General features: G+C 74.3%; 51 protein-coding genes and 1 tRNA gene (1 of these 52 cut by a window edge). 19 read left to right on the forward strand and 33 right to left on the reverse strand.

The genetic code is table 11. The annotated features are described in order from the left end of the window. Positions 1-27 precede the first annotated feature (27 nt). The gene (locus H9624_RS14755) at positions 28-3,549 is read right to left on the reverse strand and encodes a PQQ-dependent sugar dehydrogenase (RefSeq protein ID WP_251840660.1); all 3,522 of its coding nucleotides are present in this window, start codon (positions 3,547-3,549) and stop codon (positions 28-30) included. A gap of 464 nt (positions 3,550-4,013) precedes the next feature. On the opposite strand from H9624_RS14755, the gene H9624_RS14760 reads away from it, so the two are divergent. The 3 genes from H9624_RS14760 to H9624_RS14770 all read left to right on the forward strand — a co-directional run bounded on the left by H9624_RS14760 (position 4,014) and on the right by H9624_RS14770 (position 10,027). Further along, positions 4,014-5,753, forward strand: coding sequence for a pyruvate dehydrogenase (locus H9624_RS14760; protein ID WP_251840661.1), 1,740 nt, complete (start codon positions 4,014-4,016; stop codon positions 5,751-5,753). 109 nt (positions 5,754-5,862) lie between these two features. Next, positions 5,863-9,303: a serine hydrolase gene (locus H9624_RS14765; protein ID WP_251840662.1), complete on the forward strand. Its 3,441-nt coding sequence runs from the start codon at positions 5,863-5,865 to the stop codon at positions 9,301-9,303. Positions 9,304-9,346: 43 nt separating this feature from the next. Continuing rightward, positions 9,347-10,027: a hypothetical protein gene (locus H9624_RS14770; protein WP_251840663.1), complete on the forward strand. Its 681-nt coding sequence runs from the start codon at positions 9,347-9,349 to the stop codon at positions 10,025-10,027. Between the two features lie 39 nt (positions 10,028-10,066). Here H9624_RS14770 and H9624_RS14775 read toward each other — a convergent pair whose 3' ends face one another. The 9 genes from H9624_RS14775 to H9624_RS14815 all read right to left on the reverse strand — a co-directional run bounded on the left by H9624_RS14775 (position 10,067) and on the right by H9624_RS14815 (position 18,343). Then, positions 10,067-11,122 (reverse strand): zinc-dependent alcohol dehydrogenase family protein, encoded by a 1,056-nt coding sequence (locus H9624_RS14775; protein ID WP_251840664.1) that lies wholly within the window; start codon positions 11,120-11,122, stop codon positions 10,067-10,069. A gap of 82 nt (positions 11,123-11,204) precedes the next feature. Continuing rightward, the gene (locus H9624_RS14780; protein ID WP_251840665.1) at positions 11,205-12,452 is read right to left on the reverse strand and encodes an MFS transporter; all 1,248 of its coding nucleotides are present in this window, start codon (positions 12,450-12,452) and stop codon (positions 11,205-11,207) included. A 66-nt stretch (positions 12,453-12,518) separates the two neighbouring features. Continuing rightward, on the reverse strand, positions 12,519-13,523 hold the full coding sequence (locus H9624_RS14785) for a metal ABC transporter permease (protein ID WP_251840666.1): 1,005 nt from the start codon (positions 13,521-13,523) through the stop codon (positions 12,519-12,521). Next, positions 13,520-14,422 carry a metal ABC transporter permease gene (locus tag H9624_RS14790; RefSeq protein ID WP_251840667.1) on the reverse strand — a complete coding sequence of 301 codons (903 nt, stop codon included), beginning with the start codon at positions 14,420-14,422 and terminating at the stop codon, positions 13,520-13,522. Before H9624_RS14790 ends, H9624_RS14785 begins: the two co-directional genes overlap by 4 nt. Beyond that, entirely contained in the window at positions 14,394-15,137 is a 744-nt protein-coding gene (locus tag H9624_RS14795) for a metal ABC transporter ATP-binding protein (protein WP_251840668.1), read from the reverse strand. Before H9624_RS14795 ends, H9624_RS14790 begins: the two co-directional genes overlap by 29 nt. Beyond that, positions 15,134-16,069 (reverse strand): metal ABC transporter solute-binding protein, Zn/Mn family, encoded by a 936-nt coding sequence (locus H9624_RS14800; protein ID WP_251840669.1) that lies wholly within the window; start codon positions 16,067-16,069, stop codon positions 15,134-15,136. Before H9624_RS14800 ends, H9624_RS14795 begins: the two co-directional genes overlap by 4 nt. Before the next feature lie 95 nt (positions 16,070-16,164). After that, positions 16,165-17,142: an SRPBCC family protein gene (locus H9624_RS14805; protein WP_251840670.1), complete on the reverse strand. Its 978-nt coding sequence runs from the start codon at positions 17,140-17,142 to the stop codon at positions 16,165-16,167. Positions 17,143-17,161: 19 nt separating this feature from the next. Next, positions 17,162-17,500: an ArsR/SmtB family transcription factor gene (locus tag H9624_RS14810; protein WP_251840671.1), complete on the reverse strand. Its 339-nt coding sequence runs from the start codon at positions 17,498-17,500 to the stop codon at positions 17,162-17,164. Between the two features lie 42 nt (positions 17,501-17,542). Continuing rightward, complete coding sequence (locus tag H9624_RS14815; protein WP_251840672.1) at positions 17,543-18,343, reverse strand: fructosamine kinase family protein; 801 nt, start codon at positions 18,341-18,343, stop codon at positions 17,543-17,545. 65 nt (positions 18,344-18,408) lie between these two features. Between H9624_RS14815 and H9624_RS14820 the strand changes: the two genes are divergently transcribed. Further along, positions 18,409-19,188, forward strand: a complete 780-nt coding sequence (locus H9624_RS14820) for a response regulator transcription factor (RefSeq protein ID WP_251840673.1) — start codon at positions 18,409-18,411, stop codon at positions 19,186-19,188. Here the strand turns inward: H9624_RS14820 and H9624_RS14825 are convergent. From H9624_RS14825 to H9624_RS14855, 7 genes are all read right to left on the reverse strand, one after another. Continuing rightward, on the reverse strand, positions 19,175-19,516 hold the full coding sequence (locus H9624_RS14825) for a hypothetical protein (protein WP_251840674.1): 342 nt from the start codon (positions 19,514-19,516) through the stop codon (positions 19,175-19,177). The two genes, H9624_RS14820 and H9624_RS14825, sit on opposite strands and share 14 nt — an antisense overlap. Next, entirely contained in the window at positions 19,513-20,400 is an 888-nt protein-coding gene (locus tag H9624_RS14830) for a hypothetical protein (protein ID WP_251840675.1), read from the reverse strand. Before H9624_RS14830 ends, H9624_RS14825 begins: the two co-directional genes overlap by 4 nt. Then, on the reverse strand, positions 20,397-20,903 hold the full coding sequence (locus H9624_RS14835) for an alternate-type signal peptide domain-containing protein (protein WP_251840676.1): 507 nt from the start codon (positions 20,901-20,903) through the stop codon (positions 20,397-20,399). The genes H9624_RS14830 and H9624_RS14835 overlap by 4 nt, the downstream gene beginning before the upstream one ends. Before the next feature lie 40 nt (positions 20,904-20,943). After that, entirely contained in the window at positions 20,944-21,522 is a 579-nt protein-coding gene (locus tag H9624_RS14840; RefSeq protein ID WP_251840677.1) for an alternate-type signal peptide domain-containing protein, read from the reverse strand. Positions 21,523-21,639: 117 nt separating this feature from the next. Beyond that, complete coding sequence (locus tag H9624_RS14845) at positions 21,640-22,797, reverse strand: GGDEF domain-containing protein (protein ID WP_251840678.1); 1,158 nt, start codon at positions 22,795-22,797, stop codon at positions 21,640-21,642. After that, positions 22,797-24,437 carry a sensor histidine kinase gene (locus H9624_RS14850; protein ID WP_251840679.1) on the reverse strand — a complete coding sequence of 547 codons (1,641 nt, stop codon included), beginning with the start codon at positions 24,435-24,437 and terminating at the stop codon, positions 22,797-22,799. The genes H9624_RS14845 and H9624_RS14850 overlap by 1 nt, the downstream gene beginning before the upstream one ends. 144 nt (positions 24,438-24,581) lie before the next feature. Next, positions 24,582-25,271, reverse strand: a complete 690-nt coding sequence (locus H9624_RS14855; RefSeq protein ID WP_251840680.1) for an NAD-dependent deacylase — start codon at positions 25,269-25,271, stop codon at positions 24,582-24,584. Positions 25,272-25,305: 34 nt separating this feature from the next. Here H9624_RS14855 and H9624_RS14860 point away from each other — a divergent pair, with 34 nt between their 5' ends. The 12 genes from H9624_RS14860 to H9624_RS14915 all read left to right on the forward strand — a co-directional run bounded on the left by H9624_RS14860 (position 25,306) and on the right by H9624_RS14915 (position 40,163). Beyond that, a complete protein-coding gene (locus H9624_RS14860) occupies positions 25,306-26,007 on the forward strand; it encodes a response regulator (protein WP_251840681.1) in 702 nt (233 codons plus the stop codon). A 118-nt stretch (positions 26,008-26,125) separates the two neighbouring features. Beyond that, positions 26,126-26,311, forward strand: a complete 186-nt coding sequence (locus H9624_RS14865; RefSeq protein ID WP_251840682.1) for a hypothetical protein — start codon at positions 26,126-26,128, stop codon at positions 26,309-26,311. Positions 26,312-26,370: 59 nt separating this feature from the next. Continuing rightward, positions 26,371-27,567 carry a sensor histidine kinase gene (locus tag H9624_RS14870; RefSeq protein WP_251840683.1) on the forward strand — a complete coding sequence of 399 codons (1,197 nt, stop codon included), beginning with the start codon at positions 26,371-26,373 and terminating at the stop codon, positions 27,565-27,567. A 219-nt stretch (positions 27,568-27,786) separates the two neighbouring features. Beyond that, on the forward strand, positions 27,787-27,981 hold the full coding sequence (locus tag H9624_RS14875) for a lichenicidin alpha family lanthipeptide (RefSeq protein ID WP_251840684.1): 195 nt from the start codon (positions 27,787-27,789) through the stop codon (positions 27,979-27,981). A 79-nt stretch (positions 27,982-28,060) separates the two neighbouring features. Next, the gene (locus H9624_RS14880; RefSeq protein WP_251840685.1) at positions 28,061-31,102 is read left to right on the forward strand and encodes a type 2 lanthipeptide synthetase LanM family protein; all 3,042 of its coding nucleotides are present in this window, start codon (positions 28,061-28,063) and stop codon (positions 31,100-31,102) included. An 89-nt stretch (positions 31,103-31,191) separates the two neighbouring features. Next, positions 31,192-31,389, forward strand: a complete 198-nt coding sequence (locus H9624_RS14885) for a class II lanthipeptide, LchA2/BrtA2 family (RefSeq protein WP_251840686.1) — start codon at positions 31,192-31,194, stop codon at positions 31,387-31,389. Positions 31,390-31,462: 73 nt separating this feature from the next. Next, positions 31,463-34,264 carry a DUF4135 domain-containing protein gene (locus tag H9624_RS14890; RefSeq protein ID WP_251840687.1) on the forward strand — a complete coding sequence of 934 codons (2,802 nt, stop codon included), beginning with the start codon at positions 31,463-31,465 and terminating at the stop codon, positions 34,262-34,264. Continuing rightward, positions 34,261-36,465, forward strand: coding sequence for a peptidase domain-containing ABC transporter (locus H9624_RS14895; protein ID WP_251840688.1), 2,205 nt, complete (start codon positions 34,261-34,263; stop codon positions 36,463-36,465). The genes H9624_RS14890 and H9624_RS14895 overlap by 4 nt, the downstream gene beginning before the upstream one ends. Positions 36,466-36,514: 49 nt before the next feature. Beyond that, positions 36,515-37,303 (forward strand): ABC transporter ATP-binding protein, encoded by a 789-nt coding sequence (locus tag H9624_RS14900; RefSeq protein WP_251840689.1) that lies wholly within the window; start codon positions 36,515-36,517, stop codon positions 37,301-37,303. Further along, the gene (locus H9624_RS14905; protein ID WP_251840690.1) at positions 37,300-38,076 is read left to right on the forward strand and encodes an ABC transporter permease subunit; all 777 of its coding nucleotides are present in this window, start codon (positions 37,300-37,302) and stop codon (positions 38,074-38,076) included. The genes H9624_RS14900 and H9624_RS14905 overlap by 4 nt, the downstream gene beginning before the upstream one ends. A gap of 39 nt (positions 38,077-38,115) precedes the next feature. Further along, positions 38,116-38,310, forward strand: coding sequence for a hypothetical protein (locus tag H9624_RS14910; protein WP_251840691.1), 195 nt, complete (start codon positions 38,116-38,118; stop codon positions 38,308-38,310). Between the two features lie 122 nt (positions 38,311-38,432). Next, positions 38,433-40,163: a lipase family protein gene (locus H9624_RS14915; RefSeq protein WP_251840692.1), complete on the forward strand. Its 1,731-nt coding sequence runs from the start codon at positions 38,433-38,435 to the stop codon at positions 40,161-40,163. A 32-nt stretch (positions 40,164-40,195) separates the two neighbouring features. On the opposite strand, the gene H9624_RS14920 is transcribed toward H9624_RS14915, so the two are convergent. From H9624_RS14920 to H9624_RS14955, 8 genes are all read right to left on the reverse strand, one after another. Then, positions 40,196-40,540, reverse strand: coding sequence for a TfoX/Sxy family protein (locus H9624_RS14920; RefSeq protein ID WP_251840693.1), 345 nt, complete (start codon positions 40,538-40,540; stop codon positions 40,196-40,198). Positions 40,541-40,669: 129 nt separating this feature from the next. Continuing rightward, positions 40,670-40,742: transfer RNA gene (locus tag H9624_RS14925), tRNA-Ala, on the reverse strand. A gap of 74 nt (positions 40,743-40,816) precedes the next feature. After that, positions 40,817-41,431, reverse strand: coding sequence for a histidine phosphatase family protein (locus tag H9624_RS14930; protein ID WP_251840694.1), 615 nt, complete (start codon positions 41,429-41,431; stop codon positions 40,817-40,819). After that, complete coding sequence (gene rsfS, locus H9624_RS14935; protein ID WP_251840695.1) at positions 41,428-41,829, reverse strand: ribosome silencing factor; 402 nt, start codon at positions 41,827-41,829, stop codon at positions 41,428-41,430. The genes H9624_RS14930 and rsfS overlap by 4 nt, the downstream gene beginning before the upstream one ends. Then, positions 41,819-42,937: a hypothetical protein gene (locus H9624_RS14940; RefSeq protein ID WP_251840696.1), complete on the reverse strand. Its 1,119-nt coding sequence runs from the start codon at positions 42,935-42,937 to the stop codon at positions 41,819-41,821. Before H9624_RS14940 ends, rsfS begins: the two co-directional genes overlap by 11 nt. Next, complete coding sequence (gene nadD / locus H9624_RS14945; RefSeq protein ID WP_251840697.1) at positions 42,930-43,586, reverse strand: nicotinate-nucleotide adenylyltransferase; 657 nt, start codon at positions 43,584-43,586, stop codon at positions 42,930-42,932. Before nadD ends, H9624_RS14940 begins: the two co-directional genes overlap by 8 nt. 2 nt (positions 43,587-43,588) lie before the next feature. Then, on the reverse strand, positions 43,589-43,747 hold the full coding sequence (locus tag H9624_RS14950; protein ID WP_251840698.1) for a hypothetical protein: 159 nt from the start codon (positions 43,745-43,747) through the stop codon (positions 43,589-43,591). Positions 43,748-43,818: 71 nt separating this feature from the next. Continuing rightward, the gene (locus H9624_RS14955; protein WP_251840699.1) at positions 43,819-45,153 is read right to left on the reverse strand and encodes a glutamate-5-semialdehyde dehydrogenase; all 1,335 of its coding nucleotides are present in this window, start codon (positions 45,151-45,153) and stop codon (positions 43,819-43,821) included. 98 nt (positions 45,154-45,251) lie between these two features. Between H9624_RS14955 and H9624_RS14960 the strand changes: the two genes are divergently transcribed. From H9624_RS14960 to H9624_RS14970, 3 genes are read left to right on the forward strand one after another with little or no spacing between them, the layout of a single operon-like run. Then, on the forward strand, positions 45,252-46,370 hold the full coding sequence (locus H9624_RS14960; RefSeq protein ID WP_251840700.1) for a VanZ family protein: 1,119 nt from the start codon (positions 45,252-45,254) through the stop codon (positions 46,368-46,370). Then, complete coding sequence (locus H9624_RS14965) at positions 46,367-47,062, forward strand: DUF1361 domain-containing protein (RefSeq protein WP_251840701.1); 696 nt, start codon at positions 46,367-46,369, stop codon at positions 47,060-47,062. The genes H9624_RS14960 and H9624_RS14965 overlap by 4 nt, the downstream gene beginning before the upstream one ends. Positions 47,063-47,120: 58 nt before the next feature. Beyond that, the gene (locus tag H9624_RS14970) at positions 47,121-48,182 is read left to right on the forward strand and encodes a COX15/CtaA family protein (protein ID WP_251840702.1); all 1,062 of its coding nucleotides are present in this window, start codon (positions 47,121-47,123) and stop codon (positions 48,180-48,182) included. Positions 48,183-48,231: 49 nt separating this feature from the next. Here the strand turns inward: H9624_RS14970 and H9624_RS14975 are convergent, their stop codons facing one another. The 8 genes in view from H9624_RS14975 to recN are tightly spaced (at most 21 nt apart) and all read right to left on the reverse strand, a layout consistent with a single transcriptional unit that may run on beyond the window. Continuing rightward, positions 48,232-48,861, reverse strand: coding sequence for an NUDIX domain-containing protein (locus H9624_RS14975; protein WP_251840703.1), 630 nt, complete (start codon positions 48,859-48,861; stop codon positions 48,232-48,234). After that, positions 48,858-50,687: a CTP synthase gene (pyrG, locus tag H9624_RS14980; RefSeq protein ID WP_251840704.1), complete on the reverse strand. Its 1,830-nt coding sequence runs from the start codon at positions 50,685-50,687 to the stop codon at positions 48,858-48,860. The genes H9624_RS14975 and pyrG overlap by 4 nt, the downstream gene beginning before the upstream one ends. Positions 50,688-50,701: 14 nt before the next feature. Next, positions 50,702-51,823 carry a glycosyltransferase family 4 protein gene (locus H9624_RS14985; protein ID WP_251840705.1) on the reverse strand — a complete coding sequence of 374 codons (1,122 nt, stop codon included), beginning with the start codon at positions 51,821-51,823 and terminating at the stop codon, positions 50,702-50,704. Between the two features lie 21 nt (positions 51,824-51,844). After that, a complete protein-coding gene (murJ, locus tag H9624_RS14990) occupies positions 51,845-53,467 on the reverse strand; it encodes a murein biosynthesis integral membrane protein MurJ (protein WP_251840706.1) in 1,623 nt (540 codons plus the stop codon). 16 nt (positions 53,468-53,483) lie between these two features. Then, positions 53,484-54,305 (reverse strand): hypothetical protein, encoded by an 822-nt coding sequence (locus tag H9624_RS14995; RefSeq protein ID WP_251840707.1) that lies wholly within the window; start codon positions 54,303-54,305, stop codon positions 53,484-53,486. Then, positions 54,305-55,345 carry a copper transporter gene (locus tag H9624_RS15000; protein ID WP_251840708.1) on the reverse strand — a complete coding sequence of 347 codons (1,041 nt, stop codon included), beginning with the start codon at positions 55,343-55,345 and terminating at the stop codon, positions 54,305-54,307. Before H9624_RS15000 ends, H9624_RS14995 begins: the two co-directional genes overlap by 1 nt. Positions 55,346-55,352: 7 nt before the next feature. Beyond that, the gene (gene steA, locus H9624_RS15005) at positions 55,353-56,555 is read right to left on the reverse strand and encodes a putative cytokinetic ring protein SteA (protein ID WP_251840709.1); all 1,203 of its coding nucleotides are present in this window, start codon (positions 56,553-56,555) and stop codon (positions 55,353-55,355) included. A 5-nt stretch (positions 56,556-56,560) separates the two neighbouring features. Beyond that, a protein-coding gene (recN, locus tag H9624_RS15010) for a DNA repair protein RecN (RefSeq protein ID WP_251840710.1) crosses the window boundary here: on the reverse strand, positions 56,561-56,992 show its 3' portion. 1,251 nt of this gene lie beyond the right edge of the window; only the last 432 of its 1,683 coding nucleotides appear in the window; its start codon lies off the right edge, out of view — the gene reads right to left on this strand; the stop codon is at positions 56,561-56,563.

The following is a 56,992-nucleotide window of genomic DNA, read 5'->3' on the forward strand; positions in this document are numbered from 1 at the left end:
CCCCCCCCCCCCCCACGGAGGGGTTGACTACTTGACGACGAGGCTCGTGATGACCGAGCTCGCAGTCGTGTTGGCGGTCGCCTTGTGCGCGACGGTCAGCGAGTAGGTGCCGGCCGCGAGCTTGGGCAGGGTGACGACGGCGTCACCGTTCTCGTCGAGCGTGGCGCTGAGCATCGCCACGGTCGACACACCGCGCTTGACCTGGACGGTGACCTCTCCGTCACCGGCGAGGCCGGTCTCCGTCTCGGCGTGGACGTTGACCTTCGCCGCGACAGCGGGCTTGACCGAGGCCACGTCGGCGGTGACCGAGGTCGCCGCCTTCGTGACGATGAGCCGCGCGGTCGTGGAGGAGACCTTGAAGGTCTCGTCGGCCTGGTAGGTCACCCGCAGGGTGTGGGTGCCCACCGCGAGCTCCCGGTCGAGCTCGACCGTGGCGGAACCCTCGCTCAGGGTGGCCCGGCCGACCTCCGTGGTGCCGCTGGTGACGACGACGACGCCGGACGGCGTGCCGCCCTCACCAGAGACGGTGACCGCGACCTCGCCCGGCGCGCCGTACACGGCCCGCAGGGAGGAGACCGAGGCCTGCGTCACCGAGTCGACCGTGGGCTCGTTCGGGGCCGAGCGGTCGATGGTGAAGGACACCTCGCCCACCTGAGACACGTTGCCCGCGGTGTCGGTGGCCCGGTACAGGACGTTGTAGACGCCGTCGTTGTTGAACGTCACGCCGTACTGCTGGTTGGCGGAGAGGTTCGACCACGACTGGCCGCCGTTGACGGAGTACTGCACCGACTGCAGCGCACCGTTGTCCACGGCCTGCACCGAGAGGCGGACCGGCTGGTTGAACACGCCGCCGACACCGGTGGGGGTGGCCGGGGCCAGCGTGTGGGCGACCGTCGGGGCCTGGACGTCGGCGACGCCGGCGCCCACCATCGTGAGGCTGTCGACGGCGAGCTCGTCGGCCGAGGTGACGAACAGCGCGCCGGTGCCCTGCGGGGCGCCGGTGAGCGCGACGGAGACGTCCTTCCACCCGGCGCCGGCAGGGATCTGCGCGACGGCGAAGGGCGCGGCGTCGGCCGCACCCCAGCGGAGCTGGACCTGGCCGGCACCGTTGGCGCGGACGTCCACGCTGTCGATCCCGGAGAAGTTCACCGGGTCGTAGCGGAGGAAGTCACCGCTGCCGAGGCCGCGGACGGCGCTGCCGCCGCTCGCCTCCTCGTCGGCAAAGACGACGACACCCTGGCGACCGATGGCGTGCTCGGCCTGCTGGAGCTTCGGGTTGAGGCGCACCGTGGCCTCGCCGACCGCCGCCGGGACGCCGTCGTGGCCGCCGTCGCGGTAGGTGACGACGATGGCGCCGTAGAGCAGCGCGCCCGCGCCGTGCTCCGGGGAGTTCACGTCCGTGCGAATCCCGGTCTGGCAGCCCGTGCCCGAGAGCTCGGGGTGGGCGTGCTCGTCGTGGCCGAGGCCGTAGGTCCAGCTCACGCGGGAGCACACGGTCTCGTTGCCGTCCTCGGCGTCCTGGGTGGTCACCTGCATCGGGACGACGTTGCCCCAGTCGAAGAAGCCACCGTTGACGGGGTTGTTCACGGTGACGACCGGGGCCTGGTTGCCCACGGAGATCTGCTGGGAGGTGAGGCCGAACTTGCCCTGCGCGTCCGTCACCCGCAGGCGGGCGAAGTACAGGCCGAGCTCGTCGTAGGTGTAGGACGCCTCGACGCCGGTGGCGTCGAAGGTGCCGTCACCGTCGAAGTCCCACTCGTAGGTGAGGGCGCTGTCCTCGGGGTCCGTCGACGCGGACGCGTCGAACTGGACCTCGAGCGGAGCCTCGGAGGAGGAGATCGGGGTGGCCGTGAACGCAGGGCGCGGGGACTTGTTGCCCTCGGCGTAGGAGATCCGGTAGAGCCCGGCGTCCGGGTTGGCCCGGAAGTAGCCGTCGCCGTAGTCGAGGACGTAGAGCGAGCCGTCGGGACCGAACTCGAGGTCGATCGGGTTGTCGATCCACGGGACGTCGTCGAAGGTCATCTGCCGGTTCGGCATGAAGTCCTCGACGTGGGTGACCTCGAAGGTCTCCCAGTCCACGGTCAGCGCGGCGATGTAGTCCTGCGCCCACTCACCGAAGAAGTTCTTCTTGTCCCAGTACTCCGGGAACTTCGCCGTCGAGGGGTTCTCGGCGTCGTAGTGGTAGACCGGGCCGCCCATGGGGGCCTGGCCGCCGCTCGTGCCGAAGTTGACGAGCTCGTCGAAGGGCTGGTCGCCGGGGCGGTCGCCGTAGTACACCGTGGCCGCGAAGGCCGGCGGCAGCTCGACCAGGCCGTTGTTCCAGCGGGAGTTGTTGCGGAGGTTCTCCGGGTCGAAGAACTCACGCGGCGTCGACGTGGCGTAGTCCCACTCGTTGTACGGGGCGTTGGGCCCGTGCACGTAGGGCCAGCCGGCGTTGACCGGGCTGTCGAGCGGGATGACGTTCCACTCGACGTAGCCCATCGGGCCACGGTTCGGGTTGGCTGCGCCGGCGTCCGGACCGTAGTCACCCCACGAGAGGGAGTTCGTGCCGGGGTCGACCTCGATGCGGAAGGGGTTGCGCGCTCCCATGACGAAGATCTCCTCGCGGACCTTGTCACGGACGTCGTCGTACTCCTCACCGGTGAAGAGGTTCCCCTCCGGGACGGTGTAGGAGGTGCCGGGACCGGGCTCGACGCCCTCGTCGATGTCGGCGAGCGGGGCGATCCGCAGGATCTTGCCGCGCAGGTCGTTGGTGTTGCCGGCGCCGCGGCGGGCGTCGAAGCCCGGGTTCATCCCCGGGGCATCGTTGTTCGGCGCGTAGCCGCTGGCGCCCGGCGTCGAGGCCGGGGTGTTGTCACCGGTGCTGAGGTAGAGGTTGCCCTCGCCGTCGAAGTCGATGTCCGCACCGACGTGGCAGCACTGGCCGCGCTGGGCCTCGACCTTGATGATCTCCTCCTCGGAGCTCAGGTCGAGGGCGTTCGCCTCGTCGTCCCACTGGAAGCGGGCCAGCAGGTTGTAGCCGAGCCACTGGTCCCAGTAGGTCACGTCCTGCCCGGCGGGCAGCGAGTTCGGCGCGTTGCCGGACGGGGTCCGCGCCGGGTAGGGACGCCCGGTCGACGGGGAGACTCCCGAGAGCTCGACGGGCGCGTACACGAGGTACACCCAGCCGTTCTCCTCGAAGTCGGGGTCGAGGGCGATGCCCTGCAGGCCGTCCTCGGAGTTCGCGTACACCGGGATGTTGTTGATGGTCCGCGTGACGCCGGAGCCCGGGTCGGTCAGGCGGATGGCGCCGTTGCGGGCCGTGTGGATGACCCTGCCGTCCGGCAGGATCGCCATGTCGACCGGCTCGCCGACGTCCTTGGTCAGAGTGGTCTTCTCGTAGTTCGACCAGTCGAGCGCCGCCTCGGCGCCCGGCTCGGCAGCGTGGTCCACGCCGTCGTGTGCCGTGGCCGGCACACCCGCCGCGACCAGGCCGCTGACGGTGAGGAACCCGGTGACCGCTGCGGCGACGCCGCGTCGCAGTCGTGACCGGGAGTTGTTAGCATTCATCTGTGGTGCAACTCCTTTACAGGTGTTGTTCACGGGGACCGGGCCCTTACGTCCGTGCAAAGAGGTGGGGGCCCGGTCTGTCCTGTCGAGCGACCGGCGTTGCCGGTCGACGTGTCGTACCTCCTTCTGGTTCGTGCACGCCGCGACGGTGCGGCAGTGAGGCTGGGTCTAGCGGACCGCGGGTGCGGTAGGACGGGTAGCTTCGCGATGAAGCGTCCCCGGACGAGAGGTGTCGGCGGGTACCGACCGGTCTGCGTTGACCATGCCGCTGAACCTAGGGACAGTTATGGCAGGCTGTCAACCAAAAGTTCACCAGTCAAGACGAGCGCTTTGGTCAAGCGAGTAGGTGAACTAGTCGAAGGAAGGAGAAGCCTCCTCCGGTGGTCGGACCGGGACGCTCCTCGACCTGCGAGGCGGTCGCGCGCGGGCGACGATCGAGGCCCGCCCATCCCTGAAGGAGCACCATGGCCACGAGCATCGCCGAGCACCTCGTCCGCCAGCTCGCCGCCGCCGGCGTCGAGCGCGTCTACGGTATCGTCGGGGACTCCCTCAACCCGGTGGTCGACGCCGTCCGGCGCACCGCCGGCATCGAGTGGGTGCACGTCCGCCACGAGGAGGCGGCGGCCTTCGCCGCGGCGGGCGAGGCCGAGGTGACCGGGCGGCTCGCCGTCTGCGCCGGGTCCGCCGGACCGGGCAACCTCCACCTCATCAACGGCCTGTACGACGCCAACCGCTCACGCCTGCCCGTCCTCGCCATCGCCTCCCACATCCAGAGCAGCGAGATCGGGACGCAGTTCTTCCAGGAGACCCACCCCGACCGCCTCTTCACCGAGGCCTCCGTCTTCTCCGAGCTCATCACCACCCCCGCCCAGCTGCCGCGCGTCACGCGCAGCGCGATCCAGCACGCCGTCGGCACGCCCGGCGTCGCCGTCCTCACCCTGCCCGGCGACGTCGCCGACGCCGAGCTCGACGACGACGGTCAGCACCTCGTCCCCGCCACCGGTGCGGCCACCCTCGTCCCGGCGGAGGAGGACGTCGCCGCCCTCGCCGAGGCGATCAACGCCGCGCGGAGGGTCACGCTCTTCGTCGGCGCCGGGGCGCGCGGCGCCCGCACCGAGGTGCTTGCCCTCGCCGAGCAGGTCGGCGCGCCGGTGGGCCACTCGCTGCGCGGCAAGGAGGTCATCCAGTACGACAACCCCTACGACGTCGGCATGTCGGGCCTGCTGGGCTACGGCGCCTGCCAGGACGCGATGGAGGGGGCCGACCTCCTTGTCCTCGTGGGGACCGACTTCCCGTACACCGACTTCCTGCCGGCCGGCGTGCGCACCGCCCAGATCGACGTCGACGTCACCCACCTCGGGCGGCGCACGCGCCTGGACGTGCCCGTCCACGGCGACGTCGGCGCCACGCTGCGCATGCTGCTGCCGCTCGTGCGGCGCAAGAAGTCGCGGGCCTTCCTCAAGGACATGCTCAAGCGGCACGAGAAGGTCATGACGAAGGTCGTCGGCGCGTACACGCGCAAGGTCGAGAAGCACCGCCCCATCCACCCGGAGTACGCGGCGGTGAAGCTGGACGAGGCCGCCGGGCCGGACACCGTCTTCACGGTGGACACCGGCATGAACAACGTGTGGGCGGCGCGGTACCTCACCCCCAACGGCCGGCGGCGGGTCATCGGCTCCTTCCTCCACGGCTCCATGGCCAACGCCCTGCCGCACGCGATCGGCGCCGCCTTCGCCGACCCGGGCCGCCAGGTCGTGGCACTGGCCGGTGACGGCGGGCTGTCGATGCTTCTGGGCGAGCTCGTCACCCTGCGCCACTACGACCTGCCGGTCACCGTCGTCGTCCTCAACAACGCCTCCCTCGGGATGGTCAAGCTCGAGATGCTCGTCGAGGGCCTGCCCCACCACGCGACGGACTCCCCCGCCGTCGACTACCGCCGGGTGGCGCAGTCGCTGGAGATCCCGGCGGTGCGGGTGGAGGACCCGCGCGAGCTCACCGACGCCTTCCGGGACGCCTTCGACCGGTCCGGTCCGGCGCTCGTCGAGGTCATGACCGACCCGAACGCGCTCTCGATCCCGCCGAGCATCTCGGCGGGGCAGGTGAGGGGCTTCGCGACGTCGATGACCAAGCAGATCTTCGGCGGCGGCTCGGGCGAGGTCATGGCCATGGCGCGGTCCAACCTCCGCAACATCCCCCGCCCGTAACTCCTTTGCGCGACGGCGAGACATACGTCAACCCTTGACGCGACTGCGGCCCTTCGTCACAGTGGTCGGTGCCGGCGAGGACGCCGGGGACCTACGGGAGGGGATGGTCATGCGCAGGCTGCTTGCTGTCGGTGCGACGTTGGGCGTCGTGATCACGGGGGCGGTGCTCCCCGCCGCGGGAGTGCCGGACGACCGGGTGGGCTGGGACCGCACCGGCGCCACACAGCGGGTGCTGCGGGACGGCACCGCGGAGGAGGTGGGGCTGATCGCCCGTGAGCTCGAGCGGATCGAGCCCGCGCTCCGCGAGGGCCTCACCCGCGAGCCCACCCCCTTCTACCCCGGTGCGGTGGCGCTGGTCGCCGCGGAGGGGGTCGTCGTCGAGCGCACCGCGGTCGGTCACGCCGTGCGGTGGGCGGACACGACCACCGAGCTGCCCGCCGAGGAGCAGGTCGAGATGCGCACCGACACGATCTTCGACCTCGCCTCCCTGTCCAAGCTCTTCACCGCCGTCGCCGTCATGCAGCTCGTCGAGGCCGGCGAGGTCGAGCTCGCCGACACCGCCGCCTCCTACGTCCCCGCCTTCGCCGCGAACGGCAAGGAGACCATCACCGTCGAGCAGCTCCTCACCCACACCGCCGGCCTGCCGGCATGGATCAACCTGTGGAGCGCGCCGGACGAGGCCGCCGCGCTCCAGCGGGTCTGGGACGTCACGCCGACGAGCACCCCCGGGACCGGTTACCTCTACAGCGACCTCGGGCTCATCACCCTCGGCGAGATCGTCGAGCGGGTCTCCGGCCAGGGGCTGGACGCGTACGTCGCCGAGCACATCACCGGCCCGCTCGGGATGAGCGACACGATGTACAACCCGCCGGCCGAGCTGCTCCCGCGCATCGCCGCCACCGAGTACCAGGCGACCCCGGCCCGCGGGCTCGTCCACGGCGAGGTCCACGACGAGGCCGCCTGGCGCCTGGGCGGGGTGGCCGGGCACGCCGGCGTGTTCTCCACCGCCGACGACGTCGCCGTCTTCGGCCAGATGCTGCTCAACGGCGGCAGCTACGACGGCGCCCGCGTGCTCGAGGCGGCGACGGTCGAGCAGATGATGCGGGACTACACCGGCCAGCTCTCCTCCTCCCACCGCGGGCTCGGCCCCGAGCTGGAGGCGTGGTTCTACCACGACGTCCTCACGAGTGCGGAGTCCGCCGGGCACACCGGGTTCACCGGCACGTCCCTCGTCATCGACCCGCACACCGAGACCATCGCGATCCTCATGACCAACCGGGTCCACCCGAGCCGCGACTGGGGCAACATCAACCCCGTGCGCCGCGCGGTCGCGCGCGCTGCGGGCCTGGCCCGCCCGATGACCGGCTTCACCCGGGGCGCCGCCTGGTACTCCGGCATCGGCGACGCCATGGAGCACACGCTCACCGTGCCGGTGACGCTCGACGGGGACGACGAGCTCGTCGTCGACCTGTGGTTCCACACCGAGCCGACCGACCTCCTCCACGTCGAGGCCTCCACCGACGACGGCGCCACGTGGCAGGCCCTTGACGGCACGCTCACTGCCGGCGGGCACACCGTCGCGGCGGCGGGCAGCGTCTCGGGCGACGGCGAGGACCGCTGGTGGGAGGGCCGCTTCGACCTCGCGGGCCTCAGCGGTGACGTCCAGCTGCGGCTGCGCTACGCGACCGACGCCGTCTACTCCGGCCGCGGCGTCTACGTCGACCGGATCCAGGTCCCGGGGACCTTCGACGACTGGGACCTCACCGACCGCGAGGCGATCGCCACCGAGGGCTGGACGCGGGTCACCGCGGACGGCTCGGCCGCACCCGAGCCGGTCGAGGAGTGGCGCGGGTACTGGGTCGACGCCTTCAACCCCGGCATCTACGACGCCGCCCAGGTGAGCGCGCTCGTCGCGGACGCCCAGGAGGTGGGGGCCAACGCCCTCATCGTCCAGGTGGGCCGGCGCTACGACTGCTTCTGCAACGACGCCCTCCTCCCGCGCACGGACGCCGCGATCGCGCCCGCACCCTACGACCCCCTCGCCGAGGTCATCGAGCAGGCCCACGCCGTCGGCATCGAGGTCCACGCCTGGGTCAACGCGACGACGCTGTGGAACTCCGCCACCCCGCCGCGCTCCCCCGAGCACGCCTTCAACCAGCACGGGCCGAGCGCGCAAGGGCGTGACCGCTGGCTCAACAAGCGGGCCGACGGCGTCGAGCAGGTCGGCGCCAACACGTGGATCGACCCCGCCCACCCGGACGCCGTCGACTACTTCGCCGACGCGGTCGGCTCGATCGTCGAGAACTACGACGTCGACGGCGTCAACCTCGACTACATCCGCTACCCCGACCACAGCGCCGACGAGAGCCAGAACGAGTGGGGCTACTCCGAGGTCTCCCTCGCCCGCTTCGCCGCCCAGACCGGCCGGACCGACGTGCCGGCACCGGACGACGAGGAGTTCTCCGACTGGCGCCGCGACCAGGTGTCCGGACTCGTCCGCAAGGTCTACGCGCGGATGTACGAGCTCGACCCGCAGGCGCGGCTCAGCGTCGACGGCATCACCTACGGCTTCGGCCCGCAGAGCACGCCGGGGGGCTGGGAGGGCACCCGCACCTACGCCAACGTCGCCCAGGACTGGCGCGGCTGGCTCGACGAGGGGATCGTCGACACCGTCACCGCGATGAACTACAAGCGGAACTGGAACCCGGACCAGGCGCGGATGTTCGCCGAGTGGACCGAGGCCCTCGTCGAGTACCGCGGGGACCGGCACGTGGTCAACGGCCCGGCGCTCTACCTCAACGAGGTGGCCGACTCCGTCGTCCAGGCGCGGCTCACCCGGGAGGCCGGCGCCGACGGCTGGTCCGGCTACTCCTACGCCAACGCCTCCCTCACCGCGAACGCCACCGCGGACCGCGCGGTCAAGGACGCCGAGCGGGAGTCGCTGGCCACGGCACTGCGGACGGAGGTCTTCACCGAGGAGGCCGCCGTGCCGGAGATGACGTGGAAGACCCGGCCCACGACGGGCCTGCTCACCGGCACCCTCGAGAGCGGCGCCGACGGCGCGACCGTGACCGTGAGCGGCCCGGAGGGGACGACGACGACGGCGCGCACCGACGGCAGCGGCTGGTTCGCCGTCGTCGACCTCTCCCCCGGGAGCTACGTCGTCACGGCCGACGGCGCGGAGCCGGCGGAGGCGACCGTCACCGCCGGTGAGGTGACCGACGTCGAGCTCGGCCGGGCGGCACCGACCGACCCGGCGGAGGCGCTGGCGGGGCTCGCCGCGAGCCTGGACGGCTACGTCGCGTCGGGCGACGTCGCGGGACCGATCGCCCACCAGCTCGCTGCCGCCCTGGAGCAGGCCCGGACCCACCTCGAGGCCAGCCGGGAGGCGACGGCGGCACGCATGCTCGAGCGGGTGCTGCGGCACCTCGACGGCCCGCGGCGCCCCGACACGCTGACCGAGGACGCGCGTACCGACCTGCGCGCGCAGACGGTCCACGCCCTCGGGCTGCTCACGCCGATCCCCTCAGCCGTTGCGGGCGCCGTGTGACAGGGGCCACACTATGCAGACGTCGAAAGTGTGAGGTGACGTCGTGGACGCCGACATCGAGATCCTGCCCATGCTGTCGCGGGGCAAGCACCGCAGTCCGCGCAGGGGCGCCTGCTTCATGGAGCTGGCCTCCTACCTGGCCGGTGAACGGTGGAGCGACAAGCCCGCGTGCACGCATCCGCTGCTCGCCCATCTGGCGCGGCTCGTCAACGACCTCACCGAGGACGCCGAGCGGCCCCGGCTCGCGACGCTGATCCCGGCGGTCATCGGGCTGCGCAGCGAGGACCCGCGGTGGGACGACGAGCTCACGCTGCTCGCCGCGTCCAGGGCCCTGCCGGTGGTGAGCGAGCACCACCAGCGGGCCCTGGCGGTGGGCATCCTCAGCTGCGAGCGACGGCGCGCCGAGCGGGTGGGGTCGGACACCGGCCTGCACCCCGCGAGCCGCCGCGCGCTCGAGGCGGTGCCGCTCGCCGAGCGCTGGGCCCGCGCCTTCGTCGAGCAGGTGGGGGGCGTGGGCGCCCACCACCCGGGCTCCGCCGTCGTCGAGATCGCGACGGTGGGACTGGCCACGGCCTGCGTCACCGACCCCTCGGCGATGCTGCGCGACCTGCTCGCCGACGCGATCACGCTGTGCGAGCACCTCGCGGGGCGCGAGGAGCAGCGGCGCGAGCCGCTGGTGCCCGCGCAGTGGCGCGAGGTCGTCACCCCCGCCCCCGTGCGCTGAACGCCGGGTACGCCGCTGGCGGCGTACCCGGCGCCTGGCTCAGCGCGAGATGGCCATCTTCATGGCCTTGGTCTCCGCGGCTCGCCCGAAGGTGTCGTAGGCGTCCATGAACTCCCCCAGCCGGAAGCGGTGGGTGACGAACTGCTCGGGGTGGAGCTTGCCCTGGGCCACGAGCTTGAGGAGCATCGGGGTCGTCGTCGCGGACACGAGACCGGTGGTGATGGCGATGTCCTTGATCCACAGGTCCTGGATCGGCAGCTCGACAGCGGCGCCGTGGACACCAAGGTTGGCGACGGTCCCACCGGGACGGACGAGGTCGATCGCGGCCGCGAAGGTGGCGGGCACGCCGACCGCCTCCATCGAGGTGTCCACGCCGAGGCCGTCCGTCATCGCCATGACCTCGTCGCGCCAGCCCTCCCGCCCGTTGTTGACGGTGTCGGTGGCCCCGAACGTCCGCGCCAGCTCGAGACGGTTGTCGTCGAGGTCGATGGCGATGATGCGGGAGGCGCCGTACAGGCCGCTCGTCATGATCGCCGACAGGCCCACCGGCCCGGAGCCGATGACGGCGACGACGTCACCTGGCTTGACGCGCCCGTTGCGCACACCGATCTCGAAGCCCGTCGGCAGGATGTCGGAGAGCATGAGACCGGCCTCGTCGCTCACGCCCTCTGGCAGCTTGTGCAGCGAGTTCTCGGCGAAGGGCACACGGACGTACTCCGCCTGGGTGCCGTTGATGAGGTGGCCGAAGATCCAGCCGACGCCAGAGGCGCCCTCGTCGTGCAGGCAGTGGGACGGGAGCCGGCGCTGGCAGTAGGAGCATGAGCCGCAGCTGGACACGCAGGAGATGATGACGCGGTCCCCCACCGCGAGTCGGTTGACGGCCGAGCCGACCTCGACGATCGTGCCGACGCCCTCGTGGCCGAGGATGCGGCCCTCCTGGACAGCGGGCACGTCCCCCTTGAGGATGTGGAGGTCCGTGCCGCAGATGGTCGTCGTGTCGACCTGGACCACGACGTCGGTCGCGTCCACGATCGTCGGGTCCGGCACCTCCTCCCACGCCTTGGTGCCCGGACCGTGGTAGACAAGCGCCTTCATGACGAGCTCCCTCCTCGACGTGGGCGCGGCATCGCGCCCTGCCTGTGAACCTACTCGCGAGCCGGGCGACCGAGGTGGGACCTCAGGCCCTGGCAGGCAGCCCCGGGACGACGGCCTCCTCCAGCTCGCGCCGCTTGCGGTGCAGGGCGGCCCGCAGGACGAGGGACAGGAGCAGCGCCGCGGTGCCGGCGACGACCGTCACCCGGTAGGCGCCGGTGTAGCCCGCGACGTCGGCGAGCCGGCCGGCCGTGCTCGAGCCGAGCGCGTAGCCGAGGGAGGTGGCGGCGGCGAGGATCATCATCGCCGCGCCGAGCCGCGAGGGGTCCACGACCCGCTCGCACGCGGAGTACAGCGTGATCATGTAGGGCGCCACCGCCAGGCCCAGCACGGCGAGGACGGGGGCGAGCGCGCCCAGCGAGCCGACGACGAGGAGCGGCAGGGTGAGCACGGCCAGGCCCGCCGCGAAGACGGGCAGCCGGTCGGCGAGGCGGAAGCGCACGGGCAGCATGACGATCGCCAGGCCCGCGACGACGCTCCCCACGCCGAGGACGGCGTGGAGCAGCCCCGCGAGACCGGGCTCCCCGGCCTCGGTGGCCATCGCCGTCGTCCCGGCCTGGACGGAGCCGAAGATCGTCCCGACGATGAGCTGACCGGCGCCCAGGCCGACGAGGAGCGCACTGATCCGGGGGCCGGTGGCCCCGCCCTCGCCGCGGTGCCCGCGCACGAGCTGGACCGTGGGGTGGACGGCGAACCACGTCGCGAAGACGGCCAGGCCGCCGGCGGCGACGAGGAGCGCACCGGCCGGGGAGACCAGCGCCGCCATCGTGCCGACGATGGCCGGGCCGAGGACGAAGCCGGCCTCGTCCGCCGCGCCCTCGTAGGAGAAGGCGGTCGACAGGAGCGTGAAGCGCTCCTTGCCGCGGGTCTTGGCGAGCTCGCGCCAGCGCACCCGGGCCATCGTGCCGATCTGCGGCACGAACATGCCCGCGACCCCGCTGACGACGGCGAGCAGCTGCCACGGCACGTCCTGGCCGGAGAGGACGACGAGGGCGACGAGCGCGAGCGAGCCGCCCGCCGACTGGACGAGGAGGACGGGGCGCTGCCCGATCCGGTCGGTGAGCGTCCCGGCGACGGGCGAGGCGACCGCGTTGACGATGGCGAAGGCGCCGGCCGCGGCGCCGCCGCCGCCGTAGCTGCCGCTCACCTCGGCGACGAGGAGGAGCGTGCCCATCTGCGCCATGGCGAGGGGCAGCCGCGCGACGAGCGCGACGACGACGTAGAGCGGACCGGTCAGCGAGAAGAGGCTGCGGTAGGAGGACAGGGCGGACAATCGGTCTCCACGGAGGATCGGTCTGCGCTCCTCCCACCCCGGAAGCGCTGCGAACCCTGTAGCGGCTCAGTCTAGCCGAGCGCGGACCCGCTCGACCTGCGAGACAGGCCACTGCAGCCGGGCGGCGAGCTGCGCCGTCGTCGCGTCCTCGCCGAGGGCGCGGGCGGCGTGGGCGACGAGTCGACGGCGCAGCACCGTCCGCCGCCGGCGGCGCAGCACCGCGGCGCCCACGAGCCCGTGGCGGGGTGCGACGAGGAGCGCGAGGAGGAAGGCGGCGCCGACGACGCTCGCGATCATCCCGGCGATCGACAGGTCCCACACGACGGCGAGCCCGTACCCGCCGAGCACGGCGACGGCCCCCACCCCCAGCGCGGTGGCAAGCATGAGCCCGAGCCGGTCGGTGAGGAGGTAGGCCGTGGCCGCCGGGCCGGCGAGGAGGGCGACGACGAGGATGGCACCCACCGAGTCGAAGGCGCCGACGACGGTGACGGACACGAGCGCCATGAGCACGTGGTGGACGAGCACCGGGGACAGACCGACGACGGCAGCGAGCGCCGGGTCGAAGGTCGTCACCTTGAGCTCCTTGTACAGCAGGACGACGACGGCGACGGCGACGACCGCGACGGTCCCCGTGGTCCACCACGACCGAGGACCGAGGTCCACCCCGCCGACGGTGAGGACGTGGAGCGGCGCGAAGGCGATCTCGCCGAAGAGGACGTGCTCGAGGTCGAGGTGGACGTTGCCGCCGTAGCGGGCCACGAGGAGGACACCGAGGGCGAAGAGCCCGGTGAAGACGATGCCGGTGGCGGCGTCGCCGCGGACCCTCCCGCCGCGCTCGAGGAGGTCGACGAGGACGACGGTGAGGAGACCGAAGGCCGCGGCACCGGCGAGGGCGGCGAGCGGGCCGAGGGAACCGGTGAGGAAGAAGGCGAGGACGATCCCGGGCAGGGCGGCGTGGGAGATCGCGTCACCGACCATGACGCTGCGGCGCAGGAGGAGGAAGCAGCCGAGCAGCGCGCACGGCGCGACGACGAGCAGCGCGGTGACGATGATGACGACGTCGACGCTCATGCCGCCTCCCCCACGGCCGCGCGCCGGGCGCCCGCCCGGACGCGCAGCCGGCGCGCGGGCAGGGACAGGACGAGGACCGCCGTCGCGACGAGGACGACGAGCGGGCCGGTGGGCAGGTCGGTGGTCGTCGCGCTGAGCACCGCGCCGGCCGCGCCGCTGAGGGCGCCGATGAGCGCGGCGAGCACGATCATCACCGCGAGGCGGTCGGTCCACTGCCGCGCGGCCGCCGCCGGGGTGATGAGGAGCGCCGCGACGAGCACGACGCCCACCGTCTGGATGCCGACGACGATCGCGACGACGAGCAGGACGGTGAGCAGCGCCTCGACCCGCCGCACCGGGTAGCCCACGGCCCGGGCGAAGGCCGGGTCGAAGGCGACGAGCTTGAGCTCCTTGTAGGTGAGGGCGACGACGGCGAGCGCCACCGCCGTCGCCGCCGCCATGGCCCGGACGTCGGCGGCGACGAGGCTGGCGGCCTGCCCGAGGACGAAACGGTCCAGGCCCGACTGTCCCGAGGCACCGGTGCCGGCGACGTAGGTGAGCAGGACCGTGCCGGCCCCGAAGAACACCGACAGGACGAGGGCGAGGGCGGCGTCCTGCTTGACCCGGGTGCGCTGGACGACGACGAGGACGAGCCCGGCGGCGAGCGCCGCCGTCGCCGCCGCGCCGAGCATGAGCCCGGAGCCGGAGGTCGTGCCGGTGAGGAGGAAGCCGATGACGACGCCCGGCAGCGTCGCGTGCGCGAGGGCGTCACTGAGCAGGCTCTGGCGGCGCAGCACCGCGAAGGTGCCCAGGGTGCCGCCGAGCAGGCCGAGGACGGCGGCACCGAGCGCGACGGTCCGCAGCGTGTAGTCGCCCAGGAGCGCGGCGAGCTCACCCATGGCGGCGCGCACCCGGCTCACGGCGCCCGGCCCCGCCGTAGGTGCGGGCGATGTTCTCGGGGGTGAAGACCTCCGCCGTCGGGCCCGCGGCGACGAGCTCACGGTTGAGGAGGACGACTGTGTCGAAGTAGTCGGCGACGGTGGAGAGGTCGTGGTGGACGACGACGACGGTGCGGCCCTCGTCGCGCAGCTCGCGCAGGAGGTCGACGACGACGCGCTCGGTGAGGTAGTCGACCCCGACGAAGGGCTCGTCGGCGAGGTAGAGGCGGGCGTCCTGGGCCAGCGCCCGGGCGAGGAAGACACGCTGCTGCTGCCCGCCGGACAGCTCCCCGATCTGCCGTCCGGCGAGGTAGAGCATGCCCACGCGCTCGAGGCAGCGTTCGGCGGTGCGACGCTCGGCGGCGCCGGGCCGGCGCAGCCAGCCGAGCCGCCCGTAGGTGCCCATCTCGACGACGTCGCGGGCGTCGGTCGGGAAGTCCCAGTCCACGCTCCCCCGCTGCGGGACGTAGCCGACCTCGCGGCGGGCCCGCTCGAGCGGCCGGCCGAAGATCTCGACGGCGCCGGCGACGGGCCGCACGAGGCCCATGGCGGCCTTGAGCAGGGTCGTCTTGCCGGCGCCGTTGGGGCCGACGACCCCGACGAGGCGGCCCTCGGGCACGGTGAAGGACACGTCCCACAGGACGGGCTCGTCCCGGTAGGCGGCGGTGAGCCCGCGGACGGACAGCGGCGCGGTCATGACCCTCCCAGGGCGGTGGCGATGGTCTCGGCGTTGGCGAGGAGCATCCCGGCGTAGCTCCCGGTGGGCGTGCCGGGCGCACCGAGGGCGTCGGAGTAGAGGCCCCGCTCGGGAAGGTGCACCTGCCAGCCGCGGTCGGCGGCGGCCTCCCGGACGGCCTCGATGCTCGCCGGGGAGACGCTCGACTCGGTGAAGAGGGCGGGCACCTGGCGCTCGACGAGGAGGTCGACGAGGCCGCGGACGTCCGCGACGCCGGCCTCGTCCTCGGTGGACAGGCCCTGGACGCCGCGGACCTCCAGGCCGTAGGCGCGGCCGAGGTAGCGGAAGGCGTCGTGGGAGGTGACGAGGACGCGACGCCGCTCGGGGACGGCGGCGAGGAGCTCGCTGGCCTCGACGTGGGCGGCGAGCGCCTCCTCGACGTAGGCCCGCCCACCGGCGGCGAAGTCCGCGGCGTGCTCGGGCGCGATGTCACTGAGCTCCGCGACGACAGGGTCGACCACCTGCACCCACAGCTCGGGGTCGAACCACACGTGGGGGTCGTACTGGTCGGCGTAGTCGGCCGAGGCGAGCAGGGCGCCGGTGGGCAGCGCGTCGGTCAGGGCGAGCACCCGCTCGAGAGCGCCGGCCTCGAGGACCTCCTCCATCCGTCCCTCGAGGAAGAGCCCGTGGTAGACGACGAGGTCGGCCTCGACGAGGGCGCGCACGTCGCCCTGGCTGGCGCGGTACAGGTGCGGGTCCACGCCCGGGCCCATGAGGGCGGTGACCTCGACGTGCGCACCGCCGACGGCGCGGAGAAGGTCTGCCGCGTGCGTCGTCGTCACCGTGACGTCCACGCGGCCGTCGTCGGCGCCGCCCGCGGGGCCCGCGCACGCTGCTGCGAGCAGCACGAGACCCGCCGCGAGCACCACACGATTTCGGAGACCCGAACTCATGAGGCAAGGGTAGTCGAACTCCCGCGTCACGCGTACCGCAGCGCCTTGCGCCCGCTCGTCGTCCCAGCGGGCGCACGGCGCCGACGGTCCGCGGTCTAGGCCGGCGTGAGGACCTCGGCCTCGAGCCGTGCGTAGCTCGTCTCCATCCCGTCGACCATGCCGGTGCCGAGGACGGCGTCGCGCGTCTCGGCGTCGGGGTAGGTGACGACGACGGTGAGCAGGGTCCCGCCGTCGACGGGCGTGAGGGTGAGCTCGTTGACCGCACCGGGACCCTCGACGCCGATCATCCGCTCGGTCGTCACCTCCCGGTACGGCGGCGCAGACTCGAGGAGCTCGCCGGTGAAGCCGAAGCGGTCCCCGCCGCCGTCGCGCTCCCACTCGTTGCGGTAGGTGTCCCCGACGCTCGTCGCCACCTCGCACACCGGCATGGTCCACCCGTCGGGGCCGAGCATCCAGCGGCGCATCAGCGCGGGGTCGTGGTGGGCGTCCCACACGGTCTGCACCGGGCCGCGGATGACACGGCTGATGCGGACGCGGGTGTCGTCGAGGAGCTGCGCCGCGGCGGGCAGGTCCGCGGCGAAGGACGCGAGGTCGGCGAGGACGGCGTCCACCTGCTCCATGGCGGCAGTGAGGCCCTCCTCCATCCCCATCGAGAGCAGCTGCTCGAGCGCCTCGAGGGAGGGGAAGATGGTCCGCGTCATCAGCCGCGAGCCGGTGCCGGTCGGCTTGAAGGTGTAGACCATGCGCGTGGACGGCAGGTCGGCGTCGGGCTCACCGTCGGGCGTGGCGAAGCCGTCGCGGACCTCGAAGGACCGGCCCGGCTCGACGGTGAGGAACTCCCAGTACCCGCCCGCACGCTCGCCGTCGGGGCCGGTCATGTAGTACTCCGAGCGCCCGCCGACGGTGACGTCGTGACGGGTGAAGGTCGCGGGCCAGCCGGGCGGTCCCCAGAACTTCTCGATCTGACGGGGGTCGACGTAGGCGTCCCACAGCCGGCTGGTCGGCACGGGGAAGTCGGCGACAACGGTCATCGTGAGCGCGTCGAGGTCCTTCTCGACGGTGGTGACGGGCATGGCGGTGCCTTTCTAACGGTCACTCATCTTCGGTGAGGAGCGCGTCGAGCCGGGCGACCCGTCCGCGCCAGAGCTGCTCGTACTGGTCGAGCAGGAGCTGGGCCCGGCGGATCGTGTCGGGGTTGCCGCGGACGAGACGCTCGCGTCCGTGCCGGTGCTTGGTCACCAGACCCGCCCCCTCCAGGACAGCGACGTGCTTCTGCACGGCCGCGAACGACATGTCGTAGTCGCCTGCCAGCTCTGTCACGGTCGCCTCCCCCACGAGGGTGCGCCGGACGATGTCGCGCCGGGTGGCGTCGGCGAGGGCCCGGAACACCCGGTCCGTCGCGGCGTCGTCCAGCACGCGTTGTACAACCATGTGGTTGTACGTTAGTGACGGCCGACGCGTCCGTCAACCCCCTCAGGCATAGCGCCGGGCAACCTCCACCGTCCGCGGGCCGTAGTGCCCGCCGAAGATCACCGCGTGCATGACGAGCATCGTCAGCTGGTGCAGCCCCACCCGCTCCTGCCAGCCGGCGGCGAGCGGGGAGACCTCCTCGTAGCCGGCGAGGATGTCGGGCAGGCGGTCGACGCCGAAGAGCGCGAGCGCCGCGAGGTCGGTCTCGGCGTGCCCGCCGTGGGCGGCGGGGTCGATGAGGACGCCGGCGACCTCCCCGTCCCGGCGCGTCCACACGACGTTGCCGCCCCAGAGGTCACCGTGCAGGCGCGCCGCCCCGTCACCGACGAGGGCGGGCTGGGCGTGGTCGAGCTCCCCCGCCGCGAGCCGGTCGGCGACGCGCTCGAGGACGCGGGCGCCGTCGTCGTCGATGGAGCCGTTCGCCAGCGCCCGCGGCACGTACGGACGCAGCTGGTACTCGGCGTAGAACTCCCCCCACCGGGTGAAGGGAGCGTCGGCGTCGTGCTCGTGCAGCGGCATCGGCCCGGAGCTGCGCGGCACCTCCCCGCGCCACCCGGGCGGGGTGCAGCCCAGGGACGGGGCGCCCGCGGCGTGCGTGCGGGCCAGGCCGCGGCCGAGGGCGGCAGCGGCGTGCGCGGTCGGCTCGGCGGGGGGCAGGTGGACGAGGTCCATCCACCCCTCCCCCTCGGCGAGGATCTCGACGACGGGAGCGCCTCCCTCCTCCACCGCCTCGGTGAGCCAGCGCAGGCCGGCCGCCTCGAAGCGCAGCGTCACCGGCTCGTCGGTCTTGTGGAAGGTGCTCATGGGGCCATCGTGGCAAGGCGGTGGCCGCCCGGCGAGGGCGCCCCCGGTTCGCTACAGTCGTCACCGTGAGTGAAACGGGCGCGCGGGGCAACGCGGTGGTCATCGAGGACGACGCCGACATCAGGTTCCTCCTCGAGGTCACCCTGGGTCAGGCCGGCTTCGCCGTGACGTCGGCGCCGAACGGGCAGGCCGGCGTCGACGCGGTGCGCGAGCTGCAGCCCGTCATCACCACCCTCGACATCTCCCTGCCCGACTTCGACGGCTTCGAGGTGGCGCGGCGCATCCGCGCCTTCTCCGACACCTACATCCTCATGCTCACCGGCCGGGCGGACGAGATCGACACCCTCCTCGGGCTCGAGGCCGGGGCCGACGACTACGTGACCAAGCCCTTCCGGCCGCGGGAGATCCGGGCCCGCATCGAGGCCCTGCTGCGCCGTCCGCGCGCGGTCGCCGGCGAGGCGCCGCCCGCCGAGCCGCCCGCCGGCGCCAAGGCCGCGGTGACGCCGGACGACGACGCCCTCATCGTCCACGGCGACCTGCGCCTGGACCGCGACGCCCGCGTCGTCGAGCTGGGCGGGACGCTGCTGGAGCTCACGCGCAGCGAGTTCGACATCCTCACCGCGCTGCTGTCCAACCCCCGCCGCGTGCTCACCAAGTCCCAGCTCGCCGGCGTGCTGTGGTCCGAGGGCTACGACACCGGCCTCGAGGCGACCGACGCGGACCGCCGCTCGGTGGAGGTCCACGTCGCCAACCTGCGGCGCAAGCTCGGCGAGGACGCCACCAGCCCGCGGTACGTCGAGACGGTCCGCGGCGTGGGCTACCGGCTGGCGCTCAGCGCCCGCTGAGTGCGGCGCGCGCCCCGCGCAGCGCGTGGCACGTGGGCCCGGCGAGGGCCTCGACCTCGGCCAGCGCCCGCTCGGCGGCGGCGCCGTCCGTGGTGCGGCACCGGGTCGCCGCGTCCGCGAGCGCCAGGGCCCCGAGCATCTCCGCGGAGCACGCGAGGCTGAGGGAGACGTCCCGGAGGCCCTCTCCACTCGCCACCGCCTGCCGCAGCCGGGTGACGCGGCCGGCCAGCATCTCCACGAACTGGTCGACCATGACGCCGGTGGCCGCGGGCCCCACCTCCGTCACGAGCACGGTGAGGCGGGACCGCTCGAGATGGCCGCCCGTCATGCGCAGTAGACGGCGCCGAGGACGACGAGCCGCTCGACACGCACGGTGGTGGTCGCGCTCGTCACCGTGGTGCCGTCGGCGAGCACGGCGACGACGCGCACCTGCGTGTTCTCGAACTGGAAGGGCGGGAAGTCACGGCTGGACACGCCCGTGGAGCGCTGGCTCGGGTTGAGGCTGTTGATCTCGCGCCACCCGCCGTCCGCCTCGGCCTGCACGCTCCAGCGGGCGACGTCCTGCGCCATCCCGGCGCGGTCCCACTCCCACCGCAGCGTGACGCGGGGCCAGCTGCTCGAGCACTGCGGCGCGGTGACGCTGGGCGCGGCGGGAAGCTGCTGGGTGGCGGTCCACGTGTTGGTGGCCGTCCACGTGCTGGAGGCGGTGGCGACGCCGCCGACCGTCGTCGCGAAGGACAGCGAGCGCCCGCCCAGCTGGAGGCGGACGTGGTCGGAGGGGACGAAGGTGAGGCACAGGGTGCGCGCGCCGCTGAGCCGCTCGCCGCCGGTGACGGCGAAGGAGGAGGCGGTGCCGCTGGGGGTCGCGGAGTAGAGGACCGGCTCGGTGGCCGCGCAGACGCCGTTCCGCGCGAGGCGGTAGTCCACACGGGAGCCGGAGAGCTCCGCACCGGTGAGGACGCGCCCTGCCGAGGTGACGGTCACCGCACCGGGACGCCACGTGCCGCTCGTGTCGCCGGACATCCCCAGCGTGGCGCTCGCCGCGGTCGCGCCTGCGACGTCGACACGGACCCCGCCGGTGCGCAGCTGCGGGACGGCCACGGTGGCCTCGTCGCTCCAGGCGGCGAGGGTGGACTCGCTCGGACGCAGGAGGAGCACCCCGCCGAGCACGACGGCGAGGGCGAGGAGGCAGGCGGTGAGCCGCGTGGTCATGGCATCTCCTGGGTGAGGGTCCAGCGAATGGCGCCGGCGTCGAGGGTGGTGCGCTGGGCGACCGTCGCCGGGACGGTGAGGTCCACGACGGCGGTGGCGCTGGCGCCGTCGTTCGCGGGCGTCACGGTCCAGCCGCGGGTGCCCACGGCGGCGAGCGTCGTCGTCACCCGCGGGGTGGAGCGGGTCAGGCCCTGCAGGCCGGTGACCTCGAGACCGAGGGTGCCGGTGAGCAGCTCGCCGGCGGCGCTGACGCGCACCGTGGAGGTGAGGCGGACGACGTCGCCCGGGACGAGCGGGGTGCTCGCCGGCAGCGGCTGGGAGGTCCCGGGCCGCACGACGACGGTGCTCGTGCTGACCGGCTCGACGGTGAGGTCGCCGGCGGAGACGACCTGGCCCTCGCGGAGCTCGGCGTCGTTCCACCCGGCGAGGGTGGTGCCGCTGCCGGAGAGGAGGACCGCCGCCAGGACTGCGGCGAGTGCGGCGCGGGTCAGGCGGTTCGGCACGATGGTCCTCCTCTCCGGTGGGTGCGGGGTGCGGGGCGGGTCAGGCGGCGGGGACGGTGTCCTGCGTGAGGGTGACGTCGAGGCCACCGAGGGAGACGTCCTGGCCCTGGCCGACGAGGCCGGCGGTCGTGGCGTCGAAGGCGACGGTGACGGCGACGTCGAGCGTCTGGTCCTCGTCCTCGGCGACGACGGCCGCGGAGGTCCCCGTGACGGCCTCGCCGTTGAGGGACATCGTCGCGTTCTCGCCCAGCTGGGCGAGGAGCTCGGCGTCACCGGTGAGGCCCTCGAGGTTGTGGGCGACGGTCGCGCGGAGCAGGTCGCCCTGCGCGTCGATCGTCATGGTCTCGCGGTAGGTGAGGGCGTCGCCCGGCACGACGAGGTAGGACCCGTCCGCGACGGCGGCGGTGACGTCCGCGCCGGCGACGTTGGTCCACGTGCCCTGGCCGGCAGCGAGGTCGAGGACACCGGCGGTGATCGCGGTGTCGGTCGCCGCGGCCTCGGAGTCGGACCACTCGGCGAAGGTCGCGCCGCCGGCGCCCAGGACGACGATGCCGACGGCGGTGGCCGCGACGGCCTTCCAGGTGGTGCGGGTGGGGCGGGAGCTGGTGGAGCGTGCCATGGTCGTGCCTCTCGGTTCAGGAGCCGGTCTGTCCGGCGCTGAACCAAATGTCGGCCGCCGACCTCAACGGGCCCTGCCCCTCACCTCAACCCTGCCTCAGGACTGGCTCAGGATTCCTCAGAGCCAGCTGAGCACCCGGTTGCCGCCCTCGGCGACGGCCTGGTGCGCCCGTCGAGCGGCGAGCTCGCGCAGGTCACCGAGCTCGTAGCCGGTCTCGGCGTCGGTGGCCACGCCCAGGCTCACCCGCAGGCGCAGCCGGGCGCCCTCCACCTGCAGGGGCACGGCGATGACACGGCGGCGCAGGCTCTCCGCCCACGCGTGCGCCTCCACCCCGGTGAAGCCGCGCAGGAGCACCTCGAAGACGTCGCCCGCGTCGTCCACACGGCCCGCGAGGGAGGCGGACGGCGGCGCGAGGACGCGGGCGCTGTCGACGGCGGCGACGAGCGCCGCGTCCGCGACGGTCCGGTCGAAGGCGGTGGTGAGGTCGTCGCGGCCCTCGATGACGACGACGACGACGGCCAGCGGGTCCCCCGCCCGCTGCGCGTCCTGCGCGGCCTCGCGGGCCCGGGGGACGAAGCTCGTCGGGGTCCGCAGGCCGGTGCGGGGGTCGAAGGCGCTGGTCCGGGTCTCGTGGGCGTGGACCTCGTCGGTGCGGATGATGGCCATGCAGTAGCCGGCGGTGACGATGAGGACGATGAGCACGAGGAGGGTCGTCGTCGTGCCGAGCGGTCCGGTGAAGGTCGGGGACTCCGTACCCTGGGTGAGGTACACCGCCAGGCGCGCGCCGTAGTAGACGGCGACGAGCAGGAGCACCCCGCCGAGCACCGGGCCCAGCCGGTGCCCCATCCGCCGGCCCCGCAGGGCGGCGGCCCCACCGAGCAGCCCTCCTGCCGCCGTCCCGAGGAGCACCGCCCAGCCCCCGCCCCACTCGCCGGCGTCCGGGCCCGCGAGGACCGTGGCGAGGCCGGCGACGGCGGCCGCCCCGACGGTGACGCCCAGGAGCGGGCGGCGCCCGTCGTCGGCGCGGATCCCGTTCCACATCGCCATCGTCGTGACGACGGAGGACCCGTTGCCCAGCGCGACGAACCACCAGAGCGTCTCGCTCGCCGAGGCGGCGAGGTAGAAGAGCGCGGTGGTGACCGCGCTGCTCAGCGCGAGCGTCCACAGCAGGTCGACGGGTGAGCGTCCCCGGCTGGCGACCTCGATGACGAAGGCCGTCGCGACGATCGAGACGACGACGATCGAGACGACGTAGAGCGTCGTGGCGTCGAGCATCAGTCGCCCTTCCCGGCCGGGAGGAGGACCTCGACGCGGGTGCCGCGGCCCGGTTCGGAGGTGAGCGTGATGGTGCCGCCGAGCGCCTCGACGATCTGGCGGCTGATGTGCAGGCCCAGCCCGGTGCCCTGGACCGAGGTGTGCCGCACCTGCGGGGCGCGGTAGAAGCGGCTGAAGAGCTGGCCCTGGTCGGCGGTGGGGATGCCGGGGCCGTCGTCGGTGACGGCGAGGCAGACCCGACGGTTCCGGTCGCTGATCTCGATGCTCACGTGTCCGCCGGGGTGGGAGTACTTGACGGCGTTGGAGACGACGTTGTCGACGACCTGGGTGAGGCGTCCGACGTCGGCGCAGACGACGGCGCCGCCCGTCGTCGACACGGCGATCTCGATGTCACGGTCGGCGGCGCGCGGGGACTGGGACTCGACGACGTCGGCGACGACGTCGGCCAGGTCGACGTCCTCCCGCGACCCGACGTCGGACGCGGTGCGCGCCGCACTGAGGAGGTTGTCGATGAGGATCCGCAGGCGACCGGCGTTGCGCTCGGCCACCTCGAGGAAGCCCCGGAGGCGGGGCGGGAGGTCGGGGTCGTCGACCGCGAGGTCGAGGTAGCCGGTGACGGAGGTGAGCGGGGTGCGCAGCTCGTGGGAGACCGAGGAGACGAAGTCGTCGCGCTGGGACAGGGCGAGCAGCTCGTCGGTGATGTCGTGCAGGGCGACCACCGTCCCCTCGCTGGCGCCGGCCTCGTGCGGGAGGCGGCTGGCGCTGATGCGGAAGGCGGCGCGGTCCCCCGGGGCACGTTCCCACCACACGACCCTCCGGTCGAGCGGCTCACCGGCCGCGACGGCGGCGAGCCGCTCGGGGTCCACGGGCGTGGTGCCGTCGGCGGAGAAGAGCCGCGGCACGGCGTCGACGAGGTGGGAGCCCACGGCGAAGCCGCCGTCGCTCGCCTCGCGCAGCGCCCTGTTGGCGACGACGACGGTGCCCTGTGGGTCGAGCACGACGACGCCCGCGTCGATCGTGTTGAGCACGCCCTCGAGCCGGGCCCGGTCCCGGGCCGTCTCGTCGAGCAGCTCCTCGACCAGCGCGCTCTGCCCCGCGAGGAGCTCGCGCCGCGCCGCGGACCTCTTCTCCGACAGGTGCAGGGAGCTGGCCACGGCGATGATCGCGGCCGGGACGGTGAACATCCGGGCGGCGTTGTCCGGCGTGATCGACAGCGCGCCCGCCTGGAACGCGTGGACGATGTCCACCCCCATGGAGGAGGCCACGCCGGCGGCGACGGCGGTCGTGGCCGCGCCCCGTCCCATCCGCGCGAGCCACACGACCGGGAGGAGGAGGAGCACCGAGACGCGCGCCCCGACGCTGAGGAGGCAGACGACGGCGAGCATGTCGAGCAGCGGGACCACGCCCTCGGCCCCACGCGGCAGCAGGTGCCAGGGCACGACGGCGGCGATCGCGGTCGCGAGGAGGTTGACCGCTGCGCCGACGAGGACGGCGTCGGGGGCGCCCTCACCGAACTCGTCCCAGGCGATGAGGGCGACGGTCATGACGCCGAAGACGACGAAGAAGGGCAGCTGCCGACCGAGGACGGCGAAGCGGCGCTGGGTGGTCTCGTCGGCGACGGGGGCTTGCTGGCGGGGCACCCACCGAGCCTAGGGTGCCCGGCGGAGGGTGGCGCGGGCGGCGCGCGGCCGCCCGCACCGGACGAGCGCGGCGACGGCCCGGGGCAGGCCGCCGCCATGCCCCTCGCCCTGCGTGCCTGAGCACTCCCCCGGCGTGCCGACGGCTCAGGCGGGCGCCAGCTCCGCGACGAGCTGCGGCACGAGCCGAGCGGCCGGTCCGGTCCGGACCTCGTCGAAGTAGCGCGAGACCTCGCTCGGCTCGAGGTTGAGCTCGAGCGTGCGGGCCCCGCTGCTCGCCGCCAGGGCGACGTAGCCGGCCGCCGGGTACACCGCCCCGGACGTGCCGACGGCGACGAAGAGGTCGCAGCCCGTGACGGCGGCGTGGATGCGGTCGAGCTCGTAGGGCACCTCGCCGAACCAGACGACGTCGGGACGCAGCCGGGCCCGCCCGCACGCGGGGCAGGGCGGGGCGTCGAGGAGGTCGGCGTCCCAGGCGGGGCGGGCGCCGCAGGCCTCGCAGCGGGCCCTGCGCAGCTCCCCGTGCATGTGGACCACGCGGCGCGAGCCCGCACGCTCGTGGAGGTCGTCGACGTTCTGCGTGACGACGAGCAGCTCCTCCCCGAGCGCCTCCTCCAGGGCCGCGAGCGCCCGGTGGGCGGGGTTCGGCCCGACGAGGGTGAGGGCGCGGCGGCGGGCGTCGTAGAAGCGGTGGACGAGCTCCGGGTCCCGGGTGAAGCCCTCGGGGGTGGCGACGTCCTCGACGTCGTGGCCCTCCCACAGCCCGCCGGCGTCGCGGAAGGTCCGCACCCCCGACTCCGCGGAGATCCCGGCACCGGTGAGGACGACGACGCGCATCCCCCCATTGTCGGCCCGCCGCTAGGATCGGCACATGAGCACACCGGCCGTGCGTGTCGTCGTCGCCGACGACCAGCCGCTCATGCGGCGAGCCATCGGCGAGCTCGTCGAGAGCGAGGCGGACCTCGAGCTCGTCGGACAGGCGAGCAACGGCGCGGAGGCGGTGCGAATCGTCCGCGAGACCGGTGCCGACATCCTCCTGTGCGACCTCGACATGCCGGTGATGAGCGGCGTCGAGGCGATCGCGGAGCTGTCCGCCACCGGGGAGGTGAGGAGCATCGCGCTGACGACGTTCTCCTCCATGGACCTCGTGCTGGCGGCGCTGCGCGCCGGGGCCAGCGGGTACCTCGTCAAGGACGCCACCCCCGAGGAGATCGTCGACGCCGTGCGCCAGGTGCGCGAGGACTCCATGGTGCTCTCGCCGTCCGTGGTCAAGCTCCTCGCCGCGCACGTCACCACGCTGCCCGCCGCCGCCGCCCCGCAGCCGGCGCCCGACGCGCCGGAGCTCTCCGAGCGCGAGCACCAGGTGCTGCAGCTGCTCGCCGGCGGCCTGAGCAACCGGGAGATCGGGGCCGAGCTGCACCTGTCGGAGGGCGCCGTCAAGCTGCACCTGGGCCGGGCCTGCGACCGTCTCGGTGCCCGTGACCGCGTTCAGCTGCTCGTCCGGGCGGTGGAGCTCGGGCTCGTCACGCCCAGCCTGCTCAAGCCGGAGACGGCGATGGACCGCTACCGCTGACGGCGCTGCCCACTGGCCGACCGTCCACGCAGCGGTGGACGATGGGCCATCGCGGCGCCGGGCCGCGCGAGCGCAGACTGGACACGTCACACCGACTCCAGTGCAGGAGGTTCTACCCGTGAGGCTTCGCCGCATCGCCGCCGCGTCCCTGGTCCTGTCCGCCACCGTCGTCCTCGGGCCACCGGCCCTGGCCGCGGACACCGGCACGGCCGTCCGGGCCGCGTCCCCGCCGGTCGCGGAGCCCGCGACCTTCCTCGGCGACCTCGCGTGCCAGGTGCTCGGGGACTTCTTCGAGAAGTGCTGACCCGCGCCTGACCACCGTCGCCGGGCCCACCGGCACGCCCCGGTGCTATCGTCCGGGCGATGGCCGACGACGGTGAGCCGAGGGGGACTCTCCGCCGGCTGGGGCGGGTGCTCCAGGCGGCTCCCCGCCCGCTGTCCAGGGTGGCCGCCACCGTCCTCGCGCTCCTCGGCGCCGTCCTGCTACTCGACTTCCTCCTCGACACCCCGGTCGTCACGCTCGCCGAGCTCCTGCGGTGCGTGCTCTTCGGCCTCGCCTGCCTGGGCCTGCCCGTCAGCACCCGCTACCCGGCGGCCGCGACGGCCCTGTTCCTCCCGGGCAGCGCCGTCGCCGCCGTCGTCACCGACCGGATCGGCATCGTCACCATCATGGCGTGCGTGCTCGTCGCGGTCGTCGCGACGGTCGCGAGCGCACGGGCGGCCGCCGTCGTCCTGGCCGTCCTCACGGCGTGGGCGGCCGGCGTCTCCGTCGCCGTGTACGGCGACCTCACCCACCTCGGCCCGTACCTCCTCTTCGCGGTGCCCGCCACGCTCGTGGGGCTCGCCTTCGGGCGCCTGCGGCTGCACTCCTCCCGCACCGAGCGGCACAACCGTGAGCTGCTCCGGCGCCAGGCCGAGGTCCGCGCCCGCGAGCGCGAGTCCCTGGCGCGCGACCTGCACGACGTCGTCGCCCACCAGCTGACCCTCATCTCGCTCGTCGGGGGCAGCCGCGCACGCAGCTCGGACCCCGAGAAGCTCCGGTCGGCGCTCCAGGAGACGAGCGAGCTCAGCCGCGAGGCGCTCGTCGAGCTGCGCAAGCTGCTGCGCGTGCTGCGTGACTCCTCGAGCGTCGGCACGGAGGCGGACCCCACCCCGCACGGCCTGGTCGACGTCGGCCTGCACGACGGCGTGCACCACCTCGCCCAGCGCCTCCTCGACCTCGGCTTCCCCGTCGACCTGACCATCGACGCGCCCGGGGAGATCAGGACGCCGCGGACCACCGTCGAGTCCATCCTGCGAATCCTGCAGGAGGCGACGACGAACGTCGTCAAGTACGCCGTCCCCGCCTCACCCGTGGTCATCGCCGTCCGGCTCTCCCCCGAGTCGCTGTCCCTCACCGTCGAGTCCGAGGTGGCGCCGGCGCGTCGCCGGATGAGCCCGGAGCTCGGGACCGGCCAGGGGATCATCGGCATGCAGGAGCGCGCGGCCCTCCTCGGCGGCGAGGCGATCATCGGGCCGGTGGGCACGACCTGGTCGGTCCAGGTGGCCCTGCCCCTCTAGGGCACCGCTGCCCCACGCGCTGACCGATCGGTCAGCCCGATGGCCAACGGACAGGCGCCGTTCCGCCCGGCCGTTCTGGACGCACGGCCATTGGCCGCGGCCGGCGCCTCCGGTGGAGTGGTGCCCGTCACCGACGCTCCTGTCCACGGCGGACCGGGCCGGTGACGCATCCGGGGAGTCACCTCCCGCAGCAGCTCGACGACGAGAGTGAGGAGTCCAATGAGCAAGCCGAAGTTCAGCCCCAATGCCGACGTCCTGATGGAGATCGACGACCAGGCGGTGACGGCCGACCAGGCCGGCCAGGGCTGGGGAACCATCGTGACCACGCTGACCTGCTACGGCGTCAGCTGGGCCATCGGCAACGACGGCAACTTCTGCACCGCCACGGTGGAGTGCCAGAAGAACTGTTCGTGAGGCCCCGGTACCGGTGCCCGCGAGCCGGGCACCGGTACCGCCGCCGAGTCCACCCGTTCCGTCCGCCGAGGGGCATCCCATGACCGTCGCGAGCACCGCCGGCCTCGACCAGGCCGTCGCCACCTACGTCCCCGAGCTGGCCGGGACGAGGCGTCCGAGCCTCACCGCCCTGCTCTCCCACCACCGCCGGGACCGGGACGAGACCTTCGGCGGCAGCGACCGCACCCGGCTGGCGCAGGAGCTGCTCGCACCCTTCCTCGACCCGGCACCCGGCCCCGTGAGCAGCGCCGAGGGCGGCCGGGACCCCCGGTTCACCGGGTGGACCCGCGTGCTGGTCAGCGCCTGGCTGCGAGCCGAGCACGAGTCGCTGTCCGCCCACCCCGCCCTCGCCGACGGCGCGGCCTTCGTCGGTCCACTGGTCGAGGACGGCGTCGCCCTCGCGAGCGAGACCCTCGTCCGGACGCTCGTCGAGGTGCTGGCCGAGCGCCGGGAGGCAGGCGCACTGACCGGCGCGACCCCCGAGGCACGCTTCGACGACTTCCGGGCCTGGATCGGCTCCCCCGACGGCGCCTCGGCCCTCGCCCACCGCTACCCCACCGCCGTGGTCCGGGCGCACGCGCTCGTCGTGCGCCGCGCCCGCAGCGTGCGGGAGGTCCTCGACCATCTCGTCGCCGACCTCCCCGACCTGCGGGCCACCCTGCCCGGCCTCGACGGCGACGTCCGCGTCCACTCCCTGCACCTGGGAGCCGGCGACACCCACGACGGCGGCCGCACCGTCGGCCTGCTCGACCTCGGGCGGCACGGCCACCTCGTCCACAAGCCCCGCAGCCTCGCCGCGGACCGCGCCCTCCACGGTCTCGCCCGCGGCCTCAACGCCGCGCTGGGCACGTCGCTGCGGGTCCCGCGCACCCTCACCCGTGACCACCACGGCTGGGCGGAGTACGTCGACGGCACCGGTGCCCCGACGTCCGACGGCCGCCACCCGTACCGGCTCGGCGAGCTCGCTGCCGTCCTGTACCTGCTGCGCAGCACCGACATGCACTACGAGAACGTCGTCACCGACGCTGCCGGCCGGCCGGTCGTCGTCGACGCCGAGACCGTCCTGTCCGCCGTCCCCGTCCGTGAGCCGAGCTACGCGGACGGCGCCGGCTCACGGCACGCGCGGGCCCTGCTCGAGGACTCCGTCATCGGCATCGGGCTCCTGCCCCTGCGGGTCAGCGTCCCCGGGCGCCCGGAGTCGCTCGACATCGGTGCGTCCGGCTCCATGGCCGCCGGCCAGGCCTCCCCCTTCCGCAGCCTGGCCGTGCGGGACGCCGGGCGCGACGACATGCACATCGCCCTGGAGCCGGGGCGCGTGGGCACGGGCAACACCAACCCCCACGCCGGCACCGAGCTCGACGCCGTGGTTCGCTTCCGCGACGGCGTGCGGCGCGGCCTGGAGGACACCCTGCGCCGCGTCATGGAGCACCGCGACGTCGTCGAGGGCCTGGTCCGCCGCGAACTCACCGGCGTGCGGGTCCGGCACGTCAACATCCCCACGGTGTTCTACGCCCAGCTGCTGCGCATGTGCTCCCACCCGGACCTCCTGGAGGACCCCGACGCCCACCTCGCCGTCCTGGGCCGGGTGAGCCTGCGCAACACCGCCGCCCGCTCCGCGGCCGCCCACGAGGTGGCCCAGCTGCTCGGCGACGACGTGCCGCTGTTCACCGTCGACGCCCACGGCACCGACCTGCTCGACGCGCGCGGCCGGACGCTCGTCCCCGACTTCTTCGACGCCACCCCGGTGGACCGGGTGCTCTCGCGGCTGCACGCGCTGGACGAGGCGGAGGTCGCCCGGCAGGCCGACCTCGTCGACGTCGCCTTCGTCCCCCGCATCCCCGACGGCGGGGAGCGCACCGCGCCGCTCACGCGCCCCACGCCGCCGCCCGCGCCGGACCGCGACGTCGTCACCGGGGCCGTCGACCGCCTCCTGTCCCGCTGGGTGCCCGCGACGGACCCGGCCCACCCCGCCACGTTCTGGGGACCCCTCGTCACCACCTCCGACGCCTCCCAGTGGACGCCGGGCTCCCTGGGCTACGACCTGTACGGCGGCAGCGTGGGCGTGGCGCTCGCGCTCGCCGAGGCCGGCCACCTGTACGACGTGCCGAGGGCCCGCGACGTGGCCGCGGCCGTCCTCGACCCGATCCGCGCCCAGGTCCTCGGCGGCGCCCTGGAGAGCCAGCCCGTCTCGGCCGGGGGCATGACCGGCATGGGCGGGACCGTCTGGGCCGTCGCCGCCGCAGACCGGCTGTCCGGCCGGGGCACCGGCGACCACGCCCGCCTCGTCGACGCCCTGGCGGCGACCGTGCGACCCGACACCGTCCCCGACCTCACCGCCGGCCTCGCCGGTGCCCTGACCGCCGGCTGCGGCATCGTCGGGCGGGTCGAGGACGTCCACCGCGAGGCCGCCACCGACGCCCTCGCACGGCTGGCCGCCCGCGCGCTGCCCGGCCTGGAGCGCGTGACCACCGCCCCCGCGGACGGCGACCAGCCGGTGTTCACCGGCTACGCGCACGGTCTGGCGGGGATGCTCGCGCCGGCCCACCGCGCCGCGCACGCCCTGTCCGGCACGCACCCCGAGCTGTCCGCGCGCCTCGCCGCCCTGGGGTCCGCCCTGCTGGGCCTGCTCCTCGCGCAGACCGGCGAGGACGGCGACCTCCCCCGGACCGTCGGCGGGTCGGACTCCTCGTGGGCGTGGTGCCACGGCGCCCCCGGTGTCCTCCTCGGCCTGCTCGAGGTGGCCGAGCTCGGCGCCGAGGTGCCGGAGCGGCTGCTGGTCGACCTCGGCCGGCAGACGCAGGACCGCGGCCTGGGCAACAACCCGACGTACTGCCACGGCGACCTCGGCTCGCTCGCGGCGCTGCACCGCCTCGCCCTGCACACCGGGGACGAGGACGCCCGGCGCCGGTGGACGGCGGAGACCCGGTCCCGTGCGGGGCGCACCGCGCTCCGTGACCGCGCCTCCGCCCGCGACCGCTACACCGGCACCGACAGCCTCATGGTCGGCCGCGCCGGAGCGCTGCACGCGCTGCTGCGCACCACGGCTCCGGCCGACTGCCCCGACGTCCTCACGCTGGAGTAGGGGCCCACGACTCAGCCGGCCGACCCGGCCGACTGGCCCGGCCACGACGGCCGGGAGGTACACCGCACGACACACGAGAGGAGAGCACCATGTTCACCACGAGGGACTACACCCGGGCCAACGGCTACGTCAGTGATGCCGAGCTGGTCGAGCTGACCGAGGACACCGTCGTCGACGCAGCCGCCGGGACCACCACCGTCCCCTGCGCGATCGGCGGTGGCGTCATCGCCATCTCGGCCGCCCTGCCCGACTTCTGCCCGACCGGCGCGTGTACGACGCGCTGCTGAGCTGAGCCCGCCACGAGCCGGGGCCGTGCCCCGCACGGCCCCGGCTCGTGGCACCGACCCAAGGGACAGGGACATGGACACCACCAGCACCACGGCCGTCGACGCGTCCGTCGAGCTCGCCCTGCACGCCGTCGACGGCAGGTTCCCCACCTTCCACCGGGCCCACCTGCACGAGGTGGCGCGGGCCCTCGACGGCGTCCTGGGCGACGCCGTCGCGCCCCGGGTCCGCACCGAGCTGCTCACCGACCTCGTCCTGCGCCTGGACGCCCTGGCGGTCCGGACCCTCATCACCCTCTTCCAGTCCCGCCGCCGGCACGACCCGGCCCTGGACTACGCCACCTTCGACGCGACGCTGCCCGCCGCCCGCGCCGAGCTGCGGACCGAGCTGCCCGAGCTGGACCGGCTGCTCCACCTCACCGCGACGCGCTGGCTCGACCACGTCACCTGGGTCCTCGCCGCGGCCGGCGCCGACCGTGCGCGCCTGGCCGGGCGCTGGGGCACCGGCGGACGGCTCACCGCGGTCCGTCTGGGTCAGGGCGACACCCACTGCGGCGGACGCTCCGTCGCGATCCTCGAGTGGAGCACCGGGCCACGACTCGTGCTCAAGCCGACGGTCAGCAGGGTGCACCCCGCCCTCGCCGAGCTCGTGCGCCTCCTCGACGACGACGGCTCCCTCCTCGGTCCCGTCCTGCCCGACACCCTGGCCGGCCACGGCCACGAGTGGCAGCGCTTCGTGGCCCCCGGCACCTTCACCGACACCTCCGCGGCCCGGTACCTGCGCCGGTACGGACGGCTGTCCGCCCTGCTCCACGCCGTCGGCGCCACCGACATCCACCGCGAGAACGTCGTCGCCACGCCCGAGGGTCCCGTCGTCGTCGACACCGAGACGCTGTGCAGCCTGCCCACGTTCGAGCGCCGGGGGTCCGCCCACGAGGCCCTGGCCCGCTCCGTGGAGGCCGGGGTGCTGCGCACGATGATGTACCCGTCCCGGTTCCTCGGCGCCCGCATGCCGCTGGACCTCTCGGCCCTCGGCGTCCCCTCGGCGGCCGCGGGCCACTACGAGGGCACCACGGTGACCGACGCCGGGACCGACGACATCCGCTTCGACACCGCCCACCTGCCCCTCGAGGAGGTGCACAACCGGCTCTGCACCGACGGTGGCGAGCAGATCGACCCGCGCCGGTACGCTCCCGAGCTGCTCGAGGGCTACGCCGAGGGCATCGCCCTCCTCCGCCGGCACCGTGGCGCGCTGCAGGCGGTGCTCGACCGTCACGACCTCGGCTTCCGTCAGGTCTTCCGCGCGACGTGGCGCTACGCCCGGCTCCTCGAGTCCTCGACGCACCCGTCCCGGCTCGCCGACCGCGACCGGCGGCTGACGACGCTGCGGCTGCTCACCCCCACGGCGCGCGGCGTCCCGCCGCACGTGCAGGTCGCGGTGCGCGACGCGGAGGTCGAGGCGCTCGCCGACGGCGACATCCCCTACTTCGAGGTCACGGCCACCGGTGCCCTTCACGCCAACGGTTCCCCCGTCCCGCTCGCCCGGCTCGACCGCTCCCCGGCGCAGATGATGACCGCGTGGTGGGACCACGTCCTCGACGAGCCGCTCGCGGACCAGCTCCGCACCCTGCGCCTGGCACTGGACGCCGCCGCCGACGACGCGTGGCAGGCGGGCCCGGACCGGGGCGTGCGGGAGGATCTCACCGTCCCCGCGCCCCCTCCGGCCCCGACCCTCTCCGAGGACGGCCTGTCCGCGACGTGGCTCAGCAGCGTCCAGGTGGGCGACGGCCTCTACCTCACGCCGGTCTCGACCTCCCTCTACGAGGGCGGTGGCGTCCTGTGCGCCCTGTGGGAGACCCGTGCCCCGGCGCGGACCGTGGCGACCCGCGAGCTCCTGCGCGGCGTCGTCGCCGGCGCGACCTTCCACCCCGTGCCGGCCGACCCCGACGGCGTCCACGAGATCGTCTACTCGCCCTTCACCGGCGCCCTCGCCGACGTCGTCGTCGACGCCGAGCTGGCGGGTCGCGGCGTCCTCGCGCCGGACCGGGCGAAGGACGAGCTCGCCCGGACCGCGCTCCAGCTGCCCGCCCTGCTCGACGAGCTGGGCCGCCGGTACACCGGTGAGCTCCTCGGCGGGGCGGGCGGGGCGTTCACGGCCCTCAACAGGTTCCGCGACCTGTGGTGGGAGGACGGCGCGGACCTCCCGCCCACGTGGCCCGCGGCGGCCGAGAACGCCCTCGCCCGGGTCATGGGCCGGCTGGACTCCCTGCTCGACGCCCCCGAGGCCGGGCTCGCCCACGGCAACGTCGGCCGGCTGCTCGGCCTGGCCGAGGCCGTCGACCTCGTCGCAGGTCTCACCGGACGGGAGCGGGACGGGTGGCGCGCCCTCGTGGCGGCCCGGCTGGGCCGGGTGCTGGACAACCTGCCCGCCGAGGAGGCCTTCCGGGACCCGCGCGCGCGGCAGAGCTGGTGCCGCGGGGTCTCCGGCCTCGCGCCGGCCCTGGTCCGTGTCCACGCCCTGAGCGGCGCGGAGCCGACGACGGCGCACGAGGCACGCCTCGAGGCGCTGCTCGACGTCCTCGTCGCGGACCCGCCCGCCGGCTCACGCGACCTCAGCCTCTGCCACGGCGCCGCGGGGCACGTCCTCGCGCTCACGACGCTCGGGCGTCACCTCGACCGGCCCGAGCTCCTCGACCGTGCCCGCGCCCGCCGCGACCGCCTCCTCGAGGAGACCGAGGGCCCGGGCTGGACGTCGGGCCTGGGACGCGGTCCGGCCGCGGAGGGATTCTTCGTCGGCCGTGCCGGCTGGGACCTCGCCAGCGCCGCGCTCGCCGACCCCGGCGTCCGGGTCCCCCGCCTCGTGGACGGCCTCACGTGAGCGCCCGGGCCCACCAGCGCGTGCCCGTGGTCCAGCAGTACGCGCAGAGCGAGTGCGGACTGTGCTGCGCGGCGATGATCCTCGGGGCGTGGGGGCGCCGCGCCGCCATCCGAAACCTGCGGTCGGAGGTCGACCCCGGCCGCGACGGCCTCTCGCTGCGCGACATCGCCGAGATCCTCCGCGGGCGGGGGATGCAGGTCTCCTTCTTCCGCGCCAACGTCGCCGGCCTGTCCCGCATCGACACCCCCGTCATCGCGCACTGGAACGGCAACCACGTCGTCGTCGTCGAGAAGGTCACCCCGCGTGGCGCGTGGATCGTCGATCCAGCGTCCGGACGGCGGCGGGTGGGCCTGGAGGAGCTCGAGCGCTCCTTCTCCGAGCTCGTCCTCGTGTGCACCCCCACCGCGGACTTCGAGCGCGGCACCGAGGACTCGCGCTCGGTGTGGCGCGAGGTCGTCGGCGCGGTGCGCTCGGGCACGGGGCGCCCGATGCTCGCCGCCGGCGCCCTCTCGCTCGTCCTCTACTCGGTGGTGCTGGCCGTCCCCATGGCCACCGAACGCCTCGTCAACGGGGCGGGGACCGAGCTGCTCACCGCCCCGGCGTCGGCCCAGGTCCTCCTCCTGTCGGTCCCGGTGCTCGGCTACGTCCTCATCGCCGCGGTGCGGTCCAAGATCCTCGCCGCCCTCGTCGCGACCGTCGGGTCCTCCCTCATGTCCGCGACCTTCGGGCGGCTCATCACGCTGCCCTACCGGTACTTCGCCACGCGGTCCCAGGGCGAGCTCATGATGCGCCTCAGCAGCGTCTCCCAGATCCGGGACATGCTCTCCAACCAGGTCACCGCCGCCCTCCTCGACGCCGGCACGCTCGTCGTCGCCCTCCTCTACGTCACCCAGAGCTCCGCGGGGCTCGGCGCGGTGACGATCGCCCTCATCGGCGTCGTCGTCCTCGTCAACACCCTCACGTGGGGCCGGCTGCGCCGCCGCACCGACCAGGAGATCACCGCCCTCGCGGAGGCCTCGGGCGTGCAGATGGAGGCGGTGTCCTCGGTCGCGGCCATCAAGACCTCGGGCATGGGTGAGCGCTTCTACGCGAACTGGCGCCTGCGGTACGCGGCAGCCGTCCACCACGGACGGCGGCGCATGGAGCTGCAGGGCTACGTCTCCGCGCTCGTCTCCGGGGTCCAGATCTTCGGGCCCTTCGTCATCCTCGTCGTCGGGCTCAACATGGTGCTCTCCGGGCACGCCGACCTCGGCGCCGTCATCGCGAGCCAGGCCCTGGCCGCCACCGCCCTGGGCACGACGACGTCCCTCACCTCGACCGTGGGGCAGTTCGTCCAGGCGCAGGCGCAGGTCCAGCGGATGGGCGACATCCTCCTCCAGCCGTCCGAGGAGACGGTCTTCGGCACGGCCGCCCACGAGCCGCGCGGCGCCATCGCCGCGGAGGAGCTCACCTTCTCCTACCCGGGGGCGGGACGGCCGGCGCTCCAGGGCGTCACCTTCCGCGCCGAGCCCGGCGAGCGCGTGGCGGTCGTCGGGAGCACCGGCTCGGGGAAGTCGACCCTCGCCAAGGTGCTCGTGGGGCTGTACCCCGCGTCGTCGGGGACGATCCGGCTCGACGGCCGGCCGATCGGCACCGTCCGCGAGGCCGACTTCCGCGACGGCGTCGCCTACGTGCCGCAGGACGTCGTGCTGAGCAACCGGAGCATCGCGGCGAACATCGACTTCTCCGCCGGGGAGCCGGACATGGAGCGGGTGCGCGAGGCAGCCGCCCAGGCGCACGTCCTGGACGCGGTGCTCGCGATGCCGCTGGGCTTCGACACCGAGATCCGCGAGATGGGCGCCAACGTCTCCGGCGGGCAGCGCCAACGGATCGCGCTGGCCCGCGCACTGGCGCGCCGGCCGCGGGTCCTCGTCATGGACGAGGCGACCTCGGCCCTGGACAACGCCACGGAGAACCAGGTGGCGCGGTCGCTGCGGGAGCTGCGGTGCACCCAGATCATCATCGCCCACCGCCTCTCGACGATCCGCGACGCCGACAGGGTCGTCGTCATGGACGACGGACGCGTCGTCCAGACGGGCACCCCCCGCGAGCTCGCCGCCGTGGACGGCCCCTACCGGCGCCTGGTCGAGTCCGGTGCCGACGAGGACCGGACATCCGGACTAGACGAATGGCTCTCACCGTCGCGCCCCGATGCTTCCTAGCGTGGAGGAAGAGAGCCCTACCCACCCGGCCGACCACGGAGACGAACCCATGGACAGCACGACGAGCGCGACGAGCCGGCACGAGCCGACGCAGGCCACCGTGCCGGTGATCATGGCGCGCAAGCTCAGCCGCGACTTCGGCGACGTGCGGGCGGTCGACGGGATCGACGTCGACGTCCACCGCGGACGGATCGTCGGCGTCCTCGGCCCCAACGGCTCGGGCAAGTCGACGACGCTGCGGATGCTGCTCGGCCTGCTCGAGCCGAGCTCCGGCGGCGTGACGATCCACGGCGTGCCCTACGCGGAGCTCGAGTCACCGCTGACGACCGTGGGCGCCTCGCTCGACGGCCAGGCCTTCGCGGCCTCACGTACCGGGCGCCAGCACCTGCGGTGCTGGGCCGGCCTGGCCGGAGCGTCCCCCGAGCGGGTGGAGGAGCTGCTCGAGCTCGTCGGCCTGTCCGGCGCAGCGGGACGCCGGGTCGGGACGTACTCGCTGGGGATGAAGCAGCGTCTGTCCCTGGCCACCGCGCTGCTCGGCGACCCGCAGATCCTCGTCCTCGACGAGCCGTCCAACGGGCTCGACCCCGAGGGCATCCTGTGGCTGCGCCGGACGCTGCGCGACCTCGCGCGCGAGGGCCGGACCGTCGTCGTCGCCTCCCACCTGCTCAGCGAGGCGCAACGGATGGTCGACGACGTCCTCCTCATCCGCGACGGTGTGGTGCTCTACCAGGGCGGTCTCGCCGAGCTGCTGGACTCGGTGCCCGCCCCCGAGGGCGGCGAGCGGGACCTCGAGCACGCCTACCTCGCCCTCACCCGGCAGCGGGAGGTGGCGGCATGATGGTGGCGCAGCTGTCCTCGGAGCTCCGCAAGCTCACGACGACGTGGAGCTGGTGGGCCATCGGCGCCGCCATGGTCCTGTGCACCACCGCGCTCGTCGCGGTGCTCCTGCTGTCGGGACTCCACCTCGAGCAGTCCCCGCTCGACCTGTCGAGCGTCGCCGGGGTCAAGGCCGTGTACAGCCTCGGCGCGGGCATCACCTACGTCTTCACCCTCGTGGCGGGGATCGTCGTCGTCACCGGGGAGTACCAGACGGGGACGATGGCCCAGACCCTGCTCGCCAACCCCGACCGCCGCGCGGTGTACCTGTCCAAGGTGCTCGCGGCGGCGCTGTCCGGACTGGTCTTCGGCGCCGCCACGCTCGCGGCGAGCGTGGGCACGACCGCCGCCCTCCTCGCCACGGAGGGACTGAGCCCGCACCTCGGGGAGTCGGCCGTGGCCCAGGGGCTCGGGGGGACCGTCGCCACCCTCACGCTGTGGGCGGTCATCGGCGCCGGCCTCGGTGCCCTCGTGCGCAACCAGCTCGTCGCCGTCGTCGCCGTCGTCGTCCTCAGCCAGGCCGTCGAGCCGATGCTCCGGATCGCCCTGCCCGGCGGGGCCGCCGACTACCTGCCCAGCAGCATCGCGGACGCCGCCAGCGGCGGCACGGTGATGTCGCTGGCGATGGGACGCAGCGCGCTGGAGCAGGGCACGGCGCTGATCCTCATGCTCGCCCTCACCGCTGCCGTCGCGCTCGTGGGGGCGCACCGCTTCCGCCGCTACCAGGTGACCTGACCCGCCCGTCCGTCCGTCCGTCCGAGAAGAGGAACCGTCATGAACCAGCAGGCCCGTCCCGGGGTGTCCGAGATCGTCACGTTCGCGGCCGCGGCGCTCTGCGCCGCCCTCGGCCTGTTCGTCTCGCCGCGGTACGGCGGGGCCACCTGGGTCGTCCTCGCCGTCGCCGCGCTGCTCGTGTGGCAGGGACTCGTGCTGCGCCGCCGCCGCACCGGGCCGGCGAGCCAGACCTAGCCGGCAACGCCGGCCGGCCCGGCGCGAGGCCCTCACGCGGTGACCGCCCGGTCCTGCTCGAGCGCGACCTCCAGCCGGGGAGGTGCACCCGGGTCGCCCGCGCCCGCCACTACGGTGGGGCGGTGAGCTCCCGCCCCGTCCTGCGACGTGCCGCCCGTGCCCTGGACCGGGTCCCGCGCTGGGGACGGCTCCTGCTCGCGGTCGCGGTCACCGCGCTCGGGGTCCTCACGGTGCTGCGGCCCACGTCCTCGCTCGGCGCCCTCGCGCTGCTGCTCGGCGCCGGGCTCGTCCTCCAGGGCGTCGTCGAGCTCGTCGGTGCCTCCCCGGGGGACCGGGCACGCGCTGCTGCGGCAGCCGGCGGCTGGGTCCTCGCGGGCGTCGTCGTGCTCCTCCTGCCCGGGCTCACGGTCCGGGTGCTCGCCGTCGTCGTCGCGGTCGCGCTCCTCGTCCACGGCGTGCTCCTCCTCGTCTCGGCGCTCCGGCGGGGCCGGGCGGGCGCCGACCGGCTCACCGACGGCGCCTTCGGTCTCGCGAGCGTCGTCCTCGGCCTCCTCGCCCTGCTCTGGCCGGACATCACCTCCCTGGCGACCGCCGTCGCCCTCGGTGCGCGGCTCGTCATGAGTGGCGTCGCGCTCGCCTGGTCGGGTACCCGGCGTGCGCCGCGCCGCCGGCCCCGGATGCGCGCCGTCGCGGCGCTCACCGCCGTGGCCGTCGCCGCGGGGGCCGCGCTCCTCAGCGGCACGCTCCGCGAGGGGTCGACGGTGACCGACGACTTCTACGCCGCCCCGCGCGACGTCCCCGACGAGCCCGGACGCCTCGTCCGGGCGGAGGACCTCACCCGGGACGTCCCGGAAGGGGCCCGTGGCTGGCGGGTGCTGTACACGACGACCCGCGGCGACGGGGAGCCGGCTCTCGCGAGCGGGCTGGTCGTCGTCCCGGAGGGTGAGGGGCCGTGGCCGGTGGTCGACTGGCACCACGGCACCACCGGCGTCGCCGAGCACTGTGCGCCGTCGCTGTCGGCCGAGCCCTTCGCGTCCGGCGCGCTGCTCGTCCTGCCCGAGGTCCTCGCCTCGGGGTGGGCGCTCGTCGCCACGGACTACATCGGGCTGGGCACCCGCGGGCCGCACCCCTACCTCGTCGGCCCGGACAGCGCCCACGCCGCCCTCGACGCGGTGCGCGCGGCCCGGGAGCTCGTCGACCTCGACGACCGCACCGTGGCGTGGGGACACTCCCAGGGAGGTGGTGCCGCCCTGTGGAGCGGCGTCCTCCAGGAGGAGTACGCGCCGGACGTCGAGCTGGCGGGCGTGGCCGCCCTGGCGCCGGCCAGCGACCTGCGCGGCCTCGTGGGAAGCCTCGAGGGTGTCACCGGGGGCAGCGTGCTCGCCTCGTACGTCGCCGCGGCCTACGCCGCCGAGTACGACGACGTCACGTGGCGGCAGTACGTCCGCCCGGGCGCGGAACCCGTGCTGCGGCAGATGGCCGGGCGCTGCCTCGAGCCGCCGGGCGTGCTCGTCTCGGTCCTCACCGCCCTCGCGCTGGCCGGTGAGCCGACCCTGCTCGCCGCCGATCCCGCCTCCGGACCCTTCGGGGCACGCCTGGCGCAGAACGAGCCCCCGCCGCCGGCCGCGCCCGTGCTCCTCGCGCAGGGCGGGGCGGACACGCTCATCACGCCCGCCGTGCAGGACGGCTACGTCGGGCGGCTGTGCGCGCGCGGCGCCACCGTGGACCACCGCACCTACGGCGGCCGCGACCACCTCTCGCTCGTGGCGGCGGACTCCCCTCTCGTCCCCGAGCTGCTCGCGTGGACGGCCGAGCGCTTCGCCGGCGCACCGGCCGCGCCCGGCTGCGACTGAGGTACCGCTCCGGCGTTGCGGTGCGGGCCGGCTCAGCGCCCGGGCGGCCCGGTGGCGGCCCGGTTGTGCTCGAGGGCGACGTCGAGCCACGCCGCGAGACCGTCCCCCGACAGGGCGGTGGCCGCGACCTCGACCCAGCCCGGGCCCATGTCGCGGCCCGGCCCCATGACCGCCTGCGCCGCGCCGGGCCGGGAGAGGAGCTCCTCGTGGCGGTCGGCCGCGACGCGCACGAGCAGGCCGCCGTCCTTGAGCGCGCCGGCGAGGAGCTTGTCCCGCACGAGGAAGGACCGGGTGCCGAACATCGCGACCTCGCGGACCGGCTCCTCACCGGCCAGCAGGGCGCGCACGCGCTCGACCAGTTCGGCCTGTGCGGTCATCGCGGGCTCCTCCTCCGGCGGGCGCGGTCGAGGACGAGTCTGCCAAGGACGCGCGGGGTGCGGAGCGGTTTGCGGTGCACAGACGCCAGAGGCGCGACACCCGATGGGTGCCGCGCCTCTGACCAACTGTGGAGCTAGGGGGATTCGAACCCCCGACCTCTTCCATGCCATGGAAGCGCGCTACCAACTGCGCCATAGCCCCTTGCTGCGTCACCGAGTCTAGACGACGGCGGACCTCGCTGACCAATCGCCAGGCCGTGGTGCGCACCACACTGCTCAGGCGCTGAGGTTGTGCGCCGTCAGCCGCCAGCCGGGGCGCCGGCCGGGGTTCGGCGCGACGAGCGCCCAGGCGCAGTTGTCCAGGCCGCCGAGCCCGAACCAGGCCCCGGAGTCCAGGTCGAGCAGGTGCGTGAGCCCCAGGGTGATGGCCGCTCCGTGGGCGACGGCGACGAGCACGCCGTCGTCCTCGACCTCACCGGCCGTCTCGAGGAGCGCTGCGGCGACACGGCGCCCGACGTCCACGCGCGTGTCCGCCTCGATCCCCTCCGGCTCCTCCCCCTGCCGCCAGGCGCGGAAGGCGGTCGGCCAGCCCTCCCGGATCTCGGCCTGGGTCAGGCCCTCCCAGTAGCCGAAGGAGCGTTCGCGCAGCCGCGGCTCGGGCTCGACCGGCAGGCCGGTGAGCTCACCGAGGGGCGCCGCCGTCGCCAGCGCGCGCTGGAGGTCGGAGCTGATGATGCGCGTGGGCCCCAGCTCCGCGATCCGGGCGGCGGCGGCCTCGGCCTGGGCGGTGCCGGTCGCGTTGAGCGCGATGTCGGACTGGCCCTGCAGCCGCCCGGAGGCGTTGAAGTCGGTCTGCCCGTGCCGCCACAGGACGATGGTGCGGGCGGTCATGCCGTGGCGCCGGCGTCGTCCTCCTCGGCAGGCCCGTGGAGGTCGGCGGGCAGCTCGATGACGGGGCAGTCCTTCCACAGGCGCTCGAGGGCGTAGAACTCACGGTCCTCGGTCTGCTGGACGTGGACGATGATGTCGCCGTAGTCGAGCAGCACCCAGTGGGCCTCGGTGACGCCCTCCTTGCGCATCGCCTTGGCGCCCTCGCCGTGCAGGGCCTCCTCGACGCCGTCGACGATGGCGCGGACCTGGCGGTCGGTGGCCCCCGACGCGACGACGAAGGCGTCGGTGAGCACGAGGCGCTCGCTCACGTCGAGCGCGACGATCTCCTCGGCCTTCTTCTCTGCGGCCGCGCGGGCGGCGACGACGGCAAGGTGGCGGGCTCTCTCGTCAGCTGGCACTGGACTCCTCGGGTTGTGTGGTGGTGATGGTGGTGGTCAAGGCGTCGGCCGAGCCGGCGAAGGCGTCGGTGGCGAGCAGCCAGATGAGCGCGCCGATGATGGCGGCGACGAGCACGAGGACGGCGACCTTGATGACGGTCACCGCGGGGTTGTGCTCCTGGGGCGCCCGCGTCGCGGGAGTGGGCTGGGGGTCGGGCTCGGGCGCCGGGTCGCCGTCGCGCAGCGAGCGGCGCGAGGGCGCGGTGCCGGCGGCGGCGTCGGGGCTGGCGCCGGAGACGGCGTCGATGGCCACCCACCGGGGCCGCAGCGGGACGTCGTCCTCGGCCTCCTCGGCGCTCTCCGCCGTGACGGGCTCCGGCAGCGCGGCACGGGCGGCGCGGGCCGGCCCGTCGAGGTCGAGGGAGAAGGTGGCGCGCTCGGACCAGACCGCCGGGCCGGTGGCCGGCTCGGGGCCGGCCGGAGCAGCGGTGGGCTGGGAGCCGGGTGCGTCCGGGCGGACGACGGGCTGGATCCCGGTGAGCTGGCCGGTGGCGTCCAGCGCCCGGATGCCCTGGGCGGTGCTCGGGGTGCGGACGACCGGTCGCCGGCCGGTCGCGGTGCGCTCCTGGGGGCGCTCGGCGATGTCCGGCTCGGGCGCGCGCTCCCGCAGGGAGCGGCGGCTGGGGATCCGCGGCTGCTCGGAGCCGGCCCGCGCGCCGCTCGCGGAGGCGGCGGAGGCGGCCGACGGCGCGCCGGCCGGCGACGGCGCGGAGACCGCCGTCGTCCCGCTCGCCGGGGCGGAGGGTGCGCTCGGGGCGGACCCGGGCTCCGGCGTGGGGGCGGCGGACGTCGACGGCGCGGAACCGGCCGACGGCGCGGAGCCCGCCGACGGCGCCGACTCGGGGGTCGTCATCGGCGGCGGGACCGGGCGTTCGTGCTGCTGGCCGAGCGGCAGCTCGCCGGTGGCGATCGCCTCGAGGCGCGCGGCCTCCTCCGCCTGCTGCCAGCGCAGCTCACGGCGGGTCAGCGGCCGGTTGGCACCGGTCTGCTCGGCGGCGCGGGCGGCCGCGCGCTCGGCCTCCCGGCGACGGCGGCGCTCCCCCGCGGGACGGTCCGTCCCCTCAGTCATCGGCTCGTCCTCCTTCACGGCTGGGCGGCTTCACACCGGCGCCGGAGGGGACCGGCGACCGGTACAGGCCGTGCTTGTGGATGTACTGGACCACGCCGTCGGGCACGAGGTACCAGACGGGCATGTCCTCCCGGACGCGGCGGCGGCAGTCGGTGGAGGAGATCGCCATCGCGGGCACCTCCATGAGCGAGACGCCGCTGCTCGGCAGGCCGGTGTCGTCGAGCTGGTGGCCCGGACGGTTCACCCCGACGAAGTGGGCCAGGGTCCACAGCTCGTCGACGTCCTTCCACGACAGGATCTCCGGCAGCACGTCGGCGCCGGTGATGAAGTACAGCTCGGCGTCGGGGAAGGCGGCCTTGAGGTCGCGCAGGGTGTCGATCGTGTACGTGAGCCCCGGCCGGTCGATGTCCACCCGCGAGACGGTGAACCGCGGGTTGGACGCCGTCGCGACCACCGTCATGAGGTAGCGGTGCTCCGCGGGGGTGACCTCGCGGTCCTGCTTGAACACCGGCTCGCCGGTGGGGACGAACAGGACCTCGTCCAGCGAGAACACGTCGGCGACCTCGCTCGCGGCCACCAGGTGGCCGTGGTGGATCGGGTCGAAGGTGCCTCCCATGACGCCGATCCGCCGCGCCTGGTGCTGGGTCATGCTCAGCGGCGGCGCGTGTGCACGTTGCGGTAGGCGAGCGTCACCAGCAGCAGGAGCAGGAGGATCGCGAAGGCGACGATCCCGTACATGATCGCCGGCATCGGGAGGTGGTTGGCGTGCTCCTCGGTCTGCTGGGCGAGGTTCACGAGCGAGCTCGTCATGGTGTCGGCTTCCTTCCGTCGAGACGTGCTGTCCAGTCTCCCACGGTCGGGGAGGTGGGGCCGTAGGGACCTTACTCGCGCACGTGGCCGTCGCCGACCACGACCCACTGGGTGGTGGTGAGCTCCCCCAGGCCCATGGGGCCGCGAGCGTGGAGCTTCTGGGTGGAGATGCCGATCTCCGCGCCCAGCCCGAACTGTCCGCCGTCGGTGAACCGCGTGGAGGCGTTGACGATGACGGCGGCGGAGTCGATCTCGCGGGTGAAACGCTCCGAGGCGCGCAGGCTGGTGGTGCAGATCGCCTCGGTGTGGCCGCTGGACCAGCGTCCGATGTGCTCGATGGCGGCGTCGAGGTCGTCGACGACGCGCACGGCCAGGTCGAGGCTGAGGTACTCGGTGGCCCAGTCCTCGTCGGTCGCGGGGACGACGTCCACGCCCTGCGGGGCGAGGGCGGCGGCGTCGTCGTCGGCGTGGATGCGCACGCCGGCCTCCCCGAGCGCTGCGAGCGCGACCGGGAGGAACTGCGCGGCAGCGGCGCGGTGGACGAGGAGCGTCTCGGCCGCGTTGCACACCCCGGTGCGCTGGGTCTTGGAGTTGAGCACGATCGCGACGGCCTGGGCGACGTCGACGTCCGCGTCGACGTAGACGTGGCAGTTCCCCACGCCGGTCTCGATGACCGGCACGAGGGACTCCCGCACGACGGTGCGGATGAGGTCGGCGCCGCCGCGCGGGACGAGGACGTCGACGAGCCCGCGGGCGCGCATGAGCTCGACGGCGCCCGCGCGTCCGTGGGCGTCGATCGACTGGACGAGCTCGGCGGGCAGCCCCTGTGCCTCCAGGGCCTCGCCGAGCACCTCGACGATGACGGCGTTGGAGGAGGCCGCGGCCGAGCCGCCGCGCAGGATGACGGCGTTGCCGGACTTCAGGGCCAGGCCGGCGGCGTCGACGGTGACGTTGGGCCGGGCCTCGTAGATCATCCCGACGACGCCCATCGGCACGCGCACCTGGCGCAGGGTGAGGCCGTTGGGCAGGGTGGAGCCGCGCACGACCTCACCGACAGGGTCCGGCAGGGCGGCGAGCTCGCGCAGGGCGTCGGCGATGGCGGCGATGCGCTCGTCGGTGAGGGCGAGGCGGTCGAGGAGGGACTCCTTCATGCCGCCCGCGCGGCCGCGGTCGAGGTCCTCGGCGTTCGCCTCGACGACGCGGGCGGAGGACGCGACGAGCGCGTCCGCCATGGCGTGCAGGGCGGCGTCCTTGGTCGCGCGGGTGGCGGTGGCGAGCACCCGGGAGGCGGTCTTGGCGGCCCGTGCGATGTCCTCGACGGCGGCGCGCACGTCCACGGTCACCGGCGCGGTGGGGCCGGGGTCGGCGACGAGGTGGGCGGGCTCGAGCACAGGCGTGTCCGTCATGCGTCCCAGGGTAGGCGCGCGGCCGCGCGGTCGGAAGGCGCGTCTCGCCCCACCGGCCCGTTCGGCACGGCAGCCGTCGGTGCTGCACACTCACGGCTGTGGACGACCAGCTCATGCTCGGAGCCATCGCGGTCGTGCTCGGGCTGGGCGCGGGCGCGGTGCTGTTCGTCGGATTCGTCGCGCTCAGCTATCGGCGCCGCGGCTCCTTCTCGGTGCCGCGGGCGATCGCGTGGGCGGCGGCCCTCGTGTACTTCTGGGCGATCTGGACGTACACCCTGCTCCCGCTGCCGGACCCGGCGGCCATCCGGTGCATGCCCACGAACCTCGACCCGCTGGCGTTCCTCGACGAGATCGGTGCCGCGGTCGACCGCGCCCAGGGGCGGCCGCTCGCCGCCCTCACCGACCCGGCGGTCATGCAGATCACGCTCAACGTCCTGCTCTTCGTGCCGCTGGGCTTCTTCGCGCGGCTGCTCGGGGGGCGGGGCGTCGCCGTGGCCGCCGTCGGCGGCCTCGCCACCTCCGCCGTCGTCGAGCTCACCCAGCTCACCGGTGTCTGGGGGCTCTACCCCTGCGCCTACCGGGTCTTCGACGTCGACGACCTCCTGACCAACACCACCGGAGCCGTCCTCGGGTCCGTCCTGGCCTTCGTCGTCCCGCGCCGGCACTGGGGGCGCAACAGCGTCGTCGCGCCCGAGGCTCCCCGGCCGGTCACCGTGCCCCGCCGACTGCTCGCGATGGTCAGCGACTGGCTCGCCTTCACCCTCGTCGGTGCCGGGGCGGCGATCGTGGTGCAGGCCCTCCTGCTCTACGTGCTCGATGACCGACCGGCCGCCCTCGAGGGCCACATCTCCACGACCGTCGGCGTCGTCGTCCCGCTTCTCGTGTGGCTCGTGGTCACCCTGGCCACCGGGCGGACCGTCGGTGACATCGCGGTGCGGCTGCGCTACACGGGCAGTCCACTGCCGCCGGTGGCGGCGCGGCTGCTCCGCCTCGGTGGGGGCATCGGCGGCTACGGGCTGCTCCAGCTCCTCCAGCTCCTCCCCTCCGCGGCAGGCTGGGTCGGGCCTCTGCTCGCCGCGTTCCCCGTCGTCGCCCTCGTGGCGACGCTCGCGACCGAGCACGGCCGGGGACTGCCGGGGCTGGCCTCCCGCCACCACCTCGAGGACAGCCGAGCCCGTGGCGGCGGCCCCGCCGGTCCGGCACCGTGGACGTCATGACCTCCGTCGTCGTGCTCGCGTCCGGCGTGCTGCTCCTCAACCTCTACGCCCTCGCGCTCGTCCTGCTGCGCGGGCCGGCGTTCCACACCCGGGTCTACCGCCCGATGGTCCTGAACATCGGGCTGTCGGTCGCGCCGGCGCTCGTGCTGGCCGCGACGACGGGTCTCCTCCTCGTCGCGGTGCTGCTCGAGAGCACGCTGGCCGTGTGGCTGGTCATCATCAGCGGTGGCGTCGCCTGGCTGCTCCTGCTGCCGAACTCCGCGTACCTCATCACCGAGCTCAACTTCTCCCACCGCCGGCCGGACGAGGCCGTGCCGCTCTGGTACGACATCGTGCTCGTCCTGTCCCTGGCGGTGTCCGGAGTGATGAACACGCTGCTCAACGTCCTGCTCGTGCAGACGATGTACCTCGCCATCGCCTACCCCAACGACTCCGCCCCGATGACCAGGATCGACTCCTGGGTGCTCGTCGCGGCCGTCCTGCTGCTCGTGACCTTCGGCATGTACCTGGGTCGCTACCTGCGCTTCAACAGCTGGGACGTCACCCACCCCGGGTCCTTCGTCCGCAAGCTCACCGACCACTTCGGCAACCGCGCCAGCCGCCGTGAGGCCGCGGGTTTCTGCGCCACCCACACCGTCCTGCTCGCCGTCCTCTACCTGCTCGTCGTCGGCCCGGAGGTCGCCCTCTTCTGACGGTGGAGCACCTCGGGGCGTGCGGCCCCGGCCCAGGGCGGCCGCGTATCCTGGACCGGTGACATCCACGCCCACGTCCGCCGCGTCGGCCACACCCCCGGCCACCGCCACTCCCGGACCTTCCCGCTCCCGCGACGGTCTCGTCGACCGCCTCACCTGGGGTCTGGCCATCGCCAACCTCGTCGCGCAGATCGGGATCATCGTCACCGGCGGTGCCGTGCGGCTCACCGGCTCGGGGCTCGGCTGCTCCGAGTGGCCGATGTGCCAGCCGGGCTCCTTCACCCCGACGTTCCACGGCGAGAGCGACCTCCACCAGGCGATCGAGTTCGGGAACCGGACACTCACCGGGGTGCTCGGCGTCATCGCGCTCGCCCTCGTGTGGGCGGTGTACCGGCGCCGGCCGACGGCCTCGCGGCCTGCATCGCTCAAGCGGCTCGCGCTGCTGCCGCTGATCGGGATCGCCATCCAGGCGTTCGTCGGTGGCGTCACCGTGTGGGTGGACCTCCACCCCGCGATCGTCGGCTCACACATGCTCATCTCGCTGGCCCTGGTCGCGGTCTCGACCTACCTGCTGCTGCGTCTCGCCTCGCCCGACGCGCCCGCCCGGGCCGCGTCCTCCGGCCGCTTCCGCACCGTCGGCGGGCTGGCCGTGCTCGTCGGTGTCGTGCTCCTCGTCCTCGGCGTGGTGACGACGGGCGCCGGGCCGCACTCCGGTGACGCGACCGAGCCGTACCGCTGGGCGCTGGACCCGGCGTTCATCTCGCGGCTCCACGCGCTGTCGGTGTGGACCTTCGTCGTCCTCGTCGTCGTCGGCCTGGTGCTCGCCCGCCGCGAGGGCAATGCCCCGGCGCTCCGGGCCTGGGGCTGGCTGCTCGCGGTCACGCTGCTGCAGGGGCTCATCGGCTACGTCCAGTACTTCACCGGCCTGCCCGAGGTCCTCGTCGGCCTCCACATGCTCGGCGCGGCGCTCACCGTCGTCGCGCTCGTCTACGCCGTCGGCGCCCTGGTCACCCGCGCCCCCTCCCCGCCCACAGCTGACCCACGGCTCCCTCGCCGACAGCCGGATTCCTCGGCCGCCCGACGGGACGGGGAAAGCTCCGGCTGTCGGCGGACGCGGTAGGAGCGGAGGAATCCGGCTGTCGGCGAGGGAAGGCGGCAGGGGGCGAGGGCTAGCGGAACCAGGGGGCGTCGGTGGGGCGCAGGGTGGCCCATCCGGCGGCGCGCGCGCTGGCGGTGGCGAGGATGCCGACGACGGCGCTCGGGTTGTGCAGCCGGCCCTCGTGCACCGCGGCGAGGGCCTCGTCGAGAGGCACCCACCGCGTAGTCATGTCGCGCTCCTCGTCGGCGCGCTCGTGGCGCTCCGCCTCGGGCACCTCGGTGACGTCGCGCGCGAGGTAGATGCGCAGCGACTCGTTCGAGCCCCCCGGTGAGGTGAAGTAGTCGACGAGGACGTCCCAGCGCCCGGCCTGCAGGTCGGTCTCCTCGGCGAGCTCGCGCTGCGCCGCGACGAGGTAGTCCTCGCCGGCGACGTCGAGCAGCCCGGCCGGGATCTCCCAGAGGACGGCGCGCACGGGGTGGCGGTACTGGTCGACGAGCGCGACCTCCTCCCCCTGCGGCCCCTCGCGCAGGGCGACGACGGCGACCGCGCCGGGGTGGTCGAGGAACTCGCGCACCACCGGCTCCGCGTCGTCGGCGCCCAGGCGCACGTCCTCACCGGCGAGGTCGAAGACCTTGCCCTCGTGCAGGACCCGGCGGGCGACGACCTCGCGGTCGTCGTCCCGCCGGTCGGCGATCGTCACGCGCCGGCCTTGCGGGAGGCCGGGGAACGCTCGGCAGCGCCGGGCGCGGGCGTCTCGTCGACGAGGTCGGTCGTGCGCGGCACGCCCGCCTCGTCCACTCCGGTGCCGCTGGGGGCGGCGGGGACGCCGTCGCCCTCGACCTCGAGCAGCCGGGTGGCGCGCTGCCGCTCGAGCGCCGCCCCGACGAGCCCGTGGAACAGCGGGTGGGCCTTGGTGGGCCGCGACTTGAACTCGGGGTGGGCCTGCGTGGCGACGTAGTACGGGTGCTTCTCGCGGTCCAGCTCGACGAACTCGACGAGGGAGGAGTCCGGGGACCGGCCGGAGATCTGCAGCCCGGCCTCGGCGAGGGCGTCCCGGTAGTTGTTGTTCACCTCGTAGCGGTGGCGGTGGCGCTCGGTCACGCGCGTGGCGCCGTAGGCCTCGGCGACGACGGAGCCGGGGGTGAGGACCGCCTCGTAGCTGCCCAGGCGCATGGTGCCGCCCATGTCGCCGCCGCCGCCCTCGACGAAGTCGACCTGCTCGGCCATCGTCGCGACGAGCGGGTCCGGCGTGCCGGGGTCGAACTCGGTGGACGAGGCGTTCTCCAGGCCCAGGACGTTGCGGGCGTACTCGATGACCATGCACTGCAGGCCGAGGCAGATGCCGAGCGTGGGCACCTGGTTCTCCCGCGCCCAGCGCAGCGCGCCGAGCTTGCCCTCGATGCCGCGCACGCCGAAGCCGCCGGGAACGAGGATCGCGTCGACGTCCTGGAGGGCGCGGCGGGCGCCTTCGGGGTCGGCGCAGTCGTCGGCGGGCACCCAGCGGATGACCACCTGGGCGTGGTGGTGGAAGCCGCCGGCGCGCAGCGCCTCGGTGACCGAGAGGTAGGCGTCGGGCAGGTCGACGTACTTGCCCACGAGGGCGACCTCGACGGTGTCGCGCGGCTTGCGCACCCGCTGCAGGAGGTCGTCCCAGTCGCTCCAGTCGACGTCCCGGAAGGGAACGTTGAGGCGGCGCACGACGTAGGCGTCCAGGCCCTCGCTGTGGAGGACCGCGGGGATCTCGTAGATGGAGGAGGCGTCGCGGCACTCGACGACGGCCTCACGGTCGACGTCGCACATGAGCGCGATCTTCGCCTTGACGCCCTCGGGCAGCTCGCGGTCGGTGCGGCAGACGATGGCGTCGGGCTGGATGCCGATGCTGCGCAGCTCGCTCACCGAGTGCTGGGTGGGCTTGGTCTTGAGCTCGCCGCTCGCGCTGAGGTACGGCACGAGCGAGACGTGGACGAAGAAGACGTTGTCGCGGCCGAGGTCGTGTCGCACCTGGCGGGCGGCCTCGAGGAAGGGCAGGGACTCGATGTCACCGACCGTGCCGCCGATCTCGGTGATGATGACGTCGGGCGCCTGGGCGCCGTCGACCGGCTGCGCCTGGGCGCGCATCCGCGCCTTGATCTCGTCGGTGATGTGCGGGATGACCTGGACGGTGTCGCCGAGGTACTCCCCGCGGCGCTCCTTGGCCAGCACGGTCGAGTAGACCTGACCGGTGGTCGTGTTGGCGGCGCGGGAGAGGTTGACGTCGAGGAAGCGCTCGTAGTGACCGATGTCGAGGTCGGTCTCCGCCCCGTCCTCGGTGACGAAGACCTCACCGTGCTGGAAGGGGTTCATCGTGCCGGGATCGACGTTGATGTAGGGGTCCAGCTTCTGCATCGTGACGCGCAGACCGCGCGCCCGGAGCAGCTGGCCCAGGCTGGAGGCCGTCAGGCCCTTGCCGAGGGATGACGCCACACCACCGGTGACGAAGATGTGCCGAGGGACTTTGTCGCCGCTAGTGCGGTGAAGGGTGACCACGGAGTTCCACCTTATCAGTCGGTCGGTCGGGTCCGGTCCGTACCGCGAGTGCGCTGCGGCACTACGGCTCGAGCGTAGACGTCGCGGAGCTGGGCGACGACGTCCTCGGGGGTGGGAAGTCGGCTCGCCCGCTCCCGCGCCGCGGACCTCAGCCGGGCCCGTTCGGCGTCGTCGGTGAGCAGCCGGGCGACGGCGGCGGCGAGCTGCTCGGCCTGCGGCGGGACGAGGACGGCGGCGTCGGCCGTCACCTCGCGCGTGCCGCCCACGTCGGTCGCGACGACGGCGGCCCCGGCCTGCAGGGCCTCCTGCACGGCGAGCGGCTGCCCCTCCCAGGTGCTCGTCGACACGACGACGTCGGCGATGGCGTTGAGGGCGGTGACGTCGTCGCGGCGGCCGGCGACGACGACGGGCAGCGACTCGGCGCGGACGCGCTCGGCGAGCTCACCGGCGAGTGGCCCGTCCCCCACGACGACCCACCGGAAGGCGGGCGCGCCGCTGCGCACGAGGGTGGCAGCGGTGTCGGCGAGGAGTCCCAGGCCCTTCTGCGGGGCCAGGCGCCCGACGGTGAGGACGAACCGCTCCTGCGGCGTGAGGCCGAGCGAGGCGCGCAGCTGCTGCCGGGCGGCGTCGTCGAGCGGGCCGGTCTCGGTACGGGCCGGTGCGGGGACCAGGGCCCGCTGCGCGGAGGCGCCCAGCCGGGTGGCACGGGCGACGAGGTCGCCGCTCACCCCGAGGACGAGGTCGGCGCCGCGCGCGACGACGCGTTCGAGGACGGCCGCCACCGCCTGCACCCTGGGGCCTCCCACGGGCAGGTTGTGGAGGGTGACGACGACGGCGGGGCGTCCCCGCATCGCGCGGGTGGCGAGCACGGCGGCGGCCCCGGCGCGCAGCCCGTGGGCGTGGACGAGGTCGGTGCCGGCGAGCACGCCGCGCAGCCGCTTGAGGGCCGCGACGTCGCTGGGCCGCGGCCGGTCGGCGATGTCGACGACGGCGACCGGCACGGGCGACTCGGCGACGACGTCGGCCGGGCCGGCGAGGAGCACCTCCTCCCCCGCGTCCGCGAGGAGTCCGGCGACCTGACGTGCGTGCCGGGCGACGCCGCCCGCGCTCGTCGAGGTCAGCTGGACGATCCGCATGGCCCTCACCATGTCACGGCCTCACGACCAGCGCGCGGGACGCACCGCGGTGCGGTCGGCGAGCACCACCGCGAGCACGCCGAGCAGCGCGGCGCACAGGCCACCGGCGGCGGCGGCGAGCAGGCCGGACAGGAGCTGGGGCCCCACCACCCCGAGCACGGCGTCGGTGACGAGCCGGCCGGCCAGTCCCCCGGCGGCCGCACCGGCCGCGCCCACGGCGATGGTCCGCACGAGCCCGCCGAGCGGCGCGTCGGCACCGAGGGCAGCCCGCAGCGCCCACAGCAGCCCGAGGCCCGCGACGGTCATACCGATCGAGGTGCCCAGCGCCAGGGACATGAGCGTGGCCGGCCCGTTCCCGCCGTCGGGCGCCGTCACCCGGACGAGGACCGCCGCGGCGACGCTGACGACGAGCCAGCCGGCCGCCGTCGCCGTCACGGCGGCCCGACCGCGGTCGAGCGTGTACAGGCAGCGGGACACGTGGAAGACGAGCCCGTAGCCGACGACGGCGGGGGCCAGCCAGGTGACCGCCGTCGTCATCCCCTCCATCGTGCCGCTGAGGGAGAAGACGGCCGTGACGCCCGGCGCGACGGCGGCGAGGATGCCCGCGCCGACGAAGGACGCGGCGAGCACCGAGCGGGTGGACCCGACGGCCATGGCCGCGAAGGCGGCCCGGTCGTGGCCGCCGGAGAGCTCGGCCAGCCGCGGGAAGACGGCGGTGGCGACTGGGACCGCGAGGACGGCGTAGGGCAGGAAGTACACCGCGCGGGAGTACTCCCAGATCGTGATCGTGCCCTCCACGCCCCCGGCGCGCGCCAGCACGATGAACACGACGACGCTCACCTGCTGGGCGAGCAGCGCGCCGATCCCGGCCGCGGCGAGGTTGACGGCGCGGCGGCCCACGCCCGGCGGGAAGTGGAGGGCGGGGCGCAGCCGCACGCCGCTGCGCACCACGGGCACGAGCAGCGGCAGGCTCATCGCCGCGACGCCCAGGGTGGTGCCCCAGGCGAGCCAGTCGAGCGCGGACTGCGCCAGGCGCTCGGGGTCGTCGGCCATCCCGCCGGAGAACGCCCCGAAGGCCAGGTAGGCGCCGATGACGACGACGCTGGACAGGAGCGGGGCGATCGCCGGGAGGAGGAACCGCCGCTGCGCCTGGAGGACGCCGGTGAGGACGACGCCCACGCCGTACAGCGGGATCTGCAGCGCGAAGATGCGGAGGAAGTAGGTGGCGAGCTGGCGCTGCGTCTCGACGTCCGAGCCGACGGAGTCGGGCAGCAGCCCGACGATCGGGCCGGCGAGGACGGCGACGAGGAGCCCGAGCGGCACGAGGACGGCCAGCGTCCACGTGAGCAGCGCCGAGGCGATGCGGTCGACCTCCCCGCGCAGGTGCCGGGCGAGGGGGGCGGCGAGCAGCGGGACGACCGCACCGGCGAGCGCGCCGCCGGCCGCGACCTCGAAGAGGACGTTGGGCAGGGTGTTGGCGGTGGAGTAGGCGTTGGCCGTGGCGGAGTCGCCGAGGGTGGCCGACTGGACGAACCACCGGACGAAGCCGACGGCGCGCGAGAGCACCGTGACGGCCGCCATCATGCCCGCGGCGCCGGCGACCCCGGCGAGGACGCGGCGGCGGCCGGTGACCGGTTCGGTCACCTCCCGGCCACCGGGCTCACCGTCGGCCCCACTGGTCCAGGGCGTGGAGGGCCGGGGTCTGGTCGATGACGCGGGAGAAGCTCACGCGCTCGCTGAGCAGCGTGAGCCCGACGACCGCGGCCAGCGCACCGCCGCGCAGGACGCGGGAGGGGTGGGCGGCCAGCGCGGTGCCCAGGGTCGCGCCCAGGGCGTTGGCGCCCGTGTCGCCGAGCATGGTGCGCTCGGACAGGTCGTCGCGCAGCCCGGCGGCGGCGGAGCCGAGGGCGGTGGCGGCGACGGGCGCACCCGGCCCGCCGGCAAGCGTTGTGGCGGCCGATGCGACGCAGGTGACCTTGAGCGCCCGGCCGGGGCGCAGGTCGAAGAGGTTGAGGAGGTTCGCGGTGCCGGCGATGAGCGCGGCGCTCGTGCCGCGGTGGACGAGCCGCGCGAGGGGCCCCGTGCCGCGGGCGGGCAGGACGAGCGCGGCGAGCAGCGCGCCGCCGCCGATCCCGGCGATCTTGAGCGCCCCGGTGGTGACCTGGCCCTCGCGCAGCGCGCCGATGTGGCCGCGCAATCCCTTGACGTGGCGGTCCGCCTCCCGCTCGGTGAGGTCGTCGACGGCGCCGAGCGCGCCCGCCGCCCCCGCGGCGACGGCGGCCGCCGCGCCGGTGCGGCCGGAGCCGAGCAGCGCGAGGCTCGTGCCGCCGGCCTGCGCGAGGCCCCCGAGGAGGCTCACCTGCCGGCCGGCGTAGTTGGTGCGCTGCCAGCGCTCGGGGCCGCCGGGCGGTGCGCCCTCGACCGCCGCGGTCACCGCACCGGTGGCGGCGACGCCGAGCAGCGCGGCCCGCAGGCGCCCCATCAGGCGGCGTCCTCGTCGGCGGTCTCGTCGGCGGCCTCGTCCTGCTCGGGCGCGGGCACGGCCGGCGGGGGCAGGTAGACGGCGGGCGGGACGGGCGCGGTGGCCTCGGCCCCGACGCCGTAGTGGCCCACCTCCCCGGAGATGTCGACGGCGAGGGCCATCGGCACGCTGAGGCGACCGGTGAGCTCGCTGACGGAGTCGGTGGTCGTCACGGCCTGGGCGGCGTCGGAGTCGGCGCGCAGGGCGCTGACGAGGTCGAGCTCGGTGGCGGCCGAGCCGGCCACGACGGTGCCCTCACCGGTCGCGGCGATGCCGCGGGCCAGGGCGACCTCCTCGGCCAGCCGCTGCTCACGGGTCTCGACGTCGGCGGGCTCGGGGCTCTCGTCGGGGCCGGTGGCCTCGCTGCGCGGGGCGACGACGACGGTGGCGTTGGCGGCCTGCTCCGGCTCCTCGGTGACCTCGACGAGCGGGTCGTCGGCGGAGACGAGCAGCTCGAGGAGCGTCTCGGCGTCGGTCGTGGGGGTGCCGTCGACATCACCGCGGGTCAGGGCCTGGCCCAGGGCGGTGCCGAGGATGACGCCGGCGTCGGCGCCGTCCGCGGGCGCGGGGTCGAGGTAGCCGAGGATCTGGCCGGCGAAGCTCGAGCGGAAGGTCGCGGTCGCCGGGTCGGTCCACGCCTCGGTCACCTGGACCTGGCCGGTGACGGTGGCGCCGGCCTGCTCGAGGCGCAGGCGGACGTCGGCGACGTCGTCCTCGTTCGCGGCGGGCAGGACGACGACGGCGACGCTGCGGCCCTCGAGGCGCGAGCCGAGGGTGGCGGGAGCGACCTCGTCGAGGAACTGGTCGCGGTTCTCGCGCTCGACCTCGCTGACCTCGAGCTCGGTGCGCAGCCGGTCACGGTCCTCGCGCAGCTCCTCGACCTGACCGGTGAGCTGGTCACCGAGCGGCTGGTTGAGGGGGCCGGCGCCGAGGAGGATGCCCAGCGCCAGGGCCAGGAAGACGGCGATGAGAGAGACGAGGTGGTAGCGGAAGTCGATCATCGTGCTCCTACGAGGTGGGCGCGGGCGGGGCGATGCCCAGCAGGTCCTTGATGGCGGCGAACAGGCCGTCGAGCCGCGCCATGACGATCTGGAACAGGGTCTGGCCGAGCTCGGTGGAGAAGAGCGCCACCCCGATGGCCAGGAGCCCGGCGAGCGCGAGCAGCACGATCTGCAGCGTCGAGATCCGGGTGCGGTAGAGCTGGGAGACGCCCTTGGCGTCGACGAGCTTGGAGCCCACGCGCAGGCGCGTGAGGAAGGTCGAGGCCATGCCGGCGCGGCCCTTGTCGAGGAACTCCACGAGGGTGGCGTGGGTGCCGACGGCGACGATGAGCTCGGCGCCCTTGTCGTCGGCCAGCAGCATGGCAACGTCCTCGCTCGTGCCGGTGGCGGGGAAGACGACGTGGTCCACGCCGAGCTGCTCGACGCGGGCCATGCCGGGCGCCCGCCCGTCGCGGTAGGCGTGGACGACGATCTCGGCGCCGCAGCGCAGCGTGGAGTCGGACACGGAGTCCATGTCCCCGACGATCATGTCGGGCGTGAGCCCGGACTCGATGATCGCGTCCGCGCCGCCGTCGACGCCGATGAGGACGGGGCGGTACTCGCGGACGTAGGACCGCAGCATCGCCAGGTCCTCCTTGTAGTGGTAGCCGCGCACGACGATGAGGACGTGGCGGCCCTCGATGGCGGTGTGCACCTCGGGCACGCCCACGCCGTCGAGGAGGAGGTCACGCTCGCGGTTGAGGAAGTCCATCGTGTTGCCGGCGAAGGCCTCGAGCTGGACGGACAGGCCCTCCCGCGCCTCGGCCATCGCCGCGGCGACGCTCTCCTCGGTCTGCTCGGTGCCCTCGGCCACGAGGACGTCGCCGGAGTAGACGGCGTTGCCGTCCACGCGCACGGGCCGTCCCTCGCGCAGCGCCATCACCGAGCCGCCGAGGTCGTCGACGAGCGGGATGCCCTCCGCGACGATGATCTCCGGGCCCAGGTTGGGGTAGCGCCCGGAGGTCGACTTGGCGGCGTTGAGCACCGCGGCCGGGCGGCAGGCGACGAGCGCCTCGGCCGAGACACGGTCCAGGTCGAGGTGGTCGATGACGGCGACGTCACCGGGCTGCAGGCGCTTGGTGAGGTTCTTGGTCCGCGGGTCCACACGCACCGGACCGGTCACACCGGGTCCGGTGTCGGGAGGCGTGCGGCGACGGAAGAGGGGACTCACGCGAGTCATCGTGCCACGACGGCACGGTCGAGCAGCTCTGCGGCGTGGCGGCGAGCCACGTCGGAGTCCTCCTGCCCCGACAGCATGCGCGCCAGCTCCTGCTCCCGCTCGGGCCCGGTGATCTCCCGCACGTCGGTGATCGTCGTCTCGCCGGTGGACTTGCTCACGAGGAGGTGGGTGTCGGCGAAGGCCGCGACCTGGGGCAGGTGGGTGACGACGACGACCTGCGCGACGCGGGCCAGGCCAGCCAGCCGGCGGCCGACCTCGATGGCGGCCCGGCCGCCCACGCCGGCGTCGACCTCGTCGAAGACGAAGGTGGGGCGCACGGCCGCGTCCCCGGCCGGAGCGGCGACGGCGACCTCGAGGGCGAGCATGACGCGCGACAGCTCACCGCCGGAGGCACCGTCGCCGAGCGGGCGGGGCGGTGAGTCCGGCCG

The organism is Oceanitalea stevensii, from assembly GCF_014837105.1.
Taxonomy (GTDB): Bacteria; Actinomycetota; Actinomycetes; order Actinomycetales; family Actinomycetaceae; genus Oceanitalea; species Oceanitalea stevensii.

Excerpts from the sequence above, each read along its gene's own strand:
- H9624_RS14810 (WP_251840671.1), bottom strand. The coding sequence starts at position 17,500 with ATGGTTGTACAACGCGTGCTGGACGACGCCGCGACGGACCGGGTGTTC.
- H9624_RS14795 (WP_251840668.1), bottom strand. The coding sequence starts at position 15,137 with ATGACCGCGCCGCTGTCCGTCCGCGGGCTCACCGCCGCCTACCGGGAC.
- H9624_RS14805 (WP_251840670.1), bottom strand. The coding sequence starts at position 17,142 with ATGCCCGTCACCACCGTCGAGAAGGACCTCGACGCGCTCACGATGACC.
- H9624_RS14800 (WP_251840669.1), bottom strand. The coding sequence starts at position 16,069 with ATGAGTTCGGGTCTCCGAAATCGTGTGGTGCTCGCGGCGGGTCTCGTG.
- H9624_RS14870 (WP_251840683.1), top strand. The coding sequence starts at position 26,371 with ATGGCCGACGACGGTGAGCCGAGGGGGACTCTCCGCCGGCTGGGGCGG.
- H9624_RS14885 (WP_251840686.1), top strand. The coding sequence starts at position 31,192 with ATGTTCACCACGAGGGACTACACCCGGGCCAACGGCTACGTCAGTGAT.
- H9624_RS14890 (WP_251840687.1), top strand. The coding sequence starts at position 31,463 with ATGGACACCACCAGCACCACGGCCGTCGACGCGTCCGTCGAGCTCGCC.
- H9624_RS14940 (WP_251840696.1), bottom strand. The coding sequence starts at position 42,937 with ATGACTGAGGGGACGGACCGTCCCGCGGGGGAGCGCCGCCGTCGCCGG.
- H9624_RS14985 (WP_251840705.1), bottom strand. The coding sequence starts at position 51,823 with ATGCGGATCGTCCAGCTGACCTCGACGAGCGCGGGCGGCGTCGCCCGG.
- H9624_RS14875 (WP_251840684.1), top strand. The coding sequence starts at position 27,787 with ATGAGCAAGCCGAAGTTCAGCCCCAATGCCGACGTCCTGATGGAGATC.
- H9624_RS15000 (WP_251840708.1), bottom strand. The coding sequence starts at position 55,345 with ATGATCGACTTCCGCTACCACCTCGTCTCTCTCATCGCCGTCTTCCTG.
- H9624_RS14920 (WP_251840693.1), bottom strand. The coding sequence starts at position 40,540 with ATGACCGCACAGGCCGAACTGGTCGAGCGCGTGCGCGCCCTGCTGGCC.
- H9624_RS14785 (WP_251840666.1), bottom strand. The coding sequence starts at position 13,523 with ATGAGCGTCGACGTCGTCATCATCGTCACCGCGCTGCTCGTCGTCGCG.
- H9624_RS14900 (WP_251840689.1), top strand. The coding sequence starts at position 36,515 with ATGGACAGCACGACGAGCGCGACGAGCCGGCACGAGCCGACGCAGGCC.
- H9624_RS14765 (WP_251840662.1), top strand. The coding sequence starts at position 5,863 with ATGCGCAGGCTGCTTGCTGTCGGTGCGACGTTGGGCGTCGTGATCACG.
- H9624_RS14955 (WP_251840699.1), bottom strand. The coding sequence starts at position 45,153 with ATGACGGACACGCCTGTGCTCGAGCCCGCCCACCTCGTCGCCGACCCC.
- H9624_RS14815 (WP_251840672.1), bottom strand. The coding sequence starts at position 18,343 with ATGAGCACCTTCCACAAGACCGACGAGCCGGTGACGCTGCGCTTCGAG.
- H9624_RS14845 (WP_251840678.1), bottom strand. The coding sequence starts at position 22,797 with ATGCTCGACGCCACGACGCTCTACGTCGTCTCGATCGTCGTCGTCTCG.
- H9624_RS14860 (WP_251840681.1), top strand. The coding sequence starts at position 25,306 with ATGAGCACACCGGCCGTGCGTGTCGTCGTCGCCGACGACCAGCCGCTC.
- H9624_RS14825 (WP_251840674.1), bottom strand. The coding sequence starts at position 19,516 with ATGACGGGCGGCCATCTCGAGCGGTCCCGCCTCACCGTGCTCGTGACG.
- H9624_RS14760 (WP_251840661.1), top strand. The coding sequence starts at position 4,014 with ATGGCCACGAGCATCGCCGAGCACCTCGTCCGCCAGCTCGCCGCCGCC.
- H9624_RS14755 (WP_251840660.1), bottom strand. The coding sequence starts at position 3,549 with ATGAATGCTAACAACTCCCGGTCACGACTGCGACGCGGCGTCGCCGCA.
- H9624_RS14910 (WP_251840691.1), top strand. The coding sequence starts at position 38,116 with ATGAACCAGCAGGCCCGTCCCGGGGTGTCCGAGATCGTCACGTTCGCG.
- H9624_RS14830 (WP_251840675.1), bottom strand. The coding sequence starts at position 20,400 with ATGACCACGCGGCTCACCGCCTGCCTCCTCGCCCTCGCCGTCGTGCTC.
- H9624_RS14855 (WP_251840680.1), bottom strand. The coding sequence starts at position 25,271 with ATGCGCGTCGTCGTCCTCACCGGTGCCGGGATCTCCGCGGAGTCGGGG.
- nadD (WP_251840697.1), bottom strand. The coding sequence starts at position 43,586 with ATGACCCAGCACCAGGCGCGGCGGATCGGCGTCATGGGAGGCACCTTC.
- H9624_RS14930 (WP_251840694.1), bottom strand. The coding sequence starts at position 41,431 with ATGACCGCCCGCACCATCGTCCTGTGGCGGCACGGGCAGACCGACTTC.
- H9624_RS14905 (WP_251840690.1), top strand. The coding sequence starts at position 37,300 with ATGATGGTGGCGCAGCTGTCCTCGGAGCTCCGCAAGCTCACGACGACG.
- H9624_RS14880 (WP_251840685.1), top strand. The coding sequence starts at position 28,061 with ATGACCGTCGCGAGCACCGCCGGCCTCGACCAGGCCGTCGCCACCTAC.
- H9624_RS14775 (WP_251840664.1), bottom strand. The coding sequence starts at position 11,122 with ATGAAGGCGCTTGTCTACCACGGTCCGGGCACCAAGGCGTGGGAGGAG.
- H9624_RS14950 (WP_251840698.1), bottom strand. The coding sequence starts at position 43,747 with ATGACGAGCTCGCTCGTGAACCTCGCCCAGCAGACCGAGGAGCACGCC.
- H9624_RS14965 (WP_251840701.1), top strand. The coding sequence starts at position 46,367 with ATGACCTCCGTCGTCGTGCTCGCGTCCGGCGTGCTGCTCCTCAACCTC.
- H9624_RS14840 (WP_251840677.1), bottom strand. The coding sequence starts at position 21,522 with ATGGCACGCTCCACCAGCTCCCGCCCCACCCGCACCACCTGGAAGGCC.
- H9624_RS14995 (WP_251840707.1), bottom strand. The coding sequence starts at position 54,305 with ATGGGGCGCCTGCGGGCCGCGCTGCTCGGCGTCGCCGCCACCGGTGCG.